The organism is Clostridium sp. OM05-9, from assembly GCF_003481465.1.
In the GTDB taxonomy this organism is placed as follows: Bacteria; Bacillota; Clostridia; order Lachnospirales; family Lachnospiraceae; genus Coprococcus; species Coprococcus ammoniilyticus.
In genome coordinates, this window is the sequence record NZ_QULF01000003.1 from 1 (window position 1) to 57,671 (window position 57,671).

Genomic DNA, 57,671 nt, shown 5'->3' on the forward strand with positions numbered 1-57,671 from the left:
AGAGATTGGAGAGAATGAAGTCGCAAGACTTTCTGTATGAAATTCTGAAGGTACATGAACAATAGAACATGTATCCATCAAACGTAAGATGTGAACGAAGTTTTGCTTGTTATCATCGAAGCGATTACCATAATGGCCCGGTGGCTCAGCTGGTTAGAGCGCCGCCCTGTCACGGCGGAGGTCGTGGGTTCGAACCCCATCCGGGTCGCTTGCGAAAGCAAAATTATATATGGGATCTTAGCTCAGCTGGGAGAGCATCTGCCTTACAAGCAGAGGGTCACAGGTTCGAGCCCTGTAGGTCCCATTTATAACATGAGGACGTTTAGCTCAGTTGGTTAGAGCAATCGGCTCATAACCGATCGGTCCTGGGTTCGAGTCCCCGAACGTCCACTACGTTTTAAAATTAATATGGCCTGGTGGCTCAGCTGGTTAGAGCGCCGCCCTGTCACGGCGGAGGTCGTGGGTTCGAACCCCATCCGGGTCGCTTGCGAAAGCGCAAAATTAAATATGGGATCTTAGCTCAGCTGGGAGAGCATCTGCCTTACAAGCAGAGGGTCACAGGTTCGAGCCCTGTAGGTCCCATTGTCCAAAGGACATGCCGGCGTGGCGGAACTGGCAGACGCACAGGACTTAAAATCCTGCGGGACTAACCTCCCGTACCGGTTCGATTCCGGTCGCCGGCATTATTCAAAAAGCTTGAAACTGAAAGGTTTTAGGCTTTTTTTCGTTTGTCTAAAAATGGATAAAAATTCTAGATGGACACAGTGGAAGAATCCAACGATCACACTTACATTGGAGGAAGAAAGATTGCAAAGAAGGTTACAGGCACTGTAAAACTGGGCAATAAAAAATATAAGGTTGTAAAGGGTGTTGTAAAAGCAACTATCAAAAAATAAAAGTATTTCATAAGGGTAAATCGAAATAAACTATCTTTCTGTGGAATGGCATGATAAAATAGAAACAGTATTTTTTAGGGAGGTTATGCTATGAAGCAGACAAGAAGTAAACAATTATGGCTGATGCTTGCTGCAGCAATGTGTATTTGCATACTGGCACTGATGGGTGCTGGCTCTTTATCAAAAGCTGATAATGCAGGACAGATGTATACATATAGTGCAGCAGCATCATTTGTATGTGATGCAAATGGTACGATCACCGCATACAAAGGAAACAAGAATGCGGAACAGATCATTGTACCGGCAACGATCAACGGCAGGACAGTAACAGGAATTAGCAATAATGTATTTAAGGGATGTGAGAAGGTTTCCCTGATCGCAGTTCCGGATACGATTGTAACGATCGGTGACCGGGCATTTGAGAATTGCCAGAGCCTTAGTACACTGTACAGCTACAAGAAAGCAGATGCAAATGATACAGCTACGGCAACGGATGCAGCAGGAACTGCAACGGCACAGGGTGTTGTTGTTCCATATGCTGAGATGGGAGTTATCGCTATTCCTTCCAATCTGAAAAAGCTTGGTACAGGGGCATTTGCCGGCTGCCGGTCAATCGGCAGATTTGCAGCAGCAGATACAAACGCTTATTTTAAGACATATACATGGAATACAAATAATCCAAACCAGGCACAGATCCAGAATAAGAATCAAGGTGAACTGCTTCTCAGTAAGGATGGAAAGCAGGCGTATCGTTTTGCTCCGGCATTTCATTATACAGGAAAGGGATTGTATAAGATCCCTGTTCCGGTAACGACGATCGCACCATATGCATTTGAAACCGCTGCTTTAAATGGAGGTTTTCAGATACCGACAACAATAAAGGTGATTAGTGATTATGCATTTTATCAGTGCGGCAATCTGAACCAGATCGAGTTTGCAAAAACATCTAATACAGCGATTATTGGAGCATATGCATTTGCAAGAAATTCCAATCTGCAGATCACACTTCCTGCAAGTGTAACATCGATTGGAAAATATTCCTTTGCATATTGTGTCAATATTAAGATCGATATTTCAAAGACAAAGATCCGTATAATTCCGGATTATGCATTTTATGAATGTGATAATCTTCATGAACTGATAACACCAAAGACCCTGGAGAAGGTAGGAGCATATGTATTTTATGGCTGCAACAATCTGAATGAAGTAAAGTTCCTTGGCAAGACATTAAAGGAAATTGGTACAGGAGCATTTAAGACCTGTGATAATCTTCATGTGATCGATGTCCCGGAGGGTGTAACAAAGATTGCGAATGGTACATTTGATGGATGTCATAATCTGAATACGATAAAACTTCCGGACAGTCTTAAGAATATCGGAGATAATGCATTTAAGAATTGCAATAATATCCAAGAGATGGTGATTCCAAAGAATGTATCCCATATTTCAAACAACAGTTTTGCAGGAGCAAAGCAGGATGGTATTGATACTTCAAAGAATCAGTATTCCCAGAAATTTATCAAGGCAGAAAAGCCTGCGGCAGTTGGAACAAAGTTCAAAGTTGGGAAATTGCGTTATAAGATTACAAAATCAGATGCCAAGAAGGGTACTGTGACGCTGTATGGAGCAAAGAAATCCGTAACAAAGGCAACAATACCTGCAACAGTTATGTATCAGGGCTATAAGTTCAAGGTTACTTCTGTTGGCGGAAGTGCATTCAAGAATTGCAAGAAGCTGAAAACCGTAAAGCTTGGTAAAAATGTAAAATCAATTGGCAAGAGTGCATTTTACGGATGCAAGAAGCTTGCCAAGGTTACATTGGATGCGAAGCTTACAAAAATTGGTGATAAAGCATTTGCCAAGTGTACAGCGATCAAGAAACTCACGATTCCAAAGCAGGTAAGCAAGATTGGAAGCAAGGCATTTTATGGTGATAAGAAGCTGAAAACAATCACGGTCAAGAGCAGTAAATTAAAGAAAACGACCATCGGAAAATCAGCATTTACAAAGATAAATAAAAAAGCAACGATCAGCGTGCCAAAGAAAAAGGTAAAGGCATATAAATCAGCTTTCAAAAAAGCCGGAGCTGCAAAGAGCGTTAAGGTTAAGAAAATAAAATAAAAATAGAAGTCTTCCGGAATGTTCGGAATATGGCAGATGCTATATAAGACATGAGATAAACAAAAGCCCCGCAGCAGGTATTGCTACGGGGCGAAGGAAGGGAATCTATGAAAAATGAAAGTAAGCAATAATTATAAAGTGTGTATCTGATATTCAGGTATGCACTTTTTAGATCTGAGGACATTCAGTCGGAAACGCTTGCTCTGACCGCATTTCCGGTGATGTCCTCTTGGTTTTGTTTTCCTTTGATGGTATTTATATTACTGGATAAATGTGTTTATTCTATGTTCAGGATGTCAATGAATTGTGAAAAGAAAACATAAAAAATGCATGTTTTAATGATGCTAACGTGTAGTATAAAGTGATTTACAGGTCGCGTTCATTCGTGGTATGATAAAGAAGCCTGCAGGGAGCAGGAGAAACAAAAGGTTATGGAAAACGCAGGAGGAAAAGAAAATGGTAGTAGTAAATACAGAGAATATACCAGGAAGAGAGTATCAGGTACTCTCATTAGTAACAGGCTGTTGTGTTATGTGTAAGAATATCGGAAAAGATATCGGAGCATCCTTCCGTAATATGGTAGGAGGAGAAATGCAGGCATATACACAGATGATGGCAGAAGCAAAGGATAAAGCAATTTCATATATGATCAACCAGGCTATGAGCATGGGCGCAGATGCAATCGTAAATGTCAGATTTGCTTCAACAACAATTGTTGCCGGTGGTGCGGAGATCCTTGTTTCCGGAACGGCAGTGAAGTTTACAGCATAACAGATTGATTCACATACAGTGGTAGAAATGGAGGAGTATATGAAGAAGCCAAAACATGAGCTGATGACATTTGTTGCCGGGATCGTGATGCTGGTGGCAGGGTTATTTATCTTATCACAGAAAGTAATCGTATCGTCCAGTTTCTTTTCTTCATTTGGAGGGATGTCCATCTGGGGAGCAAGAATCAGTTCAGGAATGGTAGTGATTCCATTGATCATAGGAATTGTCTGGATGTTTATGACAGATTCCTTTGCATCAAAGGTTTTTTCGGCACTTGCAGGACTGTTGATCGTCATCATGGTCATTCTGACAACGAATATACATTTGACGACCATGACTTTATTTGACTGGCTGGTTATTCTGGTGTTGATCTTTGGTGGACTTGGATTTATCGGAAGGATTCTTTTGGCAGACAGAAAAAATGAAGAGGTCGATCCGAGAGAAGAAATGTACAGAGAAATGTATGGGGAACAGACTGATAAAAAGTCAAAGAGAAGAAAAAAATAATCCTTTGGTGTATTTCGTTTGAAATGGGAGAACTTAAAGGGAAAGACTATTACAGATATTATATATATTAAGAAAGAGATGAGTGATATGCCTTATTTTTATTTTGACCCAACGTATATATTAGTTCTGATCGGAGTTGTTCTGTCACTGATCGCATCTGCTCAGGTAAAATCAGCATATAAGAAGTATGAGAAGGTATCAACCAGATCAGGATTTACTGCAGAACAGGTAGCAGCGATGATTCTCAGAAATGCCGGAATCACAGATGTAACGATCCGCCCGATTGCCGGAGAATTAACGGATAACTATAATCCAAAGGATCATACCTTGAATCTGTCACAAAATGTATATGGTTCCAGATCGATAGCGGCAATTGGTGTAGCAGCACATGAGTGTGGTCATGCGATCCAGCATGCGGAAGGATATGCGCCGCTTGGTTTTCGTTCAGCGATCGTGCCGGTTGTAAGCATTGGTTCTACATTATCATGGCCATTGATCCTGATCGGTTTACTGATCCCAAGACTGGATGTATGTATCACACTGGGAATTCTGTTATTTTCATTGGTCGTTGTATTCCAGTTTGTAACCCTGCCGGTTGAGTTTAATGCATCAGGCAGAGCAATTGCTATTTTAAGAAATGGCGGATTTATGACAGAAGAAGAACTTGGTGGGGCCAAGAGAGTGTTAACTGCTGCAGCTCTTACTTATGTAGCCGCAATGGTAACTGCAATCCTTCAGCTTGTTCGTTTGCTGTTACTTACAAACAGAAGAAGATGATTAAAAAGTAAATATCTGATATTTCGGAGTGCACATTTATGGGCATGCCGGGATATGATATGAATGTAACCGGAAGGTGAAAAAATGTGGTATTAAATGATACCGGTTTTCAGCTTTCCGGTTATTTTTTTGTTTTATGACAGGATGAATATGGAGAAATGGATGCACATATATGAGAATAATTTTCGGGTTGCAGAAGCGTATAGTACAAAATATACAAATAATTTGTTAAAATTGTTAAAAATAGCTAAAAATATGTTGCAAAATTGTGAATAGTATTTATAAAGCTAATGTGCTACAATATATATGGTGTGATAAATTTGGATAGTTTCTCACAAAAATAATACGGATTTGTGCAATAATTTAGAAGATTACACAAAAATATGCCCAAGGTATCACAACCGGAAACATAATGACATTGCCAGTTATCCCAAGGGGTTGGATAACTGGCAATTTATAGTATATCAATGTATATATAGGAATTGGCGGGATGCGGTTCCAGACAGCGATGAATGGAGGACAGAATGAGAAAACGAAGTATGAGAGGATATGTAGCAGCATTGACACTTGCGGCAGGTCTTTGTATGACACAGGGCTTAGCTGTACAGGCGGCGACAGATGGACAGGGAGACAGCGGGACAGATTCCGGTTATACAGCAGCTGATCCGTCAAAAGGAGTTACATATATAAAGAATGACTCTGGCAGTACGATAGGAATGAATCTGAATGGTAATTCAGTTGTCATATGTACATCGAAAAATGCAACGGAGCAGATTCCTTATATAAATATATATGAGGATAAGAATCAGAATGGAATCGTTGATCAGGGTGAAACGGCATTTAAGTTAGATGGAAGTGCAGATATCATTTATTCAAGCAGTATGCCGATATATGGACTTTATCAGCAGACATATGATCAGCCGGTTTCAATCACAATAGATGGTGCAAAGCTTGGCTATGTATACGGACTGAGCAATGGAGCATTGAACACAGACAGCAGCAAGACAGCATTAACACTGCGTATAAAAAACGGTGCAACGATCGGAACTGTAACAGGAGCTGAGAATGCAGCCGTAGAAGGTTCTGTGGCAGTAGAAGCAGGTGATGGATGCAGCCTGTCTGCATTATATGCGGTTAAGACCGCTGGTGTTTCAGGAGATGTATCACTGAATTTAAATGGCGGTACTTACAATGGAATCGGTGTGGTTACATCAGGAGCGGAGGTCAAGAAGAATCTGAATGTCACAATGCGTAATATTACGCTGCGTGAAAGTGCAAAAGGTGCAGCAGTGGACTCCGGCTGTAAGATTGTGGGGAATGTGACCTTTGATGCGGATGGAGTTAATGCACTCGGAGGCGATTCCTTTACTGTACTAAAGGCGGCAAATTGTACCGGAAAGCTGGATGTATCATTGAAGAATTATACAGGCTCCGGATGGACATTTTACGGCATCGAAAGCGGCAGCTATGTAGAAGGTGATACGGATATCAAGATCCTTGGCGGCAGTGGAACATTTGGAAGTGTATATGGTATAAATGGTTCCTCCGGTCTGAAGGGACAGGTAAAGGTTCTGATCGAGAACTGTACGGTATCAGGAGCTGTCTACGGAGCCAGCGGCTGTTCCTTTCTAAGAAATGAAGGGGTACAGGGCGACAGCTATGATGCAGATATCACGATCCGAAAGAACTCAGCCGGGGGCATCATATATGGACTGTATGATGTCGTTGAGACTCATTCTGTGAAGCTCACGATGGAAGATCTTACAGGGAATGGCATAAATGTATATGGATATTATACAGGTTCTGCAAATATAAATGGACAGGCTGACATCAGTATCAGCCGATGCCAGGGAAGTAATATCTGGGGTTATTATGGTTCGAACAGCGAAACCCGAAAAGGATATGGAAAAAAGACGATCTCGATCACAGGTTGTACAGCAGGAAATAGCATATATGGAGTTATGAATGGTTATTTGGGAGATGATTGTGAGATACGGACATCCGGAAACATCTGTTATGACTATTACGGAATTTATAATGCATATGTGGATAAAAATGTAAAGATTACATCTGCCCATGAGAATGATGCAACGATCCTGGATAAGGATAAAGAGCCGGTGATCAATACGAATACATCGGCGGGCAATGGCTCTTATTATATTGTATATTCACCAACAATAAAAGGCGATCTCATAGCAGATGTAAATAGCATACGGTCACGGTATTTCTATGCAATCAATAATGTTACTCTTTATGGAAATGCAGATTATAAGATCAGAAACAGTGAGATCACATCAACTTCATCAGAAAAGATTCTTTTTGCAAACAATAATAGCAGTATTTCGGATTCGGCTGAGAGAACGACAGATGTATGGATTGAGAATACAGATTTCAGCAAGCTGAGCGCGGTAACCTTTTCCAATTCATTACCTCAAAAGGCAACACTCAATATGACGATAACAGATGACTGTAAGTTACCATCGAAGTATTATGTGATTCCGGCATCTTCGCAGACAGAGAATGCGTCAGCAGTTGTTAAGGTAAAAAATGATATTTATTATGGTGGCAAGGTTATTCTTACAGAAAATGTAACGGCGGATAATGTGTATTTCGGATCGTATGGTAATTATAGCTACGGCTATGCAGCTGTTCTGATTCCGGAAAAGATCACAGTGACTACAAAAGAAAATGTATATATTCCATACACTGCGCAGGTAGTGAATAAGGGAACGATAAAAGCAACAGCTATAAAGCAGATCGGTTCATCTGCTGCAGCGATCTATCTGAATAATGGACAGATTGAGACAGAGTCAAATGAAGCAGGCATAAAATATCCGGTTGTTATGAAGGTAGATCAGAATCAGGGTAGTATGTCGCTTGGAAGCGGTGAACAGACATCCTTGGATCCGGATACGCGGTATTGTAAATCAGGAGATGTTGTAACCGTATATATCAGTACAAATAAGGGCTATCGATTCCTTTCAGCAACGGTAAAGAAGCAGTCAGATACCCAGGCATCAGAGCTTGCAAAGGAAGGAAATACCTATAGCTTTGAAATGCCGGATGAGCAGGTTGTAGTTACAGCAGCATTTGAAGGAATTCCGATTGATATCAAGAAAACATCTGTTGATCCAAGTGCTGTATTGAATCAGACCTATACAGAGAAACAGCCATTATATGATCTGAACAGACTGATCATTATGAATGATGCAAAAACAGGCACAATTTCATATAAAGAGGATGCTACATACAGTCTTCCGGAAGGTTTAACACTTACAGAGGGCAGGATCATTGGTACTCCGACTGTTTTATATGAAGATGGAAAACGCGTGGATATCCATGTAACAGGTAGAAATGGGACGGAAGCTGTTCTGAGATTAAATGTGATCGTGTCCAAGGTACAGAAAATTCAGGAAAGCACGATCGAACGGTTGACGGTCGATGAAGAAAACAAGACGATCAGCCTGAACGGAACATCTGCAGTCCTTCAGCAGACAGGTACATCTGATAATGGGGTGATCCTCACTGGTATCTATGCAGATGATGATCGGGATGGTAAGGCTGATGGCAGACAGGCTATGTATAGCGGAGATCTGTCAGGATATACGATCTATGGTATTTCCGGTATTGATTATGATCGCCCGATCAGGATCACAGTGCTTAGTGGTTCGGTTGGAAGTATATTTGGAGTTAAGAGTGCAACTATGTCCTATGCCGATTCAGATTCACTTGTTATAGATATTCAGGGTGGAGCTGTTAGCACTGTATACGGACTGGATTCCAGTGCGCATGTGCAGTATATGAGGATGAAGCGGGGAAAAGAAGCGGCTGTTGGCAAGATGGCTATTAAGAATCCATCCGGTTATGGTTTCTATGAAGGGTATCTGATCGATCAGGCAGGTGCGATCACAGTCGAGGATTATATAGTAAATGAGAAGCTGACAGGAGATTCTTTGCAGGTAACGCAGTATAAGGATTTTACTGCGAATGCTCCGGTAGAGATCACCGGTGCGATCACACTTCCGGGAGGGACAGAGACAACATTTAATAAGGGTGTAACTGCCGGAACCTTCAAAACGAATGGAACCTATGATAAGGTCTGGTTCCATGGTACATGTAACATTGATACTTTTTCACCGGGATATGCATATGTATATATAGAAAAGGATGCGGTGCTCAAGGCAGAAGATATCAAGATCAAGAATACATCTGCTCAGATCTTCCATAAAGGAGCTGTGTCTGCAAAGACATTTGCCTGTACCGGAAAATGGATGGTGGATGGAGCGTTTGCAGAGGATACCGATATCAGTGACTGGTCGAAGCTGTATTTTGTCGTGACTGTGACATCAAATTTACAGGATATCACATCTTATTCTTCTGCAGAAGATTATGCATACGAATACAGAGAGGATGAGAAGAAATCCTATTATTACCTTCCGGGAAATAAAACACAGAATATAAAGTACAAAAATATTACAGGATATACAGGGGCAATATCTGTAAATGGGGGAGAACCGGTAGAAGGAGATGCGGACTGCGTTTGTAAGCTGGCATTTCCACAAGCGGCATCTGAACTATATATTGATTATATTCCGAAGCAGATCACATGCTCCAAACAGTATGCAGATCCAATGGTAGTAAAAGGAACCCAATATACAACTGCTGATCCGGCGTACGATCTTAGTCAGATCCAGATCCAGAATGATACAACCATGCAGTATGGGGGCTCTGTTAAGTATCAGCTTAAGTCTGGCTCCGCACTTCCTGCAGGTCTGAAGCTGGAAGGAACAAAGGTAGTCGGTACACTTGCGGATGATGCAGAAACAACAGAGGCAGTATTCCGTATTACAGGAAGAAATGGATCTGCGACAGAATGTAAGATTACATTTACTGTTCAGGAGGAAGGATATAAGATTACAGATCTGACGAAGGAGCTGAATGTACAGCAGTATACGGATATTGATCTGAAGGGACATTCCGTTGTCATTCTTCCGGATCCATCAGACAGCAAAAAGGTATCCATCTATCCGGATGATGACCATGATGGAATTGCAGATAATGGAAAGGCATTAAAGATTGCAGGGGCAACATCCTACGATCTGAGTACACGAGCCATAATTGGATATGCAGATACAACTGCACCATATGAGGGTGATATCTCTATCTATATGTATGGTGGAACGATTGGCAGTCTGTACGGCGCAAGAGGTAAAGCAAATATTACAGGTTCCCAGGCGCAGGTAGATGGTACCGTAAGCTTATATATCAAGGGCGGTAAGATCTCAAGCAATACATACATAGCAAATCTGGCAGTTGTAAAGAAGGCAGAGCTTTATGCGACAGCAGGTACTATGTATCAGTATGTATATGGTCTTGGTGTGGCAACGGCGGATGAACTGGTATTCCAGTTTACAGATCAGGCACAGATGGCACAGACGGCATATAGAGAAAATTACAAGATGTATGTTACAAGCTCGGCAGTCGTAAATAAGTCAGTAAATGTAAGAATTGGGGCATCCGGAAGCAGATATGCATTTGCAAATTATAATGGACAGCAGATTACCGGTTCAAGCTCCGTATTTGGCTTATGTGACAGTACCATTCATGGATCTGTAAAGTATGACATCATTGGTAACTGGGAAGTAGGCGGTAGTGGTAAGAATTACCTGTCTTATAATTCTACAATAGATGGAGATATGGATGTCTTACTTGATACGAATTCATTTGGTGTCAGCGGTGCATTGGAGAATACAACTGTATGTACGCTGGCATATGGCGGAACTGTTGGAGACATCAATATTACTGACAAAACGGGTCGCAATAATTATACGGTAGCGGCAAATGGTATAGTAGATAATATCCGGGCAAAACGTACAGTTTCCGGAAATGTCAGAGGTATTGTTACCTATATCTACCAGAATAACAACAACTGGACATTAAATGGCGGTCTGTATGCGGAAGACTATCTGGATCTGTATCTTGGTGGAGCGTACACGATCGATAAGGATGTAGAAACCAGAGATATTCATACGCTGAAGGATTCCAACATCACGATCGCAGATGGTGTGAAGGTTGTATATACAGGAGATGCGGATCTGAATGGCACGTTGACCAACAAAGGCAGTCTGACGTGTAAGGGTGACAGATATTCAAAGTCAACTGTATCCGGCACCATTACAAATAGTGGCGAGATCAGTTATACGACTGTAAGCACACTGACGATCCATGCAGGTGCTTCTGTTATCAATCAGGAAACAGGACGATTCAAATTTGGTAAGCTGACAAATAACGGAACAATCATCAATGACGGTGATCTGGAGCAGATGGTATCTTCAACATCAGTCGGAGATATCCTTACCTCTAAGGAACCATCCATGATGAAGACTTTAAGTTACTATAGTACAATCTATTACAAAGCAGAGCTTGTTTATCCGGAATTCTGCTTTGAGGAAGGCGATACAGCTCCTGTACAGCTTGCAGCCTCCACGACGGGTGATATGAAGACCTCCGGTATAGAAGGTGATGATGCTGTATATATCCGTGGTAACGGTTCTGTAAAAGTAACAGTAACCGGTATTCCGATAGAAAATACAACAGTTGATTCCATCGTTTATGGTTCTTCTGAATCAGTGATGAATAAGAGTGATGAAACAACATGGACAGCCGCTATGCCATATGAACCTACAGTATTTACGGTTAATATGAAGAATGATACAGCAACTATGATCACTCTGGATAAAGACGAAGATACAGTAGATACAGCAGTTGTAGGGGTGACAACAACTGAGGATAAGCCATTATATGATCTGACTGCATTAAAGATTGCAAACGATATTGACAGTGCTGCAGCAAGAGTTGGTTATTCCCTTGCCAAGGGTTCGGTGCTTCCGGCTGGTCTGGAGCTGAAGAATGGCAGAATCTATGGAACACCGACAAAGGCAGCTGCGGAAGCACAGACGGTAACGATCAAGATCTGCGGTAAGAATCAGACCGTTGCAAGCTTTAAGCTGACATTTACAAAGGTTGCAAAGGGCACACCTGTTATGGAGACACCGGATCCGTGTACCGGTTTGGCAGGAAAGACATTAGAGAGCGTAACACTTCCAACATCCGGAAAGGGTACTTATAAATGGGCAGCTCCGGAGACAGTGATCGAAAAAGCAGGAACAAAAGAATATGATGCATATTTCATTCCTGCGAATACATCAGATTATGACTGGAGTAAAGCAGACCTTGCAGAAGGTGCATATGAGGAGCTTGCAGATGGAACGATCCAGATCAAGGTAAAGATATCTGTAGCAGCAGAAAAACAGGCTCCGGACTTTGCGGTTCCAACCGGTCTGACCGGTATTTATGGACAGACGCTTGCAGACGTAGAGATTCCTGAAACAGAGGGTGGAAGCTTTGTATGGACAGCTCCGGCAACGAAGCTTGAAAAAGCAGGAAGCTATACATTTGAAGCAAGCTATATTCCAAAGAATACAGAAGTATATGATCAGGTAGATGCGGTAGAGCTTACAGTAACAGTAGAACCTGTAAAAGCAGAATTTACACAGAAGATCGCACCGATCACAGTAAAGAAGGACACTGTGTTAAAGGATGTGGAGCTTCCGGATGCAGAAGGAGGATACTACTACTGGTATACAGCAAACCAGACCATTCTGTCAGAGAACAGCACCGTACAGGTATGCTTCAAGCCGGATGACAGTACAAATTATGACTGGACCGGTAATAAGGGCTGGAATCAGGCACATAGAGGAATTATATTCAGTGTGGAGATCGTGATCAGCGAGGAGCATTCACATTCCTATACATGGAAGTCAGACGACAGCCAGCATTGGAAGGAATGCAGCTGTGGTGAAATCCTTGAGCGGGCAGAGCATGTATTTGGTAAGGGAGAAGTAACAAAGGCACCGACTACATCAGCTACAGGTATTATGACCTATGAATGTACAGTATGTGGTTACAAGAAGCAGGAGATTCTGCCAAAGAAAGAGGAAACGACCGATCCGGGTTCCGATAAGCCAAATCCAACACCGGTAAAGCCGAATCCGACACCAAATAAGCCTACGACAAAGGTTGACATCAGTAAAGCCTCTGTTACAGGTATACAGGCCTCTGTTATTTATACAGGAAAGAAATTGAAGCAGACGCCTGTTGTGACAGTCAAGGGAAAGACGCTGTCAGCGAAATCAGATTATACTGTGAAATATAAGAATAATAAGAATATTGGTAAGGCGACGATTACGATTATCGGTAAGGGAAAGTATACAGGTACAATAACAAAGACTTTCCGGATCAAGGTTGCTAAGAATAATACCTATACGGTAAAGGGCATCCGGTATAAGATCACAAAAGCATCGACAAATGGTAAGGGAACTGTAACTGTAATTGGTACAACAAAGAAGAAGTCAGATAAGAAGTTTACTAAGCTTTCAATTAAGAATACGGTCAAGATCGGTGGAGTTACATTTAATGTTACAGCCATCAGTAAGAAGGCATTTAAGGGATATAAGTACTTGAAGAGTGCCACGATTGGTGATAAAGTAAAGACCGTAGGTGCTCAGGCATTTTATGGATGCAAAGTACTTACAACTGTGACGATTGGCAAGAGTGTGAAGACAATCGGCAAGAGCAGCTTTGAAAAATGTACAAAGCTAAAGAAGATTACATTTACAACAAAGAAGCTCACAAAGGTTGGCAAGAAGGCCTTTAAAGGCATCAGCAAAAAAGCAGTTGTAACGATACCGAAAAAGCAGGCGAATAGTTATAAAAGCCTTCTGAAAAAGAGCAATATCCCAGCAAAGGTATCTTATAAGAAAGCAAAATAGAATATGTTGTACCGGATATGGACAGCATATGACAAGTTCATAACATAAGGTGAAAGGCCACCGGAATATCAGATGTTATTTCATAGAGCGTTTGTGATACAGGACTGTATGAATTGCAGAAGATATCGGTGGCTTTTGCTTTTGCGGCAAAACTGACAGGCGGTATGATTCGGTTCATGAACTATTATGTAGGATGGCTTTAAAGATCAGTCGTAGAATAAAATTTATAAATTTGAGGAATACTGGAAGAAACAGGAAGGTGGCAAAATGAGTATTTTTGATATTGTAGGTCCGGTCATGGTAGGTCCGTCCAGTTCGCATACGGCAGGAGCTGTAAGGATTGGATATATTTGTTATAAATTAATAGATGAACCGATCCGGAAGGTGGAGATCGGACTGTATGGTTCATTCCTTGCAACAGGAAAAGGGCATGGTACAGATAAAGCACTGGTTGCCGGGCTTCTCGGTATGAAGCCGGATGATATCCGCGTACCTGAGAGCTTTGAACTGGCAGAACAGGCAGGCATGGAGGTTATCTTTTATGCAGCGAAGCTTGCACATGCAAATCCAAATACAGCCGTGCTTCATATGACAGGAGAAAGCGGCAGAGAGCTTGATATTGAAGCGGAATCAGTCGGCGGAGGGCGAATCCGCATTTGTAAGATCGATGGTCTGGATGCAAATTTCAGTGGCGATTACCCGACTCTGATCGTGCATAATCTGGATCAGCCGGGACATGTGACAGAGGTGACATCGATGCTTGGACATAAGTCCATAAATATTGCAACGATGCAGTTGTATCGGGCATGTCCGGGAGGTCATGCAGTCATGGTTCTGGAATGTGATCAGGAGGTTCCAAAGGAATCCCTGAAATGGCTGGAGCATCTGGAAGGAATCTTGAAGGTAACCTATCTGAGTCTGAAAGATGATTGATCGTGGAATCTAGGTAATAAAGGATGCAGTGGCACAGGAAAGAAATTAAAAAGGAGAATGATAATGGCATTTTCATCTTTGGCAGAAATCGATGCTTATATGAAAACAAATAAATGTGAGTTCTGGGAGGCTGTGATCCGGGAGGAGGCAAGGGACTCGCAGCAGCCGGAAATGGATATCGTAAACCGGATGACCCAGATGTATCGTTCGATGAAGGAAGCAGATGAAGCGTATGATGACAGTTTGACTTCCCGTAGCGGCCTGTCCGGGAAAAATGGTAAAAAAATGGCTGATTATGCGGCAACACACAAATGTATGTGTGGTAAATTTGGCGGAGCAGTCATGGCAAGGGCAATCAAGATGGCGGAGAGCAACGCCTGCATGAAGCGGATCGTGGCAGCACCGACGGCAGGCTCCTGTGGTGTTGTGCCTGCGATATTGATCACATATGAAAGAATGACGAACACCTCGGAAAATGATATGGTAAAGGCTCTGTTTGTGGCAGCAGGCATCGGGGATGTGATCGCAAGACGGGCAAGCATATCAGGGGCAAGAGGCGGATGTCAGGCAGAGATCGGGGCATCTTCCGCTATGGCAGCAGGTGCACTTGCATGGTTAAAGAGCGGCAGCAGCCATCTCATTACTCAGGCAGCAGCGATGGCATTAAAGAGCCTGCTTGGACTGGTGTGTGATCCGGTTGCAGGATTGGTGGAGGTGCCATGTGTGAAGCGAAATGCGTCCGGTGCCATGAATGCGCTGTGCGCTGTTGATATGGCATTGGCAGGGATTGAAAGTGCTATTCCTGCAGACGAGGTAATCGATGCGATGCGGGAAATCGGCGACCTGATGCATAAGGATCTCCGGGAGACCGGAAAAGGCGGACTCGCAGCCACCGCCACCGGAATCGCGGTGGCTGAACGTCTGTGAAATCCTGTGGAATAAAGTTGACAGCCGGTGTGAAATTATAGTATATATAATCCAATTCTATAGTATAAGAATAAGGAGATAACATGGGAAAAGTATTTTTTACGAGGCACGGCCAGACCATCTGGAACGTGGAGAATAAGATCTGCGGTGCAACGGATATTGAGCTGACAGAGCTGGGACACCGGCAGGCAGAAGAACTTGGAAGAAAACTGGCAGAAGAACAGCCGGGGATCGATGAGATATTATATTCCCCACTTGTTCGTGCGGCCGAGACTGCCAGACATATATCGGAAATGACAGGGATTCCGATGCGGATGGAGCCGAGATTGAAGGAGCAAAACTTTGGACGGTTTGAATCAACACCCAGAAATGGAGCAGAATTCATGGAAGCAAAATCCCATTTCCTGGATCATTATGATGGCGGAGAGACGATGATGCATCTGTGCCAGCGTGTCTATAATCTGTTGGATGATATAAAAGCGGAGTCTGAACATAAGACATATCTGCTTGTTGCACATAATGGAATTTCAAGGATCGTACAGTCGTATTTTTATGATATGACAAATGAAGAATTTGCACATTTCGGGATTAAGAACTGCGAGATCCGGGAATATAACTTCAGATAAAATGCCTCTTTGCAGAGCAGATAGAAACAAAAAACAGTAAAAGCACATGCTTAATGATAAAAATATATCAATAAGCATGTGCTTTTTACATGTTCTGTGCCGGGAATAGATGTATAATAGTACAATGTTAGTTAAAACTAACAAAAATTTGAAATTTGCAACAGAACCATTGACAATACAGTTGTTTTGTGCTATTAATCATATGAACACATATTCAAATGTTCAAAGCGATAAACGTTAATCATAAAAAGATATACCAGTGTGATAGAAAGTACTGGAGAATGGAGGAGACAAAATGGAAAATCAGAATTTTTTACAGATCAGTGGTCTGAAAAAGAGCTTCGGATCAGGGGAGAACCGGACAGAGGTATTAAGAGGACTGGATTTTACGGTAGCAAAGGGTGAGATCTGCGTCCTGCTTGGACCATCCGGTTCGGGTAAATCTACATTATTGAATATCATTGGTGGAATCGACAGTGCAGATAGCGGCTATATCATGATCAATGGGGAAAAAACAGTTGATATGGATGAGAAGACACTGACACAGTACAGAAGAAAGCATCTTGGCTATGTATTCCAGATGTATAATCTGATCCCGAATCTGAACGTAAAGGAAAATGTAGAGGTTGGTGCATATTTAAGTGATTCACCGCTCGATGTCGATGATATCTTAAAGACGCTTGGTTTATATGAGCACAGACATAAGCTTCCGAATCAGTTGTCCGGCGGACAGCAGCAGAGAACCTCGATCGGAAGAGCAATCGTCAAGAATCCGGATATCCTGCTCTGTGATGAGCCAACAGGTGCACTTGATTATAAGACATCAAAGGAGATCCTGAAGCTGATCGAGGATGTAAATCAGAAATATGGAAATACTGTTATCATGGTTACACATAATGATGCAATCAAGAATATGGCAGACCGTGTGATCAAGCTGCGTGATGGAATGATCCGTAAAAATGTTGTAAATGATGTGAAGATTTCTGCTATGGATCTTGACTGGTAACTGTGGGAAGACAGAGAAAAGGAGAACATATAATATGAAAAATCCATTATGGAAGCGGCTGCCAAAGGAGCTGGCCGCAGATTTGGGAAAATATTTGGTTATTTTCCTGTTTATGGTTTTTAGTATCGGCTTTGTTTCCGGATTTCTGGTAGCCGGAGAGAGCATGGTTGCTACATATGATGAGAGCTTTGAGAAGTATCATATCGAAAATGGAAATTTTGAATATAAGGAAGCGGCATCAAAGGAAGCCATTCAGGCGATCGAAGCAGAAGGCGTAAAGCTGTATGAAAATTATTTCTATGAACAGACGGTTGAAAAGGATGGAAAAGAAAGCACACTTCGTATCTTCAAAAACCGTACAGAGGTTGACAAGGTCTGTCTGATGAAGGGTGAGATGCCGGCAGATGCAGATGAGATCGCGATTGACCGTATGTATGCCGTGAACAATGAGATCAATGTAGGAGATACGATCTCCGTTGATGGAATCGACTACAAGGTATCCGGTTATGTGGCATTGTCAGACTACAGTGCATTATTTCAGAGTAATTCAGATATGATGTTTGATTCTGTACTGTTTGGTGTTGCAGTCGTAACAGATGAACGATTTAATTCCTTTGATCTGGATTTCATGCATATGTCATATGCATGGACATATGATGAGGAGCCGAAGGATAAGAAAGAGGAGAAAGAGGTCTCAGATGATCTGGCAAAGGTGATCAGCCAGTATGGAGAATTGGAGACATTTGTGCCGAGATATGCAAATCAGGCCATTAATTTTACCGGGGATGACATGGGCAGTGATACCGTTATGGTAGAGACAATGCTGTACATTCTGATTGTCATCATGGGATTTATATTTGCGATCACGATCAACAATACGATCGTAAAAGAGGCAGGAACGATCGGAACGCTGCGTGCTTCCGGTTATACAAGAGGAGAAATGCTGCGGCATTATATCTCGCTGCCTATCATTGTGACCTTAGTTGCAGCCCTGATCGGAAATATCCTTGGTTATACGGTATTTAAAGATGTTGCAGCCGATATGTATTATGGAAGCTACAGCCTGACAACCTATGTAACCAGATGGAATGCAGATGCATTTATCAAGACAACGGTCATTCCGATTCTGCTGATGCTTGTGATAACAGCCTGGATGATCAATTCCAAGCTGAAAATGTCACCGCTCAGATTTCTGCGGCGTGATCTGTCACGTTCAAGAAGAAAGAAAGCGATAAAACTTCCGCATTTCCGGTTCTTTACCAGATTCCGGCTCCGTGTCATCATACAGAATTTTTCAAGCTATGTTGTGCTGTTTGTCGGTGTTGTATTTGCCATTATCATGCTGTTATTTGGAATGATGATGTCACCGCTGCTGAAGCATTATCAGGATGATATCGTAGATAATATGATCACAGATTATCAGTATGTTCTGAAGATGCCGGTAGAAACCGAGAATCCGGATGCTGAGAAATATCTGGTGAAATCCCTGCTATATAAGACAGATATTAGAGATGAGGAGATTATGGTCTACGGAATCAAGGCAGACAGCAAATATTACAAGGAACGTCTTAAGGATGGAGAAATCCTGATCTCTGATGGCCTGAGTGAGAAATATAAGCTGGAGGATGGAGATACGATCAAGTTAGAGGAGGAATATACTTCTGATTCTTATGAGATCAAGGTATCCGGAGTATGCACTTATCCGGCGGCACTGGCAGTATTTATGAACGAAGAGACCTATCGTGAGATGTTCGATGTAGAGGATGGATATTTCTCCGGATATTTCTCAGATGAGAAGCTGACGGACATTGATGAGAAGCTGATCGCCTCAATCATAACAGAGGATGACCTGACAAAGGTATCCAGACAGCTTGACCGTTCCATGGGGGAAATGTTCTATCTGTTTGAGGCGTTTGCATTGATCTTATTCATGCTGATGGTTTACCTTCTTACGAAGCTGATCATTGAGAAAAATACAGTATCTATCTCCATGGTTAAGATACTGGGCTATGAGAATAAGGAGATCAATAAGTTATATCTGTCAGCGACGACCTTAATGATGGCGGTCAGTGTCGTTCTTGGAATCGTCATTTCCCAGGTTGCGATCGTGGGAATCTATTATGCGATGATGCGGGAGGCATTGAGCGGATGGCTGACAATGTACATTGCTCCGTACATTTATCCTGCGATCTTTATCCTGTCGATGGCAGCCTATGGAATCATCGCTGTTTTTCAGGTAAGAAGGATCAAACGGATCCCGATGGATGAGGCGCTGAAAAATGTTGAATAAGTCATTTGGCCATAATGTTCAAAATTGAATGATCTGAAATAAAAAACGACCTAAAAACTTTTAATATCGAAAGTTTTTACAAATATAACAAATTTATAAAAAACAGGGAGATTTGCAGTTCACAAATCTCCCTTCTTATGTTATCATCGTAAAGATGGTGTGCTGGAGGTTTTGTCGAAAGAAGGCGTGCATTTCAATCGATAGGATCACAGTAAAACAGGTACAATAGAAGAAGGGAGATTATTATGAATCAGAAAAAAGAAGCGATTTATGATGCAAGGGAACTGGGTGTTCCGAAAATGTTGCTGTTAGGTTTGCAGCACATGTTTGCCATGTTTGGTGCAACTATTTTAGTACCGATTCTGGTAAATACTTATTTTAATGGAGAGGGCTTATCCATTCAGGTTACACTGATCTGTGCCGGAATCGGAACATTATTCTTCCATTTATGTACAAAATTAAAGGTGCCTGCATTTTTGGGTTCCTCATTTGCTTTCTTAGGAGGCTTTAATACAGTCGCAAATCTTGATACCGGAATCTTCAAAGATATGTCTATGGGTGAGAAATTACCTTATGCATGTGGCGGTATCGTAGTAGCAGGTGCGTTGTATCTGGTTCTTGCGCTGGTTGTAAAACTGGTTGGCGTAAAACGTGTTATGCGTTTCCTCCCACCTGTTGTTACCGGTCCGATCATTATCTGTATCGGCCTGAGTCTTGCGCCATCAGCCGTAAATAATGCAAAAACAAACTGGATTCTTGCAATTATCGCATTTGCGGTTATTGTAATCTTTAATATCTGGGGCAAAGGAATGTTCAAGATCATTCCGATTCTTATGGGTGTTGTGATCTCATATGTAGTTGCATTTATTCTTTTCAAATGTGGTGTTCACAATCCGGACGGATCTGCGATCTTCACATTTAAGGCAGTAAAGGATGCCGGATGGGTGGATCTTCCTCCATTCCAGCTTTGTAAATTCAATATTACTTCCATCCTTGTAATGGCACCTATCGCTCTTGCAACTATGATGGAGCATATCGGAGATATCTCAGCAATCTCAGCTACAACAGGTAATAATTTCATCAAAGATCCGGGACTTCACAGAACTCTGATCGGTGATGGCCTTGCTACAGCATTTGCTGCTGCATTCGGCGGCCCTGCAAATACAACATACGGTGAGAATACCGGTGTTCTTGAGCTTAGCCGTGTATACGATCCAAGAGTCGTACGTCTGGCTGCTGTATATGCGATCCTTCTCAGCTTTTCACCAAAGGTTGCTGAGTGTATCGGTTCACTTCCTGCATCGATCATTGGTGGTGTCAGCTTCATGCTGTACGGAATGATCTCAGCAATTGGTGTTCGTAATGTTGTTGAGAACAAGGTGGATTTCACAAAGTCGCGTAACCTGATCGTTGCTGCTGTTATCCTTGTCAGCGGACTTGGATTCGGTAATGGTATTACCTTCACAGTTGCAGGAACATCTATCACATTAACATCACTTGCTATCGCAGCTATCCTTGGAATTGCTTTAAACGCAATCCTTCCGGGCAAAGACTACGAATTCGACGAGTAATTACAACTACACAAGACTGAAACAAACATATAAATAAAGCCGTTACACTAAGACACGCTGCGGTTTCGATGAACTGCATATACCTGATTTGCAAATGTTCCTGTGCCAACTCGCCCTTTGGGCTCAGACAGGCACCCACATTTGCTAGTATATGCATTCCATAACGAAATCCTCACTTGAGGTCTTAGTGTAACGGCTTTTTATATGTTTGTTGTTGCCTTGTGTAGATTGACATACCTGCTAATTGTGTAGCTGTGGGAAATCCATGTCGTGTATTTCGGCAAATAAATGTAAGATGAAGCATTGATGCTTGAATTGTATGATTAAGAAATAAAGAGTGCCTATTAATAACATGAAAAATTGTATTTTAAATAAGAAGGTATAAAGAAAATTATGTACACTTGGTATAAAAAATCTCCCAGACGTTCCGGATATGATAGATACGAGAATTTTGTTGCGAGAAACACGCTATCAGCGAATGCGGGTGCCTGTTTGAGCCTGAAAGGCGAGTTGGCACAGGAGCATGAGCGAATAGATGCGTGTGACGAGTAGAAATTCGTAGTATATCATATCCGGAACGTCTGGGAGATTTTATATCAGGTGTACATAATTTTTTCCTGTTTATTCTACATCCAGAAGTTCAATCTTGAAGTTCAGTTCTTTGCCTGCCATCTCATGGTTTGCGTCAAAGGTGATCGTAGTATCATCCTTGGCGGTTACCTTAACAGGGAAAGACTGTCCGGCTGGATTTGACAGGAATACCTTCTGGTCAATTTCCAGATCCTCAGCACCGGGAAGCTGGTTGATCTCAACAGTTAAGATATTGTCGGGATCCGGCATGCCGTATGCTTCTTCCGGCATAAGGTGTACATCGATGATATCACCGATCGCCATGCCCTTAACAGCTTCGTCAAATCCCTTGATCATCATGCCCGCACCGCATACAAAGTCGATCGGTTCACCACGGTCATAAGATGAATCAAATTTTGTTCCATCGTTAAATGTTCCTGTATAGTGAACCGTACATTTCTTGCCTTCGTTACTCATAAAAAATTCCTCCGATTTCATTGAATGTCTTATTCTAACATGAAATCAGAGGAATGACTATAAAATGTTCATGAAAACGATATCCTGAAGATCTTAGTAGTAACCAAATTCATCAATGGCATCGTCTACACCGTCCCGATAATCGTCATCTTCATCATATCGATCTTCATCGTAATCTCCCATATTGTCATATACGTCATCATATCCATCATCGTAGGAGTCGTAAACATCCTGAGAATGAGCAGCTTCAGTTGCCGTAGAATAACGGGATGAAGAAGAGGACTGTTTATGATAATTGGATTCAGTCGTTGCCTGCGTTGTAACATTATAGGATTTACGGTGACCGTAATCTTTGTGGTACCAGCAGTAGGTTTCGTTTTTATCCACTTCCCGGTCGCATCCGATATAATAGCAGGTATGCTTTCCGCTGTCACTGACAGCACCGATGATGTAACAGATAATAAGAAAAATAATGATGCCTGGGAGGCATCCTCCCGAATTAGAATTTGAATGTGACATATGAATCCCTCCGATCGAAAATGTGGTCAACCTACCGTTTGTCTATAGAGAAAACTAAGAAAAACGGAATTGTGGTTAATGTATACAGGTTTTTGTTATATAGAGAATACAAAAAACGATGTACAAAAAAAGACACATAAATATATTTGCGGTAAATATATTAGCAGAACCTGAAAATTAACTATAGAAGTTATCAGCAAGATGGTTTAAAATAAAAAGGGAAATTGGATTTAAATATAAGTGATATGATGAAAAGAGAAAAGAAATGAACAATAGACAGAAACGAGAAAAGCTGTTTTATAGGAAAAAGAAGAATTATAAAAAAGCCGGCATCTGCATAGGGATGGCGGCTATATTAGCGAGCACGTTTTTTTCCTGGGACAGCCTGCACGATGCCAATAGAACCAGTACAGGACAGACAGATACAACGATTCATACATATGATATGAGTGAGCTTGCTTCGAAAGAACAGCAGGATCATACAGTACAGATCAATGGGAAAGATTATACGGTTGCCGGGCTGAGTGATACGACAGAGCAGACGGACGAAGCGATGGAGATCTGTGATCAGGATATACAGGATGAGAGTGCGGAGAATCGGGATCCGGTAGAATATATTGCCGGGGTTCCGGTGAAGGAAGCGAAAGATGCTTCTGATGTGGTAGAACTGATCAATGATAACTGGGATCAGAACTACACAGTACCGGATACAGAAACAACAGAACCAGGATCCGATGGAAGTACAGACTCCAATGACAAATATCAGTTAAAGCGTCTGATGGTATTGACGGATGGAGCACAGCTTACAGACAGCTATGGTGCATCCGAGATCCTTCATTATGGAGATTATAATGAATATGTGCTGCAGTTTGATACAACTGCGGATACGGAATATGCTTATTATGAGTTAGCGGATGCTTATGGTACGGATCATTGTTTTATCGATCAGGTGGTAGACAGTGATATTCTTGCAGATGTTCCGGACATTGAAGACCATAATTCCATGTCCTGGGGCGGCAGCGTGATGGGATTTGGCTATCTGAAAGCAGAATATGATTATTATGTGATCGATCAGGAAGTGACAGTTGCCATTATTGATACAGGTTTGGATGCAACGAATAAGATTTTTAAGGGCAGAATAGATACCAAGCATAGTTATTGTTTTCAGGGAAAAGATAAAGTAAGCAAAAACAAGGCATATACGGATGGAAATGGACACGGAACCCATGTAGCCGGTATCATTGCAGATAATACACCGGAAAATGTAAAACTGATGATCCTTAAAACCTTTGATGATGCAGGTAAATCGTCAAATCTTGCAATCCGGAGCGCATTACAATATGCGGTATCCCAAAAGGCAGATGTAGTAAATATGAGCCTTGGATGGACAGGATTATTCTGGAAATATTCTACATTATTAAAGGATGTATTAAAGAAGGCAGAGGCATCTGGAACGGTTGTCTGCTGTGCAGCCGGTAATTATGCAACGGATGTCAGCACAACTTACCCTGCAAACAGAGGGAATGTAATAACTGTAACTGCGATGAACAGCAATGAGAATTTTGCAGCCAGCTATTCCAACTATGGAGATACTGTTGATTTCTGCGCACCGGGAACCAGTGTTGTATCAACATATCTGAAGGGCAAGTATCAGAAGATGTCCGGTACCTCTATGGCAACGCCACATATAACAGCGGCGGTGGCATATGTGAAGATGATCCAGCCGTCACTCAACTACAAGGGTGTGAAGAAGGTACTTAAGAAATATGCCGTTGATAAGGGAACCTATGGCTGGGATCCACAATATGGCTGGGGCTATGTTAATCTTCATGATTATTTTGATCAGTCGGGTCTGAAGGTTCAGTATACAGATTATGATGAAAATGGAAATGAAAAGCCGGAATCGCAGACTGCATTTTCCAAGCAGACAGTTACCAGAGAATATGGAAGCAAGGCATATCGGTATAAAGTTACGACCAATTCAGAGGGAAAAGTGACATACCAGTCATCTAATACCAGAATTGCGGAAGCAGATGAAAAAGGCTATATTTCGATAAAGGGTGTAGGAAGCTGCACGATCACTGCAACGGTCGGAGCAGATGCAGCATATAAAACGACATTGGCAAGTTATACACTGACTGTAACACCGAAGGACATATCCGGTCTTACAGCAACACTGTCAAAGAAAGTATATCAGTATGCAGGTAAGAGCTGTAAACCGTCCGTGACAGTTGCTGGATTGAATAAAGAAGATTATACGGTAACATATAGAAATGCCAAAAAGGTAGGAAGTGCAACCTGTGTTGTGACCGGAACCGGAAATTATACCGGAAAGATCGAATGTCCATATACGATCCGGCTTGCAGCAGCAGAACTGAAAACGGTAGCAAACCAGAAGAGTGGCTTGTCTTTGACCTGGGACAGCGTACCGGGAGCAGAGGGCTATCGAATTTATCGCAGAACATATAAAGGAAAATGGCAGAGAATCGGAGATATCAATTCCGGAGACACATTGACTTATGTAGATACATCTGCAAAATCAGGCACATGGTATGCATATAGAATCCGGGCTAGAAAGGGCACATCTTTTGGTGCTTACAGCGATGCAGTAGTAACCCGGAGACTGACCAGACCGGCAATATCGGTAAAAGAACGCAGCTACGGTGTTGCAGTAAAATGGAAATCGATCAAAGGAGCAAAGAAGTATAAGATATACAGACAGGAAGAAAAAGGCTCCATGAAACAGATTGGAACAACAACGGATCTTTACTGGAAAGATAAGACGGCAAGATCCGGTTATCGCTATGTATATACGGTAAAGGCAGTAAGCGGCAGTGCGCAGAGCTGTGCAGCAAAAAGAGTCACAATTATAAAGAAGTAAAATGTACAGGCATCATTTGAAGTCAGGTGGATTTGATTTTGGATGATGTCTGTTTTGAAAGGAAAGGAAATGGACAAGAAACAGGTTCAGGAAACATATAGAGAGACAACGCCGGAAGAAGAACAGGAATATTTTGAAGAAGTAGAAAATGAGCTGCAGTGTGATCTTCAGACCACACAGGAGAGCATCGACTACCGGAATCAGGCGATCAAAGCGCAGAAGAAATATATGCGTGACAGCCACGGAGATATGGACGATGAGGAATTCCTGCAGAACATGAACAATGTAAATAACGATACATTTTTTATCGAACATGCGGCAAAGCAGGTAGATGTACTGGCGCACCAGATCGAGAGTCCGTATTTTGGAAAGATTGCATTTGAGTATCAGGAGGATGGACAGGTTCTTCCGGTCTATATCGGAACAAACGGCTACTGGTCGATGGAAGAACAGGATCAGAAGGTCTATGACTGGCGTGCTCCGATCGCATCGATGTATTATGATTATGAGAAGGGCGAGGCATCCTATCAGGCACCCGATAAAGAATATTTTGGAAAGATCGTAGAGAAGAAGCAATTTGATATCAGCAATGGAAGACTGCATAATGCAGTCGATACCGATGAGAAGATCAATGATATGATCCTGCTTGATGCACTGGGAAAGAACAGCGGAACGAAGATGAAATCCGTAGTTGCAACGATCCAGAAAGAACAGAATGCATTGATCCGTAATAAGACAGCTTATAATCTTATTGTGGATGGACGGGCAGGAAGTGGTAAGACAGTAGTTGCGATGCACAGACTGGCGTGGCTGTTATTCAACAATCGTAAGACGATGTCGGCAGACAATGTTATGATCCTGTCGCCAAATGGAATCTTTGGCGATTATATTGCCGGTGTACTGCCGGAGGTCGGCGAGGATAATGTACCGGAGAAGGAATTTGATTCTCTGATGGAGGAAATCCTGTTTGTGGACTGTGATTATGAGACGAAGCTGGAACAGGCAGACCGGATCACGACACATCCCGATATGGAAAGTCCGGAGATGAAGAATATTGCATGGAAATCATCGATAGCGTTCTATCAGGCATTTAACAAATATCTGGAAGAGTATACGGCAAATATTAAGTTTAAAGATTTCCATTTTGAGAAAACAGAATTTACAAAGGATCAGATTGAGAAGATGTTCTATAATCGTTTTTCCAGATATCCGGTCTATGAACGTTTTGAGAAGATCGCATATTTTATAGCTGACCGGGTAGAGGATGAACAGGATCAGGCATTTACGGATGAGAAGCATCAGAAGATGGAGAACCAGATCACAAAAGAGATGATCTATCAGTATGCGGAGCGCAACCTGATCGAATTATATCAGGACTTTCTTAACAGTCAGGCTGAACAGCATCCGGGCATCGAACAATACCGGAATGAATATGGCAAGATATGCTATGAAGATATTCTGGCGGTCTTTTATCTGCAGATTTATTTCTATGGATGCAAGTCCTATGACAATATCAAGCATCTCGTGATCGATGAGATGCAGGATTACAATATATTCCAGTATGCAGTATTGGATCGCATCTTTAAATGTAAAAAGACGATACTGGGAGACAGTTTGCAGGTGCTTTATTATAATCCGGAGGAAACGGTGCTGGATGTACTGCAGACGGTATTTGTGCCGCATGGAGGAACAGGCGGCTGCCGGATCAAGACTCTGGATACTGCCTACCGTTCAACCTGTGAGATCACAGAATTCTGTAACAGAATCCTGGAAGCAGACCGGGCGTCAGACGAGGCGGAAGCCCATCCACTCAATCGCCATGGCATGGAGCCGGTAACAGAGCAGGCGGAGAGTATAGAAGATGCTGCCGGATTTATCGCAGAGAAGCTTGATTATGGAGAACTGGATGATTTTGATAATGTGGCAATTCTCTGTGATGATGAAGAACGTGCATTTGCCATGTACAAAGAACTGGAAGAATATGAGCAGGTGACATATCTTACGAACCAGTCGACCGTCTATAATGGCGGTGTGGTCGTTCTTCCGAAGTTTCTTGCAAAGGGCATGGAATTCGATGCAGTATTTGTTATCAATGAACAGGATGTGATGGAAAACCGGATCAGCCGGCACGCATTTTACATTTCTTGTACAAGAGCACTGCACCAGTTATATGTGATCAATGTTACAAATTAAACTTGATTATTTCAAGTTTGAACTGCTATGAATATACATTATTAAGACAAAATACTTGAAAATATCATTTTTGATGGTATTCGACTTGAGATATTGACGTATGAATGTGGGAGGACTAGAATGCCTCTTGTCAAAAGGTTTATCCCTTACAGGTAACACCGGATAACTCGTGACAATAAAATATTTGTTAAACGAGGAGATACGAAGATGAGCAGACAGTACGACCCATATGAGAATGTGGTAGCAGTGATGGAAGAAGCCATGAACATTGGTGGAATTGACAAGAGGATGTTTGAGATCATTAAAAATCCACAGCGTGAGACTAAGGTTTACCTTCCTGTGGAGATGGATGACGGAAGTGTTAAGGTATTTGAAGGATACAGAGTCCAGCATTCAAATATCAGAGGACCGTTCAAAGGAGGTATACGTTATCACAAGGACGTATCGCTGAATGAAGTCAAAGCACTTGCAACATGGATGTCATTAAAATGTGCAGTGGCAAATATACCATTTGGAGGAGCAAAAGGTGGTATCAAAGTAGATCCGGCTACACTTTCCAGACGGGAATTGTGTGCATTGACGAGAAGATATACCTATGCGATCGAGCCGATCATCGGAGCAGATACCGATATACCTGCTCCTGATGTAAATACAAATGCACAGATCATGACATGGGTGTTAGATACATACAGCCAGTTAAAGGGAAAACCTTGTCCCGGAGTTGTGACAGGAAAACCGCTGGAGCTTGGCGGTTCCAAGGGAAGACCATCGGCAACCGGACGTGGAGTTGTGATCAGCACCAAGCTCCTTCTTGCAGAAGATGGCAAGGCGTTAGAGGGTACTAAGGTTGCAATTCAGGGATGCGGTAATGTTGGCGGCAATACAGCCAGAATATTTGGACATAGAGGTGCGGTTGTTGTAGCGATCAGTGATGTGTCGGGTGGAATCTATAAGGAGACCGGATTGGATGCAGATAAGGTAACAGCTTATGTAGAAGCCGGTGGTCTGCTTGCAGACTATCAGGAAGATGGTGTTACCCATATTTCGAATACAGATATTCTTACCTGTGATTGTGATGTGCTGGTTCCCGCAGCGCTTGAAAATCAGATTACAAAAGAGGTTGCGGAGAAATTAAAATGTTCTTATATTGTTGAGGGCGCAAATGGACCGACGGCAGCAGATGCAGATCCGATCCTTGCAGAAAGAGGAATCAGGCTTGTGCCGGATATTTTTGCAAACAGCGGCGGTGTTATTGTTTCTTATTTTGAATGGGTACAGAACATTCAGGAAATGACATGGGAAAAACCGCAGGTAAATGAGATGCTTGAAACGATCATGACGAAAGCATTTGGAGAAATCGTGGAGGAGAGTAAAAAGAGTCATTGTACTTTGCGGATGGCAGCCTATATCATTGCTTTAAAACGATTGATCCATACGGAAGAGATCAAGGGTATATTCCCGTAAAATATACAGATGCAATACTACATGGTATTTTTAGTGCTGGATTTATCCTGTTATTAGTAGTAAAATACAGACAGGATAGATAGAAGTACATTGATATCAGAAATATGAAAGGGATGTCCTTCTCAGATGAAGGATGTCCTTTTTCTATACCAAAGTTTCTATATAAATAAAGGTATTTGGCAGATGAGATGTATAAGAAAATGGAGAGTAAAACTATGCGTGAAGTAAAAGAGACAGCTTACTGTCTGGATGAGGTAGATCAGAAGATTCTGGAACTGTTGGAGAAGGATGCTCGTATGTCTTTAAAGGATATTGCGGAATGTGTTTTTCTGTCATCAACAGCAGTATCTACGAGAATAGAGCGGTTAAAGGAAGCAGGGGTGATCGAGGGCTTTCAGGTACAGATCAATCCGATCGCACTGGGATATTATACAAAAGCATTTATTAATTTAGAGGTAGAGCCGAACGACAAACAGGATTTTTATCCATTTATCAAGAACTGCAAAAATGTTGTGGAATGCAATTGTGTGACCGGTGACTATTCCATGCTGATCGAGGTTATCTTTGAGACAACGATGGCATTGGATCTGTTTATCGGTGAATTGCAGAGATTTGGAAAAACAAAGACTTTGATCGCATTCTCGACCTCTGTAGAACACAGAAATATCTACTGGAAGGAAGAAAATCAGGAGCCGAATACATAAATTTTTTTTCGAAAGCGGATACTAACAATGGGAGGTTGCTTATGAAACAGAACGTAAAGAAAAAAGAGACATATATTCCATCATCCAACGGAAGAGATAAATTACATGTCATTGTCTGGATTCCGCAAGGAGAGATCAAGGCGGTGCTTCAGATCTCTCATGGTATGATAGAGGACATGGAGCGTTATGATCATTTTGCAAGATTTATGGCTGCCAGAGGAATTCTGGTATGTGGAAATGATCATCTGGGGCATGGCCTGACAGCCAGAAATAAATCCGAGATGGGTTATATGTATGCTTATGATGCAAGTAAGACGATGGCAGCAGATGTGCATCGTGTGACCAGATGCATAAAACGGGCATATCCGGATCTTCCGTATTTTCTTATGGGACACAGCATGGGATCATTTATTGCAAGAAGATATATGTGCGAATATGCAAAAGATCCAAAGTACCCTGCAAAGCTGCAGAAAAATGCCAGCATAGATGGTTTTATCTGTATGGGAACGGGCGGACATCCAAAGTGTATGCTGAAGATCGGAGAGGCGGTAGCCGGAGTGGAGAGTATGCTCCGTGGTGAGAAGCATAGAAGCAAATTGTTGCAGGTGCTTGCATTTGGTACTTACCTTTTCGGTATTCCCAGAATGACGATCATGAACGGTGAGAAGCGGAAGCGTACCGTGAAAGACTGGCTGAGCAGAGACTATGTTCAGGTTGACAAATATATGGCAGATCCGATGTATGACTATACTTTTACGGTAAAGGGCTACAAGACGTTATTCAAAACACTGGAATTTATTCAGGATGAGGATAATCTGGCAAATGTCCCAAAGAATATGCCGGTATTGTTCATATCAGGAAGCAAAGATCCGGTCGGTCACTATGGTCTGGATGTGAAACTCTTATACAACAAATACAGCCGATATATCACAGATGATGTCAAATGCATCCTGTACAAGGATGCGCGTCACGAAGTCATAAACGAGATCAACAACATTCAGGCATATTACGATATCTATAACTGGATCGACCTGCACACCATAGGGGTGTAGGGGCGGAAACACATTTTAGTAATAAAAACAGAACAGGTGGTAACCCTCAACCGGGGCATTTTCAAACCATAGCATGAACGACTGAGTTTCAACGATTCGGTGCTACTGCGCCGGACACAACGAATTTATCGTGTCCGGCGCAGTATGCAGATCGGATCGAAGTTGAAACGAAGGTAGTCATGCGTGTTTGAGAATGCTCCGGCTGAGAGTTACCGCCTGTTCGTTTGTGTTACAAGCTGATCTTCTTTTCGAGGAGCACGGAGCTTCCGATATAGCTTGCCACCATTACTACGAAGTAGAGTGCGATCTGTGGGATCATGGCATACATGGCTTCCATAAATGTCGCATCCGGTCCGGGATTGGACAGATGGGGAATCTTAGAAGCAATTACAGACAGGATCACATAGAAGACGATGAACAGTACGAAACTGATAAAACCTTTAATCTTCTTTGTCTGAAGAATGGTGGAGCATACCGATACCGCAAGGTAGGCAAGTGTGATCGTCATAAAGAACTGGATCAGAAATACAAGGATAAATGCAAGTAATCTTAAGATAACGCCGCCCAGGGAATATCCCCCCATTTCAAGAATATTGCTTAGAAAATCATAAAAAGTATCAATGGAGTCATATGTGGAGTATGCCAGGCTGAGATCTAAGGTCAGTAATCCGAATATAACAGCAACGATTATTGCACCTGTCAGCAGGATAGATAACAGTTTGGCGCCGATTACTTTATAGCTGGATATAGGAGCCATAAAGACCAGATATCCCGATTTGTTTTTCAGATCCTGACTGTAACTGATTATGCCGTAGATCAATACAAACAGGTAACAGCAGAAAGCCGCGAGAATAAGCAGGGAAACAGCAATAACAGAGTGATCTGCATGTTCGGTTAACGTACTAATGAGAAAGTAAAGCTCAATGGCAGCTATGACGATCCCTACGATCAGAAGTGGAAAGATTCCACGGCGAAATTCATATTTTAACATTTTTAACATAATTCAATACCTCCCAGTTTATGCGTAGATTTCTTTATACATATCAACAATGGATTTGCCCTGTGCGATACGAAGTTCTTCTGCATTACCCTGTAATACACAGGTTCCGTTTTTGATGAAGATGGCATGATCAATGATCTTTTCCAGTTCATCAACTAGATGACTTGACATGATAACGGCAGTGTCATCTGAGATATTAGACACGATTGTATGAATGATCTTCTCGCGGGCAATGATATCGATGCCGTTTAACGGTTCGTCTAACATAATAACTTCCGCATTTCTTGAAAGCGTTGCAACAATCTTCAGCTTTGCCATCATACCGGATGACATCTCACGCACTTTTTGCTTTGGATCCAGATCCATTTCCTGTAACAGGCGCATGTATTTGTCATAATCAAAATCAGCGAAGAAATCACGGTAATATTTTCCGACATCGATGCAGTTCATATAACCGAAGAAATAGGCTTCTGTAGGCATATATGCGATATGCGCCTTTGCTCTGTAATCCAATGGACGGTTATCCATTGTGATCGTACCGGAGGACGGTTTTGAAAGCCCGGCGATCATTTTCATAAGGGTGGATTTACCGCTTCCGTTCGGACCGAGTAGAGCATAAATGTTACCGGATATGATATCCAGTGACAGGTCCGAAACAGCGGTCGTACTCATATACTTTTTTACTAAGTGTTCACATTTAATCATAGTATTCATTCCTTTCAATACTTGTTTTTACAGGGAATAGTAGTCCTGCAATAATCGGATGATCTCTTCCGGCGTATATCCCATGCCGGTGAGTTGTTCATCCAGAACTGTAAGGATCTGCTTTAACTGTTCCTGTTTCAGCCGATCAATTACCTGAGGATCTTCTGTTACAAATGTACCAATTCCACGTTTCGTATATGACAGTCCGAGAGATTCCATCTCGTTATAAACCCGGGCCGCGGTGTTTGGGTTGATGTCATATTGGATGGCAAGCTCTCTGGATGATGGGAGCTTGGTACCAAGTGGCAGGGCACCTGTAATAATCTTCTTTTTTATATCATCGATGACCTGAAGGTAGATCGGCAGGTTTGATTTAAATTCCAAATGCTTCCCTCCTAACTACTGTACTAGTCGGATAGTACACCAATACACTTGGGATGTCAAGCATAAAAAATAAATTTATAAATATTAATTTGCCGGCAAAAACTTCCATTTACAGGTGAATTGCCGGATAAAGGCTGAAATTAATGAGAATAATTCTTAAAAAGGTATTCAAACTTGACAAAATATGTGTTAGTATAGACTTATCAAAAGTAAGATCGGAATAAATCATTGGAGTGAGCAGGTATGGCAGAGAAAAGAAATACAAAACAAAAACAGGTTATATATTCGGTTATAAAAGAATTAAAATGTCATCCGACTGCCCAGCAGCTTCATCAGATTCTTGTGGAGAGGGGATATAATATAGGTGCATCGACTGTATACAGAGTATTGGCGGATGCGGTTGATGACGGCATTATCATGAATGTATTCTCATTTGATAAGAATGAACATTTTGACGGCAATCCGGTTCCGCATTATCATATTATCTGTACTAAATGCGGAAGAATCTTCGACAGCCATGTGCCGTATGATCCTGAGATCGATGAGCGGGGCAGACTGGCGGATGAGGACTTTATCATTTCATCCCACAATCTTGAATATGTCGGCATCTGCCCTGAATGTCAGAACGAGCAGGAATAACACCATGCTTTGATGGGTTGTTCAGGTTTTATATAAGATTTCAATATAGCATACACATACAGCAACAACCATATGGGTGTTGCTGTATGTGTATGCTATATTTTATGCAATCTTATATAAATCCTGATAGTGTTATAAAGCATGGTGTTATTCCTGCTCTTTGTTATCTTCATTGTCTTTCTTGTCAAAGACTTCGAATTCGGCGTCATTATTCTGGATGGTGGAGATCACCTTGGCAGATTTTACAGGACGCATCGGATCGGTCATTGGATTCTGGATGAAAGTCTGGTTTGATGATGGCAGGACAACATTCTGACCAAGAATGGATCTGCGGTCACGGATCGCACGGCGTCTGGCGCGTTCTTCTGTCGAGAGCTGTTCCTCATCTTCCATATCCTCATCTGCTTCGGGATCCTCGTCGATGTCTTCCGGTTCATCCATGCCATTACGATCTGTGACAGGCTTATGCTCGGAATTTGACCGGGCTTTTTTGCCGCGCATATTCAAAAGAGTGCTTATAAAGTCGGAACTTTCAAAGCTGTTCTTTTGACCGGACGATTTATCGGTTTCGTTGGTATCTTCATCATCTTCAAGTTCTTCCATGTCTTCGTCTTCGATTGAAGAATCAATATTGGAATCTTCGGAATCAGCGCTTTCGTTTGCAGTGCCTGCATCAGATTCATCCAAATCGTCTTCTTCCGGTTCTGCATTTCCGAATAATTCATCGAAATAGGACTGCTCGATATGGATATCAAAATCTGCTTCGGCGTGTCCAACCTCATCCTTGCAGTCGTTATAAATCTTTGTGTTATACGTTTTCTTAAGCTGTTCGATCAGTTCTTTATCATCATACTGAAGCTGCTCCAAAATACGGGCAACAATGATTCCCTGATATTCGTCGCTCCAGCCATCTTCGAGCTTGATCACGATACCGAGCTTCCGGCTTCGGATCGCCATACAGATCACACCTCTGGAACCATCCTTCATAAGAAGATCCGGGTTCTTATTTACATAGTAGGAAGGTGTAAAGTAATCGTTGATCTTTTCCGGATTCTTGTTAATACAGTCGAAGTTATAGGTGATCGCTTCCCGTATATCATCCGGCAGGTTGAACGGATCTGCAAGTTTTGCATAAGCAAGTGCGATATTACGCATTGGAAGTGCAAATACCGGAACGCCGCAACCGTCGATTCCCAGACTGATCCGGTAAGTCGGAGTCTGGCTTAGCATGGATAAGAATGAAATGATCTGCTTCTGGACAGGAGAGTCCGGAAGCTGGTAGCCGGTTACCTTTCCTGTCAGTTCACGCTGTAACATCATAAGACTTAAGTGTTTGCCGGAGCAGCAGTGCTGCAAACGGCTCTTGCCCTCTACAGGATTCAGCTTGGAACCAAGTGCAAGCTTGTCCGCAAGCGGTGTTGCAGATGTGGAGATCGTTGGATTCATGATCATATCTTCTTCTTTTAAGTCCGTTTTTTCCATGATGCTCTGAAGTACATAGATGTGATGATTACTGCCCCAGTGTGAGGAATTGCAGATCGTTACTTCTTCCTCGTTCAGGTTATATTTTTTATGAAGCCCTGCGAGCAGGGTAGGAAGCACCTGAATCGGTTTGCTTGCGGAACGCATATAAGTCTGGCGCTCGATATCACCGGTATAAGCGATTGTTTCGCCGGTTGATGAAACAATAGCAATAGATCCATAATGTACATTTTCAACAACATCGCCACGGTATTCTTTTACTAAAATTTCAGCCATAAGTTCTTTGTCCTTTCTTCTTCGTATACTCAGGTATTTGTGGGATTATGACAGGTCAAAATCTGTGTAACAGCCTGAAAGTATATCGGTAAAATAATTAATTAGAGTTTATCACAAGTAGAAAACCATTTCTACCCGGAGAATACAGGAAAGAAAATTTTTTAATCAAAAATGCACAGTGAAAATTGTTAAAAGATACATGGAAAATTCATGCAAAATATGTGTTTGTTTTGTAAAAATGTTTAAAATTTCTATATTCTTTCAACTTTTATTGTGAAAATGCAATAAAAAACTTTGCTTATTACAAAAACAGTGGTATAATGCATTTATATTAATACGCACGAAGGGGTGACATTATGATTAAAAAAGAAATGATAGCCATGCTTCTTGCAGGAGGACAGGGAAGCCGTTTAGGCGTTCTGACCTCTAATCTGGCTAAGCCGGCTGTAGCTTTTGGCGGCAAATACAAGATTATCGATTTCCCATTGAGCAACTGTATTAATTCAGGTGTTGATACAGTAGGTGTTCTTACACAGTACAGACCACTGAGACTTAACCAGCATATCGGAATCGGTATTCCTTGGGATCTGGATCGTAACATAGGAGGCGTGACAGTTCTTCCACCATACGAGAAAAGTGATAACAGCGAATGGTATACAGGTACTGCAAATGCTATTTATCAGAACCTGGAATTTATAGACTATTATAATCCTGAATATGTTCTGATATTATCTGGTGATCATATCTACAAGATGGACTATGAAAACATGCTGGAATATCACAAATCCTGTGATGCGGATATCACACTTGCAACATATCAGGTACCATGGGAAGAAGCTAGCAGATTTGGCGTTGTAATTACAGATGAGAACAATGTTATTTCAGAATTTGAGGAGAAACCTGCAAATCCTAGAAGTAACAAAGCATCTATGGGTATATATATATTCAGTTGGAAGGTGCTTCGTGAGGCACTTGTAAAGATGAAGGATCAGCCGGAATGTGACTTTGGTAAGCACATCATTCCATACTGCCATTCAAATGGCAAGAAGATCTGTGCATACGACTTCAAGGGTTACTGGAAGGACGTAGGAACACTTGGTTCTTACTGGGAAGCAAATATGGAATTAGTAGATATTGTTCCTGAATTCAATCTGTATGAGGAGTTCTGGAAGATCTACACCAAGACAGATGCGATCCCACCACAGTACATAGATGCAAGCGGCAGAGTAAGCAGATGTATCATCGGTGAAGGAACAGAGGTATACGGCGATGTTGAGAATTCCGTTATCGGTTCCGGCGTTACGATCGAAAAGGGTGCAGTCATCCGTAATTCGATCATTATGAATAACGCAACGATCGGTGAGAATGCATATATGGACAAGGCTATCATCGCAGAGAATGTTAAGATTGGTAAGGATGCTAAGCTTGGAATCGGAGAAGAAGCTGTCAACGAATTCAAGCCACAGATTTATTCATTTGGACTTGTTACGATCGGAGAGAACTCAGTTGTTCCTGATGGTGTAACAATCGGTAAGAATACTGCTATATCTGGTGTGACTACTCCGGAAGATTATCCGGATGGCAACTTAAAGAGTGGCGGAAGTATTATAAAGGCAGGTGAATAGAGATGAGAGCATTAGGTATAATTTTAGCAGGTGGTAATAGCAACAAGATGGGCGAATTATCAGCAAAGAGAGCTGTTGCAGCTATGCCTATTACTGGCGGTTACAGAGCTATTGATTTTGCCCTTTCGAATATGACAAATTCCCATATCCAGAAGGTAGCGGTATTTACACAGTACAATACCAGATCTCTGAACGAACATCTGAATTCCAGCAAATGGTGGGATTTCGGAAGAAAACAGGGTGGTCTCTATATATTCACACCAACCATTACATCAGAGAACAGCTACTGGTATAAAGGTACAGCAGATGCACTTTATCAGAACATTAATTTCCTGAAGGAAAGTCATGAGCCATATGTAGTCATTGCATCCGGTGATGGTATCTACAAGCTGGATTATGGTAAGGTTCTGGAAGAACACATCAGCAAGGGTGCAGATATTACGGTTGTATGTAAGGACCTTGCACCGGGAGAAGATGATGTGAACCGTTTTGGTGTAATACAGATGGATGCGGACAACCGTATCGTAGATTTCGAGGAGAAGCCACTGGTTGCAGGCAACAATACGATTTCAACCGGTATCTATGTGATCAGAAGAAGACAGCTCATCGAATTACTGGAAACCTGTGCAAATGAAGGCAGAACTGATTTTGTAAGAGATATTCTTGTAAGATATAAGAATGTAAAGAAGATTTATGGATATAAGATGGATACTTACTGGAGAAACATCGGAACCAAGGAGTCTTACTATAAGACAAACATGGATTTCCTGAACAGAGATGTAAGAAACTATTTCTTCAAGCAGCATCCTGACATCTACTCCAAGGTGGAGGATCTTCCACCGGCAAAGTATAATGGGGAAGCGGTTGTGAATAACAGCCTGGTAGCAAGTGGATGTATCATAAATGGTACTGTAGAAAATTCAGTATTATTTAAGAAGGTATACATTGGCAACAACTGTGTGATCAGAAATTCTATCATTCTGAACGATGTACACATTGGGGATAATTGTGTAATTGAAAACTGTATTGTAGAGAGTAGAGATACGATCCGTGCAAATACAGTTCATCAGGGTAGCCCGGATGACATCAAGGTTATCGTGGAGAAGAATTTCAGATACGCATTGTAGCAGATAAGAAAGACAAGGGGGTACACACGATGCAGGTGACCGATATCAGAGTCAGGGGTGTTGAAAAAGAAGGTAAGATGAAAGCCGTCGTTTCGATCACAATTGATAATGAATTTGTAGTTCATGATATCAAAGTGATTCAGGGTGATAAGGGATTGTTTATTGCGATGCCTAGCCGGAAAGCAGCAGATGGTGAGTACAGAGATATCGCACATCCAATCAATACTGAGACAAGAGAACGTCTGCAGCGGATGATACTTGAGAAATATCAGGAATCACTGGAAGCTTAAGACGTGAAACGGAGCCAGCCACTGTAGATGCAGTGGCTGGCTTTAGTGTTAGTATTGGTATTTATATATGATATAGATCTATAACAAGGGGAGAGAAGATTTATGGAAATAAATAGAGTAATGATATTGTTTTCGGGTTGTTTTTTGATTGTTTGGTCTACTTTCAAATGGAAGATTCCAAATGTGATTTGGAACGCTAAATTAACCAAGGTATGTTCTGTGGCTTTGGGATTGTATAATATTATTTTAGCAATTTGTTATGAAAAAGATTTAAACATTGCTTTATTCATTGTAGACTTTATTCTCTATATTTTATTGGATGTAGGTTTTTTAATAGTTAAGTTAAAAAAAGATAAAAAGGGAAAAATAAAGAATCTTCAACTGGGAATTTGCTCCATTTTTGTTATTTTGGCTATGATTATGGTATGTTTTAATTTGAATGAGATTTATGCCAGCATAATGATTTTAGCTGGTGTGATGATGGGAATATCTGTTCCTTTTCAGAAAAATGAACTTTGATTAAATGGACCATTAAAGAAAGTCGTAGTGGAGTCCAATATATGGGCTATGAATTTAATTTGAGAGGAGATTATATTTATGAAATGTTTATCATGTGGTAAGGAAGAATTTGATGAATATACGAAATATTTCCACCATATGGTTGAAAATGAAATAGGGATAAAGTAAAATTAGCTGTAGCAATCTCATATTTTATTTGGAGGTAATTATGCTGAAAGCAATCATCCTTGCAGCAGGCAAGGGAACAAGAATGAAATCTGAAAAGCCAAAGGTTGTGCACGAGGTGCTTGGTAAGCCGATGGTATACTATTCGATAGAGGCGGCAAGAGCTGCCGGATGTGATAAAGTCTGCGTGATCGTTGGATACAAGGCAGAAGAAGTAGAAAAGAGTATTAAAGATACTTATGCGAAGCTTGGTAAGACAGAAGAAATGCAGGATGTAGTAAGTTACGCACTACAGACCGAACAGCTTGGAACCGGTCATGCGGTCAAGTGTGCTTCTGATTTTATCGGTACAGAGGGCGATGTTGTTGTCCTTTGTGGAGATACACCACTTGTAACCGGTAAGACATTAGAGCAGGCGATCAAGAAGCATGTTGCAGCAGGAAATGGTGTTACAGTTATCTCGGCAATGCTTTCAGATCCATTTGGATACGGAAGAATTATCCGTGATGAGAAAGGCTTATCAAAGATCGTAGAACAGAAGGATGCAACTGAGGAAGAACAGGCGGTTAAAGAAGTAAATTCCGGTATGTATATTTTCAAATGTGATGCATTACTGGCAGCACTTTCACAGATTACAAATGATAATGCACAGGGTGAATATTATCTGCCGGATACCATTGAGATCATCAAGAAAATGGGACTTCCGGTTGATGCAGCAGCCATGGAGGATGCAGATCAGATCAAGGGTGTCAATACACTGGAACAGCTTGCAGAAGCAGAAGAGATAATGAGGTCAAGATAAGATGAAACTGATAGTAGGACTTGGAAATCCGGGAACCAAATATGCGGGAACCAGACATAATGTAGGATTTTCCGTAATTGTAGGGCTTGCAGATAAATATAATATAGAATTGAGTGAAAAGAAGCATAAAGCAATCTATGGCAGGGGCATGATAGAAGGGGAGAAAGTGATCCTTGCAATGCCACAGACATTTATGAATCTGAGTGGAGAAAGTGTCCGGGAGCTGGTCGATTATTACAAATGCGATCCATCTGATGTGATCGTTGCTTATGATGATATCGATTTGGCAGTCGGCAAACTTCGGATCCGTGAAAAGGGAAGTGCCGGCGGACATAATGGAATGAAGAATATTATTTCACATCTGGGAACACAGGAATTTGTCCGTGTCCGTGTCGGAATCGGAAAGAAACCGGATCGTATGGATCTTGCAGATTATGTATTATCCAGATTCGGAAAAGACGAACTTCCGGAGATCAAGGCAGGCTGTGATAATGCCTGTGATGCAATCGCGCTGATCTTAAAAGACAGTGCGGCAGCAGCAATGAATAAATATAATTAACCGAAAGGCAAAATGTGTTGATCGGAACCGGTCGTATACAGGGTGTAGCCATGCATACGGTCAGACAGGTATAAATAATCAGAAAATAAAAAAGAAAGGGAGCCAGGCTGTATCAGCCTGGCATTTGGCGTCGATATGAAGGCAATCAATGAGCCTGTAAAACATACCGAAAATTATATACAGATAAAGGACTGGTTAAAGCAGCAGGATGGCATCGTCAATATATCCGGGAATGATGGAACAGACCGGGTATATCTGATGCATGCATTTTCATCCGATGCACATGTAAGACTGGTCGTAACCTACAGTGAACAGAGAATGGAACAGTTATACGAGGATTTCCGTTTCTATGATAAAGCGGTGTATATGTATCCGTCGAAGGATATTTTATTTTACAGCTCAGATATCCATGGAAATTCTATCACCAGACGGCGGATGGATATATTCAGACGACTGATCGAGGGAGAAGCCTGTACGATCATTCTGACAGTGGATGCGTTATTTGATAAGATGCCGGATCTGTCCTACATTAAGAAAAACGTTGTGACGATCCGCGAGGCGGAAGAACTGGATGTTGAAGCGCTTAAGAAACGGCTGGTAGAACTGGGGTATGAAAAGGCGGACAGCGTGGACGGTGTCGGACAGTTTGCGGTGCGTGGTGGTATCATTGATATCTTTCCTTTGACAGAGGAATGCCCATATCGTATCGATATGTGGGATACGGAGGTCGATACGATCCGGAGCTTTGATGTAGAGAGCCAGCGGTCGATCGAACAGGTGCAGGAGATCCAGATTTATCCAGCAAGCGAGATGGTGTTGTCTGATCGCAGGACGGCGCAGGGGATCCACAAGCTGGAGCAGGAATTCAAACCATATTATGAGAAGCTGCGGAAAGAGTTCAAGACAGAGGAAGCTGCCCGCTTAAAGAAGCAGATCGGAGAGATCAAAGAGCAGTTGACGGAGTTTCATGGGATGGCAGGAGTGGACAGTTATGTAGAGTATTTCTACAGTAAGACCGTATCACTCTTAGACTGCTTCCATACAAAAAATACAGTTATTTTATTAGATGAGACTTCGAGAATATCAGATTATGCGGATAACTATATGGCAACCTTCCTTGAGAGCATGGAGAGCCGGCTGGAGGGTGGATATATCCTTCCGGGTATGATGAATATTTTATTTACCTATTCGGCAATCGTGCAGAAAATGCAGGCATTTCAGACGCTCGCATTTTCTATTCTGTATCATGAGGATCGGTATTTTACGATCCGACATGATGTAACTTACGACAGTCGAGTGGTTAATTCTTATAGGAATAATTTTGAAGCGTTAATTGCGGATATCGGAAAATGGAGAGAGAAAAATTATCGGATCATATTTATCTCGCCATCGACGACCAGAGCCAAACGGATGGTTGAGAATCTGACCAGCCATGATGTGGCATGCTTCTATTCGGAGGATACCGACCGTGTTCTTTCCGAGAAAGAGGTTATGGTTACGACAGGAAGACTTCGGGCAGGATTTGAGTTCCCGGAGCTGAAGCTGGTTGTGATAAATGAAGGCGACGTCTTTACTGCACGGAGCAGTACGAAGAAAAAGAAGAACCAGAAGCCACGGTATTCCGGCGAAGTGATCAAAGATTTCTCCGATATCAGTGTGGGTGACTGTGTGATCCATGAACGTTATGGAGTTGGTATCTATGGCGGTATCGAGAAGGTTGAAGTGGACGGTGTCTTAAAAGACTATGTAACGATCAATTATGCAGAGGGCGGAAAGCTCTATGTACTGGCTTCTGAGGTAGACTGTATCCAGAAATACAGTGATAAAGAGGGCAGACGGCCGAAGATCAACAAGCTCGGCAGTAAAGACTGGGAGAAGACCAGAAGCCGGGTAAAAGGTCATGTTGCAACGATCGCAAAGGAACTGGTGAACCTGTATGCGAAACGACAGGCATCACAGGGCTTCTGCTATTCGAAGGATACGATCTGGCAGCAGGAATTTGAGGAAATGTTCCCATATGAGGAAACGGATGACCAGAAGAAAGCGATCGCAGAGACGAAGGCAGACATGGAGAGCAGCAAGATCATGGATCGTCTGATCTGTGGTGATGTGGGCTTTGGTAAGACAGAGGTTGCGATCCGTGCGGCATTTAAGGCGGTATACGATGGCAGACAGGTTGCTTATCTTGTGCCGACTACGATTCTTGCACAGCAGCATTATAATACATTCAAAGAACGTATGAAGGAATTTCCGGTTGAGATCCGTCTGTTGTGCCGTTTCTGTACACCGAAGGAGGTTCGGGAGACGATCGCTGATCTGAAGGCCGGCAAGGTGGATATCGTGATCGGAACACATCGTCTGTTATCGAAGGATGTGACATTTAAGCAGCTTGGTCTGCTGATCATAGACGAGGAGCAGCGGTTTGGTGTAACACATAAGGAAAAGATCAAGCAGATGAAGACAAATGTTGATGTCCTGACCTTGACAGCGACTCCTATTCCTCGTACACTTCATATGAGCCTGATCGGTATTCGGGATATGAGTGTTCTGGAAGAAGCGCCGGTTGACAGACGGGCGATCCAGACCTATGTCATGGAGCTTGATCCCGAACTTGTCAAAGAAGCGATCAAGCGTGAGCTGGCGCGGGATGGTCAGGTATATTATGTATATAACCGGGTAAATAATATAGAGATGGTCACATCGGAGATTGCATCCCTTGTACCGGATGCAGTTGTTGAGTATGCGCATGGACAGATGCATGAACGACAGCTGGAGGACATCATGTACCGGTTTATCAATCATGAGATTGATGTGCTGGTCACGACGACGATCATCGAGACGGGACTGGATATTCCAAATGCGAATACCATGATCATTCATGATGCAGATACATTTGGCTTATCCCAGTTGTATCAGCTCCGCGGCCGTGTCGGTCGTTCAGATCGGAATGCATATGCATTTCTGATGTACCGTCGGGATAAACTTATTAAGGAAACTGCGGAAAAGAGACTGAAAGCGATCCGGGAATTTACCGATCTTGGTTCCGGAATCAAGGTGTCCATGAAGGATCTGGAGATCCGCGGCGCGGGAAATATCTTAGGCGAGGATCAGTCCGGTCATATGGAAGCAGTTGGTTATGATCTGTACTGTAAGATGTTAAATGATGCGATCCGTCAGGAGATGGGCGAGAAGGTTGAAGAACGGTTTGAGACAACCGTACAGCTTCCGGTGGATGCTTATATACCGGCTGAATATGTCAAGAATGAATTCATTAAGCTGGATCTGTATAAGAGGATATCTCATATCGCATCGGATGATGATTACGACGATATCATTGACGAATTAAACGACAGATTTGGAGAGATGCCGACAGAGGTTCTGAACCTGCTTGATGTATCTTTATTAAAGGCAAAGGCAAATCGTGCCTATATAACCAGCATTATGCTGGCGGGGGCGGAGCTACGGTTTTCGATGTTTAAACAGGCGAAGATCGACACAGCAAAGATTGATTCGTTATTAGATAAATATAGAGGAAGCATGAAATTTGTGATCGGCAACAGTCCATCTTTTGTGCTTAAGATGAAGACGATCACAGAGAAAGAAATCTGGAAGCAGGCGAGAGCAGTTGTAGCTGATATTGCGGAGCTTGCAGAAGAATAAAGGATGATCAGCATACCGAAATCTGTAATGTTTGCAGGATGATGCAGATGCCGGAATCGGTGAGCTGGAAGAACAGGAGGTTTGGTGGATGAAACGTAGAATTCTAAAGGCTATTTCTTTGATCTGTACATGTGTGATGTTACTTACACTTGCAGCGTGCGGAGAAGAAAGTCAGGATAATACAGGAAAATATATTGTATTCAAATTCGGAAATGACAACATTTATCTGGACGAGGTGTATATCTATGCACAGACAACCATTGATGAGTACGAAAAGGAATACGGCAACGATATCTGGGGAAAAACGATCGAGACGGATGGTGGCATCGAGATGAACGTCGAGGAAATGGCAAGACGTGAAGTGATCTCCAATATTGTTCAGACCAAGGCGCTGATCGCACAGGCGGATGAATATAAGATCAGTCTGACGGCGGAAGAACAGGCACAGGCAGAACAGGAAGCGGAAGATTTCTATAACAGTCTGACCGATGAGCAGTTGAAAGAAACCGGCATGGAGGCAGATACACCATCCCGTGTCCTTCAGGAGAATGCATTGGCGAAGAAAATCTACGATCATGTCATGAGCGACTCCTCTGCTGAGGTATCCGATGAGCAGGCAAGAATGACGACATTTTATGATATGTTCTTTGAATGTTATTATGAGGATGATTTTGGAAATATTGTAGTGTACAGTAAGGATAAGATCGCAGAACAGAAACAAAAAGCGGACGAGGCTTATACTTCGATCAAACAGCAGTTATCGGACAATCCGAACCTGAATATCACTTTCCTTGGCCATACAAATAACCTGCAATATGCAGGAAGCCATACCATGAGCAAGGATCAGATTCTGGAAAGCTATGGGCAGGAGGTTCTGGATACCTTATATGATATGCAGGATGGAGATATCTCACAGGTTATCGAGACTGAGAATGGCTATCATATCTTCCAGATGACATATCTGACGGATGAGAAGGCAACCGCTACGAATAAAGCGGAGCTGACAAAAGAAGCGAATGATGCCTATTTTAATAACCTTTTAACGAACTGGGTATCAAAGATTGACAAAGATTACACTTATTCCAAGAGCGTAAATACTGACGTGTATAGTATGATTACGTTTAATTAATGGGATAGAATAAAAAGGTCCATGGTACATTTCGTGCCATGGACCTTTTTTGCCTGTTTATTTTCTTCCAGTAGAGCCGAAGCCACCTTCACCGCGTACGGTATCGGATAATTCATCTACAGTATGGAAACATCCGGTAATGTATGGGGTGATAACAAGCTGCGCAATACGTTCGCCGCTTTCAATCGTCTGATCGACATTAGAGTGGTTATGGAGTGCTACCATGATCTCTCCACGGTAATCTGCATCGATAACGCCTACTTTGTTGGCAGGGGCAAGACCACGCTTACAGGCAAGACCGCTTCTTGCATAGACCAGTCCGGCATAGCCGGCCGGAATCTCGATAGCCAGTCCGGTGTGGATGAACTGGGTTTCTCCGGCAACGATCGTTACCGGTTCCTCCATGCAGGCATACAGATCTGCTCCGGCAGCAAATTCAGAACCATAAGAAGGAATTGTCGCATTTTCATTCAGTTTCTTAATGTTAATATCAAATGTGGTCATTAGAAGTACCTTCCTTTCTCGTCCCATAAGACTGCTTTCTTGGCAGCTAATGATTTTGGAACATCCAATATTCTCTGATTTGTAGAACCTCTGAATCGCAGATCCAGAACTTTCTTTTCTTCAACAAATTCTCCGTCGACTAAAACATCCAGATAGGACAGGAATTTGTGAGTGAAATCCCACTGGAAATACATTTTGTCCAGAACGTCTTTTTCAAAATCATAGCCGGTATAGCACCAGATCGTTTTATCCGGATAAGCAGCTTTGAACTGTTCCAGAAGTGGAAGCAGTCCCTGCTGATTGACGAATTCCAATGGTTCGCCGCCAAGCAGGGTAAGCCCTACAATATGATCCGGCTTACAGAGTTCAATGATCGTATCAATTTCTTTTTGAGTAAAAGGCTTACCTGCGTTGAAATCCCAGGTATCCTGATTAAAACAACCCTTACAGTGGTGTGTGCAGCCGGATACGAACAGAGAGGTTCGGACTCCGGTTCCGTTTGCGATATCACACCGTTTGATATCCATATAATTCATAATTATTATTTCTCCCATACAAAAAGTATGGCCCGCATTGCCCTCTACGACATGCAGACCATACAAATTGAAATTATTAATGCACTTAGTTAAAAATCGGATGTAAACTGTTCATACAAGTAAATACTTTATGCATAGCTTTAATATAAACCAATTTTTTCAATATAGCAAGTGTTTTTATAAAAATTCCGGTATATTCTGATCGTATGTGGTATACATTATTCTGTTTGTGGTATGGATGAACCACATGCTTCAGACCTGAATCCTACAGGTGTAATACTCTGGAAGCCATTTCTTTGGTCTTGCCTACGTTCCAGAAGTTTTCACCGAGATAACCACAGGTTCTTCTTGTAACGTTCATCTTTGCGTGGTCTTTGTTGCCACACTGAGGACATTCCCATTCGCCATCTGCATTGATGATGATCTCACCGTCATATCCACATACATGACAGTAGTCTGATTTTGTATTGAACTCAGCGTACTGGATATTCTCATAAATGTAGCGGACCACTTCTGCGAGAGCATCCAGATTGTTACGCATATTTGGTATCTCGACATAGGAGATCGCACCACCGGATGAGATCGTCTGGAACTGACTCTCAAATCTAAACTTGCTGAATGCATCGATCTTCTCACGGACATCAACATGGTAGGAGTTTGTGTAGTAGCCCTTATCAGTAACATCCTTGATCGTACCGAAACGTTCTTTATCAATGCGTGCAAATCTATAACATAAGCTTTCGGCTGGTGTTCCATATAAGCCGAAGCCAAGTCCGGTATCAGCCTTCCATTTATCACAGGCTGCACGCATTCTATTCATAACCTTTAATGCAAATTCTTCACCAACCGGATCCGTATGGCTGACACCCTTCATCAGGATAGAAGTCTCATACAGACCGATGTATCCAAGTGACAGTGTGGAGTAGCCGTTGTGAAGCAGTGGATCGATAACCTCACCCTTCTTTAATCGTGCAATCGCACCATACTGCCAGTGAATTGGGCTGACATCTGAAGTTACGCCTTCCAGTGCTCTGTGACGGCACATCAGCGCATCGTAACATAACTGAAGCCGTTCATCTAGGAGTGACCAGAATTTATTTTCATCACCCTTTGCCAGAATACCGATCTGAGGAAGATTCAGGCTGACAACACCCTGGTTGAAACGACCTTCCCACTTATAGTTGCCATTTTCATCCTTCCAAGGAGAGAGGAAAGAACGGCATCCCATACAGGAGAAGACATTACCTTCATAGTTCTCACGCATCTTCTTAGCGGAGATGTAATCCGGATACATTCTCTTAGCGGAGCACTTGATCGCAAGACGGGTGATGTAATCATATTTGCCGCCCTTTAAGCAGTTGTGCTCATCCAGAACGTAGATCAGCTTTGGAAATGCAGGTGTTACATAGACACCAACTTCGTTTTTAATACCCTCTAAACGCTGACGGAGGATTTCTTCTACGATCATGGCATTCTCTTCAATGTATTCATCAGTTGGATCGAGATTCAGGAATAAGGTAACAAATGGAGACTGACCATTTGTAGTCATCAGAGTGTTGATCTGGTACTGGATCGTCTGAACACCGGAACGGAGCTCGTCGTTCAGTCTTTCTTTTACCAGCTCCTCTAATGTATCGGCATCTAATCTCTCGCCAAATTCTTCCTGATATAATGCTTTGTATTTATTGTAACTCTTACGCAGATATTTTCCAAGGTGACGGATATCAACGGACTGACCACCATACTGGCTGGAGGCAACGGCAGCAATGATCTGTGTAACGATCGTACATGCAACCTGAAAACTCTTAGGGCTCTCGATCAGTTTGCCGTTCATGACAGTGCCATTGTCAAGCATATCTCCGATGTTGATCAGACAACAGTTGAAGATTGGCTGTAAGAAATAATCAGCATCGTGGAAATGGATCGCACCTTCTTCATGTGCTTTTGAAATCTTTTCAGGCAACAGAAGTCGTTTGGTAAGATCCTTTGAAACCTCACCGGCGATCAGATCTCGCTGAGTGGAAGCAACAGTTGCGTTTTTATTTGAATTCTCTTCCATAACATCTTTGTTTCTGTTCTGGATCAGGCTGAGAATGGAATCGTCAGTTGTATTTGCTTTACGGATCAGTTCACGGCTGTATCTATATATAATGTAAGTTTTGGCAAGAACGAATTTCCCTTCTGCCATAATCTTCTGCTCGATGATATCCTGAATGTCCTCGACCAGCATTCTTTTTCTGTTTTTTGCTTCGATACCGTCTATGATCTCTTCGATTTTTTCTTCAGAAATTTTTTCGCAGTCTTCGACTTCGGCATTTGCCTTCTGGATGGCAACGATAATCTTGCTGCGATCATAGGATACGGCTCGACCGTCTCTTTTGATTACCTGCATTTTTACATTCTCCTTCAAAATTGATTATCTAGATATTGAGTGCAATGTTTTCTCAAACCCCAACATATTGCGTCGCGTGTGAAAAAAAGACAAAAAAATGAACGATTTAAAATCTGTGAGACTAAAAAATCGTTTGGAATATTTTGTAACTCTATGTCCCCGACAGTTACACATTATAGCATCACCATTTTGGTTTGTCTATATCAATCAGTACAAAATATTGAGAAAAAATCAAAGAAATAATACTAGATATTGTGTTGCATGGGAAAATGTGATTTACTGTTCGAGTGGCGATTGACATTATGTGAAATTGTCGGAAATTGTATCTGAAAGTATGGATACTGTCGAAGTATTGCAAACAATCAGGCATTTAACAATAACGTTGCATAGTTTGTGACATTTCTATGAATTACTTAAAATAGCTTTATTTTTAATTGGAAATGTGATATAAAGCTATGATAGGTGATACCTAATTTTATAATATATAGAGGTAAGTACAATGAGGAAATTGAAAAAGGGACTTGCGGTTGCTCTTGCAATGGCAATGACATTATCTATGGCTGTGGGATGCGGCGATAAAAAGAATACAACCGGTAAGCTTGACAATGCAACGCAAACGGATGCGACTTCATCAGACAGCAGCACAGAGGCAGCAGAAGATTTGACGATCGATGAGTATATCGAGAAATATGCAGATGGCGTTACGCTTGGAGAGTACAAAGGAATTGAATATGAATATGCACCGGAAGCGGTAACTGCAGATGATATTCAGAGCAAGGTAGATTCTTTTATTTCATCCTGCACTACTTATAATGAAGATAAGACAAGTGCAGCAAAGATGGGTGATATTGTAAATATCGACTTTGTCGGAACTGTAGATGGTAAGGAATTTGAAGGTGGTAATTCTGATGGAAATGGTTATGATCTGACATTGGGAAGCAAATCTTTTATTGATGATTTTGAAGATCAGATCGTAGGTCATAAAGCCGGAGATACATTTGATGTAAATGTAACATTCCCGGAGGATTACAGTACAACAAACACAGAACTGAATGGAAAGGATGCAGTATTTAAGACGACTGTAAACTACATTAAGATTCCGGTTGAACCAGAGTACAACGATGAACTTGTTGCCAATAATACTTCCTATAAAACAGTAGATGAATATGAAGCATCAATCAAAGCAGAACTGGAAGCAAGCAATGAGACTGCAGCACTTACTTCTGCACAGAATGTGGTTATGACAAGTGTTATTAATAAAGCACAGATCGAGAATGTACCGGAAGATGAAGTTGAAAGTCTTGCAAGCGAAATTATTGACAACCTGAAAGCTCAGGCAAGCTCCTATAATTTCGATTATGCAACATTTATCAATTACTACTATGGATACAGTGATGAGGAGTCATTTGCAGAATATGTAAAGCAGATCTGTGAAGAGTCCGTAAAGGAAAAGAAGGCTGTCTGTGCGATTGCAAAAGCAGAGAATATTACGATCGATGCAGATGAAGAAACAGCATATATTAAGAAGCTGGCAGACAATAATTCTACAACAGAGGATCAGATCAGAGAGCAGTATTCTTCTGAAGATCTGATGTATTATACACTTGCAGATAAGGTTATGACTTTCCTGCTTGATAATGGCAAGAAGGTAGAGAGTACAGAAGCTGCAACAGAAGCAACAACGGCTTCTGAAGAAACCACAGAAGTAACAACAGAGGCAAACTAAAGCGGATGTTGAAACAGGATCCTTAAAATGAGGATGATAAAATAATAAGATGAAGCCTTGAGGAGAAAGATTATATTATGAAAATGAAGAAGGTAATGACCCTTTGCCTGGCAACCGTTGTCGGCATGGGAGTGCTTAGCGGATGTGGAAGCACAAAGAGTGAATTCAAGCAGTATGCAAAATGTGCAGAGGTAAGTGATTATGATGGTGTTGAATATGTTCCGGCATCCAGAGAGGTAACACAGGATCAGATCGATGAGAAGATTGATTCATTCTGTACAGATAATAATATAGAGACAAAGGATTATGACAGTGCCATTAAAGATGGTGATGATGTCAACATCAATTATGTAGAAACGATCAATGGTCAGGAAAAGAATAAGAATGATGATGAAGCCGGAACCAGCGTTGTTATAGGCAAGGATGCATTAGCACCGGGACTTGATGATCAGATGATCGGATTAAAGCCTGGTACAGAGAAGAAGATCACAATCACATATCCGGATGATTATTCTGATACAACAGTAGCAGGAATGGAAGCTGTATTTGATGTAACGGTCAATTATATCAAGATAACGACGACACCGGAATATACAGATGACCTTGTGAAGTCGGCTACGGATGGTAAATATACAACGACGGAGGATTATACCAAGTATCTGACAGATGAGCTTCAGAAGGATGCAGACAAAACTGCAGACAGTACAGATCGTGCAAATGTATTAAAGGCAATCAAAGAGAAAACAACATTTAATCAGTATCCGGAAGGCGAAATTGATTCCTATGTCAAGAGTGTTATGGATAATATCGAGTCCAGTGCTTCTCAGTATGGAATCGGCGTACCAACATTCTTACAGTATTTCTATGGATATACAGATGAATCTGCATTTGTATCCTATCTTCAGAGCTCTGTAGAGTCTGTTATGCAGGAGAAGATTATTGTAAGCTCGATCGCATTAGATAAAGACCTGATCGCAAGTGATAAAGAGGCGGATGCATATAAGCAGAAGCTGATGGATGATAATGAAGTAGACGAGGATACGATCAACTCCAAATATTCAGCGAGCGATCTGAAATTCTATGCAACAGAGGAAAAGGTTCTTGATTATCTGATGGGTACAGCTGTTCAGGTAGATTCAACAGAAGCAAGTTCAGAAGATGCATCGGAAGATGGTTCCACTGAAGCAGAGAGCACAGAGTCAACAACAGAGGCAGCTTCAGAGGCAGAATAAAAAAATTGACGTTTTTACAAAATTTGTTTTGACAAGAAGCAGATGACGTGCTATATTAAACGAGTGCGTGAGATAAAGCACGTTTTCATGCAGTTGTGGCGGAATTGGCATACGCGCATGATTCAGGTTCATGTCCACTTATGTGGGTGTGGGTTCAAGTCCCATCAACTGCATTGATATTAAGGAAAAGAAGTCTTAGTTTTAAGGCTTCTTTTTTCTATATACAGGTTTGACATTACAGGGAAACTGGAATATAATGTAGGATACTTGTGAGAACTTAACGGAAAACACAGATATTGTTTAGGAGGTAGTCGGCGATGGCTGAAAAGAAACAGGTAGTTACCTATACAGGACTTAAAAAAATTGAAGAAGAACTTCAGGATCTGAAGGTAAATAAACGTAGAGAGATTGCTGCCAAGATCAAGGAAGCAAGAGAGCAGGGAGACTTATCTGAGAATGCTGAGTATGATGCAGCAAAGGACGAGCAGCGTGATATCGAGGCAAGAATCGAGCAGTTAGAGGCTATCCTGAAAAATGTAGAAGTCGTTGACGAGGACGAGGTTGATACAGAGGTTGTCGGTATCGGTCGTACCGTAACAGTATATGATTATGAATTTGACGAGGAAGTTGTGTTCCACATCGTTGGTTCAACAGAAGCAGATATCATGAAGAACAAGATCTCTGATGAATCACCGGTTGGTATGGCATTAAAGGGTGCGCGCGTTGGTGAAGAAGTAACGGTAGAAGCACCGGACGGAGAATTCAAATACAGAATATTAGATATCAAGAGAGCAATCTAATAAACAGAATGATCAATATAGTATAGAAAGAGATTAAACAAAGATGGCAGAGAATAAGCAGAACAATCAGGCTAAGCCACAGGATGTAAATAAGCTGTTACAGGTTCGTCGTGAGAAGCTGGCAGATTTACAGGCGGCTGGCAAGGATCCATTTGAGATTACAAAGTATGATGTGACTTATCACAGCACAGATGTAAAGGAAGCATATACAGCACATGAAGCAGAGCTTCTCGCAGGCAGACAGGAACCGGATGTAGAAGGGCTGGATGATGCACAGAAGAAGGAAGTGCTGAACAACGATTATAACGAGAGAAGAGAAATCATGGATGCATCACCGATCCATGTAAGCATTGCAGGACGTATGATGTTCAAGCGTGTTATGGGTAAGGCATCCTTCTGTAATATTCAGGATCTGAAGGGCAACATTCAGGTATATGTTGCAAGAGATCAGATCGGTGAAGAAGCTTATGCAGATTTCAAGAAATCTGATATCGGTGATATCTATGGTGTAAAGGGATGGGCCTTCCGTACAAAGACAGGAGAGCTTTCTATCCATGCAGAAGAAATGACACTTTTAAGCAAGTCATTACAGATCCTTCCGGAGAAGTTCCACGGCTTAACAGATACAGATGTCAGATATCGTCAGAGATATGTAGACCTTATCATGAATCAGGAGAGCAAGGCAGTATTTATCAAGCGTTCACAGATATTAAAGGAGATCCGGAACTTCCTTGCAGGCCGTGATTTCATGGAGGTTGAGACTCCTATGCTTGTTGCAAATGCAGGTGGTGCGGCAGCAAGACCATTTGAGACACATTACAATGCATTAAATGAGGATGTAAAACTTCGTATCTCTCTGGAATTATATCTGAAGCGTCTGATCGTAGGCGGACTGGAAAGAGTTTACGAGATTGGACGAGTATTCCGTAACGAGGGTGTTGATACAAGACACAATCCGGAATTTACGCTGATGGAATTATATCAGGCATACACAGACTATGAAGGTATGATGGAACTGACAGAGTCCATGTTTCGTTATCTTGCTGAGAAAGTTTGTGGAGGCACAAAGATTTCCTATAATGGAATCGAGATTGATTTCGGTAAGCCATTTGAGCGTCTGACCATGAATGATGCGATCAAGAAATATACCGGAATCGACTTCGATCAGGTAGAAGATGATGCAGCAGCTAAGAAGCTGGCTGATGAACACAATATTGCATATGAAGAACGTCACAAGAAGGGTGATATCATTAACCTGTTCTTTGAGGAGTTCTGTGAAGAAAAACTGATCCAGCCTACATTTATCATGGATCATCCAATCGAAATCTCACCACTGACCAAGAAGAAACCTTCTGATCCAAGTAAGGTTGAGCGTTTCGAGCTGTTCATTAACACATGGGAGATGTGTAATGCATATTCCGAGCTGAACGATCCAATCGATCAGCGTGAGCGTTTTGCAGCACAGGATGCAAATGCAGCAGCCGGTGATGATGAAGCAGAGCATACAGACGAGGATTTCTTAAATGCACTGGAGATCGGTATGCCTCCTACAGGCGGTATCGGTTATGGTATCGACCGTCTGGTTATGCTGTTGACTGATTCACAGGCAATCCGTGATGTGCTCCTCTTCCCGACAATGAAGAGCTTGGATAAATAAACCTAGTGTTTATGCGGGATTGAGGCATTTGAGTACGTCAAAGGACGCATTAAAAGACGTATTTTGGCATAGTCATTTACATCAGTATGAAAGAGTACACAATCTGAAAAGAATAAGACTCAATCGAATATGAACTACTAAGAGGACATTTTCTAAAGAAATTTAGAAGATGTCCTCTTTTTTGCGTTATGGAGAAAATACGTCATTTGTTATGAAGTCAAAGTGAAAGGAGCACAGCAATGGATGAATCAAAGAAAAAAGATAGATATGAGGATGCAAAAAAGTTTGTAAGATATTCAGATGGTGCAAAGATGTACAGTATGGGAATGACAAAATTTCAAGAAGTGGCTAAGGATGCCAAGGCTTGTTATAAGATTGGTCAGCTTGTACTTGTTAATACAGAAATATTGGATAAGTATCTTGAAACTTTTCATATTACAGATTCTGAGTTTTATAAGTAGGTGATGTTATGGTAAATACATTGAGTGGTTCAGTTAGTGCCTATAGAAAAGAAATTGTAAAACCAAGATTTATTCGTATTGATGAAGTAATGGCTTTATTAGATGTAACACGAGATGAGGCAATGGATATAGCATTAGCTGCTGGAGCAAGATATCAGCTTGCAAAGATTATATTAGTACATAAGGAAAGGTTGATGAAATTTATGAAACATTTTGCAAGAGTGCCTAGTTCAAACAAAATCGTAGAAAAGAAGTTTGTAAGAATTGGGGAAGCTTCAATGACATATAGCATAGGGCATCATAGATTTATTGAAATGGCTAGAGCAGCGGGTGCTGTATATAAGATTGGAACAGCTAAGGGAAATACTATATTAATAAATTTGGAAATTTTTGATGATTATATGGAGCAATTCAGAGAACCGCCAACAGAAATGAAACATCCATTGCCAAATGTGAAAGGAGACTGATGAATGAGTTACTCATATAAGTGCTATTCAGATACAAAGGATTTTATGAAAAAATTTGTCAATGCAGAGGAAGGAGCGATTATTTATGGGATAAGTAAATCTAGAATCATAGTAATTGCGAGAGAGGCAGGAGCAGTCTATAAAGTCGGTAATTCAGCATTAATCAATACGGAATTATTTGAAAAATATCTTGAACGATTCAGAGAGCCGGCAAGAGAACTGCCTAAGCATACATGGAACAAATTAAAGGAAATGACAAATACACCAAAAACTGGTGAAAATTCGTAAAAATACACCAGTGGTGTCACTTCCGTAAAATTAAAGTGCATTGTAGAATATCAATTGTCCAAGAGAGATTGGACATAACAATTGAATAATCAGTTACAGATTTGCAAAGTAGTTTGCACTGCAGAGTATCTGTAGGTAGTAAATTTACGGGGTATGTACCTGGAGGATGAAAGTCACAGCTATCATATTAGTAGTCTGATGGATCGAAAGATGAAGGGCGAGAAGCTGGATGGAAATCTGGTAAAAGGAATAGGCATGTTGCGTAAGGATAATTAACCACAGAGGGCGAGAAGTTCGTCCTTATCCTCAAAAGGCTAAAAGAGGAGATAGTGCTTCTGATAATTCAGAAGGGCGTCGTGAAACACATTTTGTGGCTCGTCTGTAACTCCCGGAGGTGAGAACACCTCTTTGTACACGGGGCGATATAGGAGTCTAGAAGACTGGCGTGTACCTACATGCTTAGCGTTAAGCATAGCCATGTAGACTATATCACTTCCAAATTCAAATTCTGTCTATATGGCAACTAATTTGAAGGAGGATAAAGTGGTGATGGGATTTAGCATAGCATTAATAATTATTGTTCTTATCGTATTGTATTCGTTAGCTAGGACGGCAGGAGAGTCGGACAGCACAATGGAACAGATAAGAGAGCAATCACTCCTTGGAAGGGAGGAGAGCTCTGGTGGGAACAGTTGAAAAAAGAGATAAGCATAAGAAACGCAGGTTTGTATCTCCAGAAGAAAAGCTTGAAAGAGAATTAAAAGATTGTATGCATTGTAGATTCTTCTGGGGACATAACAACAGATGTGCCAATGGAACATGTTGTAAACCATCTAAGAAAAAGGAACAGAAACTTCCGACGGAATGTGTCGGATGTCCATATTATCGAGGGAATGGTTATTGTTTTCCTTGTATGCGGAAGCTGATAGGAAAGTAGGTGGTTAAGATGTTCAAGTGGCTGTTTAAGAAGAAAGGATGTGCAAAACACATGAATAACAAGTTAGAAGTAATCGGCATTGATCATGGATGGTCAATGATGAAAACAATCTCTCAGGTATTTGTCACAGGTGTTAAGGAGATTACAACAACTCCGGCACTTTTCGGCGACGTACTTGAGTATGAAGGAAAGTTCTATAAGGTTGGAGCTGTGAGGCAGGAAGTAAAGGATACAAAGGTCGAAGATGACAGCTTTTATCTTCTCACTCTTGCAGCAGTTGCTAAGGAACTTAAAAGAAGAGGTCTTGCAGAGGCAAAGGTATTTCTTGCTGTAGGACTTCCACTTACAAGATTTGGAGCAGAGAAGAATGATTTTATCAAGTACCTGACAAAGAATAAGCGTGTAAGCTTCAAATATGAGAATGAGTCATATCATATTGAAATTGATGATGTGGCAGTATTTCCTCAGTGCTATGCAGCAGTAGTGGACAAGATTCCTGCTATGGCAAAGAAAACACTGATAGTAGATATTGGAAGCTGGACAATCGACATTATGCCGGTAATCAACAAGTCACCGGATGAATCAAAGTGTGTGACGATTCCAAAAGGTCTTATTACCTGTATGCGTTCTATCAATGAGCAGTGTGTAAGACAGCTTAACGGAGAGGTAGACGAGTCAGAGATACAGAACATCATGCGATATGGCAGGTCAGATATTGATGATGAATACTTTGCCATTATCAAGGCTGAGATAGAGGATTTTGTTGATAAGGTATATAACTCAATCCGTGAGTTTGGGTATAACTTAAAGACTACACCGATTGTATTTGTCGGTGGCGGGGCAGTTGTGATGAAAAACTTTGGGAGCCACGATGCCAAGAACATTTCCTATAACCTTGATGTAAAGGCAAATGCAAGAGGATATGAGCAGCTTGCCACAATGGGACTTAAAAGCACTAAGCGATTATCATAAGGAGGCAGATGATGGGAAGAAGACTTGAATATGAAGTAAAAACTTCTGTCCGCCTCAACATGAGCAATCCCCAGCATGTGAAAATCAATGATGTGATTCAGAACCTTGATCCGAAGATTTTCAAATCTAAGAACCAGTTCATTATAGATGCGATTCAGTTCTACATTGATAATTATGGAAAGGAAACCTTTGTTATCAAGAAGAAGGAAAAAGAGAGGGCT

46 protein-coding genes and 7 tRNA genes (1 of these 53 running past the window's edge) are annotated in these 57,671 nt (G+C 41.7%); 44 read left to right on the forward strand and 9 right to left on the reverse strand.

Annotation, left to right across the window (positions count from 1 at the left end; translation table 11 throughout):
• The first annotated feature begins 134 nt into the window (after positions 1-134).
• The 18 genes from DXB77_RS05370 (at position 135) to DXB77_RS05450 (ending at position 21,256) form a co-directional block, all read left to right on the forward strand.
• A tRNA-Asp gene (locus tag DXB77_RS05370) sits at positions 135-208 on the forward strand.
• 23 nt (positions 209-231) lie between these two features.
• Positions 232-304, forward strand: a tRNA-Val gene (locus DXB77_RS05375).
• A 12-nt stretch (positions 305-316) separates the two neighbouring features.
• Positions 317-390: transfer RNA gene (locus DXB77_RS05380), tRNA-Ile, on the forward strand.
• Positions 391-410: 20 nt separating this feature from the next.
• Positions 411-484 (forward strand) — tRNA-Asp (locus DXB77_RS05385).
• 25 nt (positions 485-509) lie between these two features.
• Positions 510-582: transfer RNA gene (locus DXB77_RS05390), tRNA-Val, on the forward strand.
• 15 nt (positions 583-597) lie between these two features.
• A tRNA-Leu gene (locus DXB77_RS05395) sits at positions 598-683 on the forward strand.
• A gap of 72 nt (positions 684-755) precedes the next feature.
• Positions 756-896 (forward strand): hypothetical protein, encoded by a 141-nt coding sequence (locus tag DXB77_RS12985; RefSeq protein ID WP_021943705.1) that lies wholly within the window; start codon positions 756-758, stop codon positions 894-896.
• Between the two features lie 90 nt (positions 897-986).
• On the forward strand, positions 987-3,017 hold the full coding sequence (locus DXB77_RS05400) for a leucine-rich repeat domain-containing protein (protein WP_021943704.1): 2,031 nt from the start codon (positions 987-989) through the stop codon (positions 3,015-3,017).
• Between the two features lie 456 nt (positions 3,018-3,473).
• Positions 3,474-3,788, forward strand: a complete 315-nt coding sequence (locus DXB77_RS05405; RefSeq protein WP_021943703.1) for a YbjQ family protein — start codon at positions 3,474-3,476, stop codon at positions 3,786-3,788.
• 39 nt (positions 3,789-3,827) lie between these two features.
• Complete coding sequence (locus tag DXB77_RS05410; RefSeq protein ID WP_021943702.1) at positions 3,828-4,295, forward strand: hypothetical protein; 468 nt, start codon at positions 3,828-3,830, stop codon at positions 4,293-4,295.
• Positions 4,296-4,373: 78 nt separating this feature from the next.
• Entirely contained in the window at positions 4,374-5,072 is a 699-nt protein-coding gene (locus DXB77_RS05415; protein WP_347465505.1) for a zinc metallopeptidase, read from the forward strand.
• A gap of 524 nt (positions 5,073-5,596) precedes the next feature.
• Complete coding sequence (locus DXB77_RS05420; protein WP_021943700.1) at positions 5,597-13,903, forward strand: leucine-rich repeat domain-containing protein; 8,307 nt, start codon at positions 5,597-5,599, stop codon at positions 13,901-13,903.
• A 267-nt stretch (positions 13,904-14,170) separates the two neighbouring features.
• Positions 14,171-14,836 (forward strand): L-serine ammonia-lyase, iron-sulfur-dependent subunit beta, encoded by a 666-nt coding sequence (gene sdaAB, locus DXB77_RS05425; RefSeq protein ID WP_117808656.1) that lies wholly within the window; start codon positions 14,171-14,173, stop codon positions 14,834-14,836.
• A gap of 63 nt (positions 14,837-14,899) precedes the next feature.
• Positions 14,900-15,763, forward strand: a complete 864-nt coding sequence (sdaAA, locus tag DXB77_RS05430; RefSeq protein WP_021943698.1) for an L-serine ammonia-lyase, iron-sulfur-dependent, subunit alpha — start codon at positions 14,900-14,902, stop codon at positions 15,761-15,763.
• An 83-nt stretch (positions 15,764-15,846) separates the two neighbouring features.
• Entirely contained in the window at positions 15,847-16,389 is a 543-nt protein-coding gene (locus DXB77_RS05435) for a histidine phosphatase family protein (protein ID WP_021943697.1), read from the forward strand.
• A gap of 295 nt (positions 16,390-16,684) precedes the next feature.
• Positions 16,685-17,395: an ABC transporter ATP-binding protein gene (locus tag DXB77_RS05440; RefSeq protein WP_118483500.1), complete on the forward strand. Its 711-nt coding sequence runs from the start codon at positions 16,685-16,687 to the stop codon at positions 17,393-17,395.
• Between the two features lie 34 nt (positions 17,396-17,429).
• Positions 17,430-19,685: an ABC transporter permease gene (locus tag DXB77_RS05445; protein ID WP_118662796.1), complete on the forward strand. Its 2,256-nt coding sequence runs from the start codon at positions 17,430-17,432 to the stop codon at positions 19,683-19,685.
• Positions 19,686-19,930: 245 nt separating this feature from the next.
• Complete coding sequence (locus DXB77_RS05450; protein ID WP_117823217.1) at positions 19,931-21,256, forward strand: uracil-xanthine permease family protein; 1,326 nt, start codon at positions 19,931-19,933, stop codon at positions 21,254-21,256.
• 621 nt (positions 21,257-21,877) lie between these two features.
• Here DXB77_RS05450 and DXB77_RS05455 read toward each other — a convergent pair.
• On the reverse strand, positions 21,878-22,303 hold the full coding sequence (locus DXB77_RS05455) for a peptidylprolyl isomerase (protein ID WP_021943146.1): 426 nt from the start codon (positions 22,301-22,303) through the stop codon (positions 21,878-21,880).
• A gap of 93 nt (positions 22,304-22,396) precedes the next feature.
• Positions 22,397-22,822 (reverse strand): hypothetical protein, encoded by a 426-nt coding sequence (locus tag DXB77_RS13110; protein ID WP_021943147.1) that lies wholly within the window; start codon positions 22,820-22,822, stop codon positions 22,397-22,399.
• Positions 22,823-23,087: 265 nt separating this feature from the next.
• Here DXB77_RS13110 and DXB77_RS05465 point away from each other — a divergent pair, with 265 nt between their 5' ends.
• The 5 genes from DXB77_RS05465 to DXB77_RS05485 all read left to right on the forward strand — a co-directional run bounded on the left by DXB77_RS05465 (position 23,088) and on the right by DXB77_RS05485 (position 31,116).
• Positions 23,088-25,703, forward strand: a complete 2,616-nt coding sequence (locus DXB77_RS05465; RefSeq protein WP_117785216.1) for a S8 family serine peptidase — start codon at positions 23,088-23,090, stop codon at positions 25,701-25,703.
• Positions 25,704-25,748: 45 nt separating this feature from the next.
• Positions 25,749-27,896, forward strand: a complete 2,148-nt coding sequence (locus DXB77_RS05470) for a superfamily I DNA and RNA helicase (protein WP_117785368.1) — start codon at positions 25,749-25,751, stop codon at positions 27,894-27,896.
• Positions 27,897-28,103: 207 nt separating this feature from the next.
• Positions 28,104-29,360 carry a Glu/Leu/Phe/Val dehydrogenase gene (locus DXB77_RS05475; protein ID WP_118662797.1) on the forward strand — a complete coding sequence of 419 codons (1,257 nt, stop codon included), beginning with the start codon at positions 28,104-28,106 and terminating at the stop codon, positions 29,358-29,360.
• 245 nt (positions 29,361-29,605) lie between these two features.
• Entirely contained in the window at positions 29,606-30,064 is a 459-nt protein-coding gene (locus tag DXB77_RS05480) for an Lrp/AsnC family transcriptional regulator (RefSeq protein WP_117785369.1), read from the forward strand.
• 41 nt (positions 30,065-30,105) lie between these two features.
• Positions 30,106-31,116, forward strand: a complete 1,011-nt coding sequence (locus DXB77_RS05485; RefSeq protein ID WP_021943152.1) for an alpha/beta fold hydrolase — start codon at positions 30,106-30,108, stop codon at positions 31,114-31,116.
• A gap of 229 nt (positions 31,117-31,345) precedes the next feature.
• Here DXB77_RS05485 and DXB77_RS05490 read toward each other — a convergent pair whose 3' ends face one another.
• The 3 genes from DXB77_RS05490 to DXB77_RS05500 are packed head-to-tail and all read right to left on the reverse strand — an operon-like array spanning position 31,346 to position 33,205.
• Positions 31,346-32,116, reverse strand: coding sequence for an ABC transporter permease (locus DXB77_RS05490; RefSeq protein WP_118662798.1), 771 nt, complete (start codon positions 32,114-32,116; stop codon positions 31,346-31,348).
• An 18-nt stretch (positions 32,117-32,134) separates the two neighbouring features.
• Positions 32,135-32,821, reverse strand: a complete 687-nt coding sequence (locus DXB77_RS05495) for an ABC transporter ATP-binding protein (RefSeq protein ID WP_118662799.1) — start codon at positions 32,819-32,821, stop codon at positions 32,135-32,137.
• Between the two features lie 27 nt (positions 32,822-32,848).
• On the reverse strand, positions 32,849-33,205 hold the full coding sequence (locus DXB77_RS05500; RefSeq protein ID WP_117785220.1) for a GntR family transcriptional regulator: 357 nt from the start codon (positions 33,203-33,205) through the stop codon (positions 32,849-32,851).
• A 243-nt stretch (positions 33,206-33,448) separates the two neighbouring features.
• Between DXB77_RS05500 and DXB77_RS05505 the strand changes: the two genes are divergently transcribed.
• Positions 33,449-33,844, forward strand: coding sequence for a transcriptional repressor (locus DXB77_RS05505; RefSeq protein WP_021943156.1), 396 nt, complete (start codon positions 33,449-33,451; stop codon positions 33,842-33,844).
• A gap of 147 nt (positions 33,845-33,991) precedes the next feature.
• Here the strand turns inward: DXB77_RS05505 and DXB77_RS05510 are convergent, their stop codons facing one another.
• Positions 33,992-35,602 carry an asparaginase gene (locus DXB77_RS05510; RefSeq protein WP_118662800.1) on the reverse strand — a complete coding sequence of 537 codons (1,611 nt, stop codon included), beginning with the start codon at positions 35,600-35,602 and terminating at the stop codon, positions 33,992-33,994.
• 356 nt (positions 35,603-35,958) lie between these two features.
• Between DXB77_RS05510 and DXB77_RS05515 the strand changes: the two genes are divergently transcribed.
• The 8 genes from DXB77_RS05515 (at position 35,959) to DXB77_RS05550 (ending at position 45,478) form a co-directional block, all read left to right on the forward strand.
• Positions 35,959-37,227 carry a glucose-1-phosphate adenylyltransferase gene (locus DXB77_RS05515; protein ID WP_117823201.1) on the forward strand — a complete coding sequence of 423 codons (1,269 nt, stop codon included), beginning with the start codon at positions 35,959-35,961 and terminating at the stop codon, positions 37,225-37,227.
• A gap of 2 nt (positions 37,228-37,229) precedes the next feature.
• Entirely contained in the window at positions 37,230-38,354 is a 1,125-nt protein-coding gene (glgD, locus tag DXB77_RS05520; RefSeq protein WP_117785223.1) for a glucose-1-phosphate adenylyltransferase subunit GlgD, read from the forward strand.
• Between the two features lie 29 nt (positions 38,355-38,383).
• A complete protein-coding gene (gene spoVG / locus DXB77_RS05525; protein WP_008400199.1) occupies positions 38,384-38,644 on the forward strand; it encodes a septation regulator SpoVG in 261 nt (86 codons plus the stop codon).
• 102 nt (positions 38,645-38,746) lie between these two features.
• Positions 38,747-39,163, forward strand: a complete 417-nt coding sequence (locus tag DXB77_RS05530) for a hypothetical protein (protein WP_118483486.1) — start codon at positions 38,747-38,749, stop codon at positions 39,161-39,163.
• 208 nt (positions 39,164-39,371) lie between these two features.
• A complete protein-coding gene (locus DXB77_RS05535; protein WP_118662801.1) occupies positions 39,372-40,130 on the forward strand; it encodes a sugar phosphate nucleotidyltransferase in 759 nt (252 codons plus the stop codon).
• 1 nt (position 40,131) lies between these two features.
• Entirely contained in the window at positions 40,132-40,689 is a 558-nt protein-coding gene (gene pth, locus DXB77_RS05540; protein WP_021943169.1) for an aminoacyl-tRNA hydrolase, read from the forward strand.
• 135 nt (positions 40,690-40,824) lie between these two features.
• Positions 40,825-44,349 carry a transcription-repair coupling factor gene (gene mfd, locus DXB77_RS05545; protein WP_118662802.1) on the forward strand — a complete coding sequence of 1,175 codons (3,525 nt, stop codon included), beginning with the start codon at positions 40,825-40,827 and terminating at the stop codon, positions 44,347-44,349.
• Between the two features lie 88 nt (positions 44,350-44,437).
• A complete protein-coding gene (locus DXB77_RS05550; protein ID WP_021943171.1) occupies positions 44,438-45,478 on the forward strand; it encodes a peptidylprolyl isomerase in 1,041 nt (346 codons plus the stop codon).
• A gap of 57 nt (positions 45,479-45,535) precedes the next feature.
• Here DXB77_RS05550 and dut read toward each other — a convergent pair whose 3' ends face one another.
• The 3 genes from dut to nrdD all read right to left on the reverse strand — a co-directional run bounded on the left by dut (position 45,536) and on the right by nrdD (position 48,910).
• Entirely contained in the window at positions 45,536-45,982 is a 447-nt protein-coding gene (gene dut / locus DXB77_RS05555; RefSeq protein ID WP_021943172.1) for a dUTP diphosphatase, read from the reverse strand.
• Positions 45,982-46,518, reverse strand: a complete 537-nt coding sequence (nrdG, locus tag DXB77_RS05560) for an anaerobic ribonucleoside-triphosphate reductase activating protein (RefSeq protein ID WP_021943173.1) — start codon at positions 46,516-46,518, stop codon at positions 45,982-45,984. The genes dut and nrdG overlap by 1 nt, the downstream gene beginning before the upstream one ends.
• 265 nt (positions 46,519-46,783) lie before the next feature.
• Entirely contained in the window at positions 46,784-48,910 is a 2,127-nt protein-coding gene (gene nrdD, locus DXB77_RS05565; RefSeq protein WP_021943174.1) for an anaerobic ribonucleoside-triphosphate reductase, read from the reverse strand.
• A gap of 499 nt (positions 48,911-49,409) precedes the next feature.
• Between nrdD and tig the strand changes: the two genes are divergently transcribed.
• The 12 genes from tig to DXB77_RS05625 form a co-directional block, all read left to right on the forward strand.
• Positions 49,410-50,636, forward strand: a complete 1,227-nt coding sequence (gene tig, locus DXB77_RS05570) for a trigger factor (RefSeq protein ID WP_117823185.1) — start codon at positions 49,410-49,412, stop codon at positions 50,634-50,636.
• A gap of 77 nt (positions 50,637-50,713) precedes the next feature.
• On the forward strand, positions 50,714-51,868 hold the full coding sequence (locus tag DXB77_RS05575; protein WP_118662803.1) for an FKBP-type peptidyl-prolyl cis-trans isomerase: 1,155 nt from the start codon (positions 50,714-50,716) through the stop codon (positions 51,866-51,868).
• Between the two features lie 89 nt (positions 51,869-51,957).
• Positions 51,958-52,041 (forward strand) — tRNA-Leu (locus tag DXB77_RS05580).
• Between the two features lie 144 nt (positions 52,042-52,185).
• Positions 52,186-52,668: a transcription elongation factor GreA gene (gene greA, locus DXB77_RS05585; RefSeq protein WP_117808639.1), complete on the forward strand. Its 483-nt coding sequence runs from the start codon at positions 52,186-52,188 to the stop codon at positions 52,666-52,668.
• Positions 52,669-52,711: 43 nt separating this feature from the next.
• Positions 52,712-54,325: a lysine--tRNA ligase gene (gene lysS, locus DXB77_RS05590; RefSeq protein ID WP_118662804.1), complete on the forward strand. Its 1,614-nt coding sequence runs from the start codon at positions 52,712-52,714 to the stop codon at positions 54,323-54,325.
• A 239-nt stretch (positions 54,326-54,564) separates the two neighbouring features.
• A complete protein-coding gene (locus DXB77_RS05595; RefSeq protein ID WP_008395358.1) occupies positions 54,565-54,786 on the forward strand; it encodes a DUF6462 family protein in 222 nt (73 codons plus the stop codon).
• Between the two features lie 8 nt (positions 54,787-54,794).
• Complete coding sequence (locus DXB77_RS05600) at positions 54,795-55,253, forward strand: DUF6462 family protein (protein ID WP_008395356.1); 459 nt, start codon at positions 54,795-54,797, stop codon at positions 55,251-55,253.
• Between the two features lie 3 nt (positions 55,254-55,256).
• Entirely contained in the window at positions 55,257-55,541 is a 285-nt protein-coding gene (locus DXB77_RS05605) for a DUF6462 family protein (RefSeq protein WP_005340582.1), read from the forward strand.
• Positions 55,542-55,694: 153 nt separating this feature from the next.
• Entirely contained in the window at positions 55,695-55,817 is a 123-nt protein-coding gene (locus DXB77_RS13370; RefSeq protein ID WP_004611516.1) for a hypothetical protein, read from the forward strand.
• Between the two features lie 406 nt (positions 55,818-56,223).
• Complete coding sequence (locus tag DXB77_RS05615; protein WP_077326156.1) at positions 56,224-56,478, forward strand: hypothetical protein; 255 nt, start codon at positions 56,224-56,226, stop codon at positions 56,476-56,478.
• 51 nt (positions 56,479-56,529) lie between these two features.
• The gene (locus DXB77_RS05620) at positions 56,530-57,450 is read left to right on the forward strand and encodes a ParM/StbA family protein (RefSeq protein WP_077327778.1); all 921 of its coding nucleotides are present in this window, start codon (positions 56,530-56,532) and stop codon (positions 57,448-57,450) included.
• 8 nt (positions 57,451-57,458) lie between these two features.
• Positions 57,459-57,671 carry the 5' end (the start) of a hypothetical protein gene (locus DXB77_RS05625; protein WP_008395352.1) on the forward strand. The gene runs 237 nt beyond the window's last position, so 213 of the gene's 450 nt are visible here — the first part of the coding sequence; it begins with the start codon at positions 57,459-57,461; the stop codon falls past the right edge of the window.

Coding starts and splice junctions, on each gene's coding strand:
- DXB77_RS12985 (WP_021943705.1), top strand. CDS start 756: ATGGACACAGTGGAAGAATCCAACGATCACACTTACATTGGAGGAAGA.
- DXB77_RS05400 (WP_021943704.1), top strand. CDS start 987: ATGAAGCAGACAAGAAGTAAACAATTATGGCTGATGCTTGCTGCAGCA.
- DXB77_RS05405 (WP_021943703.1), top strand. CDS start 3,474: ATGGTAGTAGTAAATACAGAGAATATACCAGGAAGAGAGTATCAGGTA.
- DXB77_RS05410 (WP_021943702.1), top strand. CDS start 3,828: ATGAAGAAGCCAAAACATGAGCTGATGACATTTGTTGCCGGGATCGTG.
- DXB77_RS05415 (WP_347465505.1), top strand. CDS start 4,374: ATGAGTGATATGCCTTATTTTTATTTTGACCCAACGTATATATTAGTT.
- DXB77_RS05420 (WP_021943700.1), top strand. CDS start 5,597: ATGAGAAAACGAAGTATGAGAGGATATGTAGCAGCATTGACACTTGCG.
- sdaAB (WP_117808656.1), top strand. CDS start 14,171: ATGAGTATTTTTGATATTGTAGGTCCGGTCATGGTAGGTCCGTCCAGT.
- sdaAA (WP_021943698.1), top strand. CDS start 14,900: ATGGCATTTTCATCTTTGGCAGAAATCGATGCTTATATGAAAACAAAT.
- DXB77_RS05435 (WP_021943697.1), top strand. CDS start 15,847: ATGGGAAAAGTATTTTTTACGAGGCACGGCCAGACCATCTGGAACGTG.
- DXB77_RS05440 (WP_118483500.1), top strand. CDS start 16,685: ATGGAAAATCAGAATTTTTTACAGATCAGTGGTCTGAAAAAGAGCTTC.
- DXB77_RS05445 (WP_118662796.1), top strand. CDS start 17,430: ATGAAAAATCCATTATGGAAGCGGCTGCCAAAGGAGCTGGCCGCAGAT.
- DXB77_RS05450 (WP_117823217.1), top strand. CDS start 19,931: ATGAATCAGAAAAAAGAAGCGATTTATGATGCAAGGGAACTGGGTGTT.
- DXB77_RS05455 (WP_021943146.1), bottom strand. CDS start 22,303: ATGAGTAACGAAGGCAAGAAATGTACGGTTCACTATACAGGAACATTT.
- DXB77_RS13110 (WP_021943147.1), bottom strand. CDS start 22,822: ATGTCACATTCAAATTCTAATTCGGGAGGATGCCTCCCAGGCATCATT.
- DXB77_RS05465 (WP_117785216.1), top strand. CDS start 23,088: ATGAACAATAGACAGAAACGAGAAAAGCTGTTTTATAGGAAAAAGAAG.
- DXB77_RS05470 (WP_117785368.1), top strand. CDS start 25,749: ATGTCTGTTTTGAAAGGAAAGGAAATGGACAAGAAACAGGTTCAGGAA.
- DXB77_RS05475 (WP_118662797.1), top strand. CDS start 28,104: ATGAGCAGACAGTACGACCCATATGAGAATGTGGTAGCAGTGATGGAA.
- DXB77_RS05485 (WP_021943152.1), top strand. CDS start 30,106: ATGAAACAGAACGTAAAGAAAAAAGAGACATATATTCCATCATCCAAC.
- DXB77_RS05490 (WP_118662798.1), bottom strand. CDS start 32,116: ATGTTAAAAATGTTAAAATATGAATTTCGCCGTGGAATCTTTCCACTT.
- DXB77_RS05495 (WP_118662799.1), bottom strand. CDS start 32,821: ATGATTAAATGTGAACACTTAGTAAAAAAGTATATGAGTACGACCGCT.
- DXB77_RS05505 (WP_021943156.1), top strand. CDS start 33,449: ATGGCAGAGAAAAGAAATACAAAACAAAAACAGGTTATATATTCGGTT.
- DXB77_RS05510 (WP_118662800.1), bottom strand. CDS start 35,602: ATGGCTGAAATTTTAGTAAAAGAATACCGTGGCGATGTTGTTGAAAAT.
- DXB77_RS05515 (WP_117823201.1), top strand. CDS start 35,959: ATGATTAAAAAAGAAATGATAGCCATGCTTCTTGCAGGAGGACAGGGA.
- glgD (WP_117785223.1), top strand. CDS start 37,230: ATGAGAGCATTAGGTATAATTTTAGCAGGTGGTAATAGCAACAAGATG.
- spoVG (WP_008400199.1), top strand. CDS start 38,384: ATGCAGGTGACCGATATCAGAGTCAGGGGTGTTGAAAAAGAAGGTAAG.
- DXB77_RS05530 (WP_118483486.1), top strand. CDS start 38,747: ATGGAAATAAATAGAGTAATGATATTGTTTTCGGGTTGTTTTTTGATT.
- DXB77_RS05535 (WP_118662801.1), top strand. CDS start 39,372: ATGCTGAAAGCAATCATCCTTGCAGCAGGCAAGGGAACAAGAATGAAA.
- pth (WP_021943169.1), top strand. CDS start 40,132: ATGAAACTGATAGTAGGACTTGGAAATCCGGGAACCAAATATGCGGGA.
- mfd (WP_118662802.1), top strand. CDS start 40,825: ATGAAGGCAATCAATGAGCCTGTAAAACATACCGAAAATTATATACAG.
- DXB77_RS05550 (WP_021943171.1), top strand. CDS start 44,438: ATGAAACGTAGAATTCTAAAGGCTATTTCTTTGATCTGTACATGTGTG.
- dut (WP_021943172.1), bottom strand. CDS start 45,982: ATGACCACATTTGATATTAACATTAAGAAACTGAATGAAAATGCGACA.
- nrdG (WP_021943173.1), bottom strand. CDS start 46,518: ATGAATTATATGGATATCAAACGGTGTGATATCGCAAACGGAACCGGA.
- nrdD (WP_021943174.1), bottom strand. CDS start 48,910: ATGCAGGTAATCAAAAGAGACGGTCGAGCCGTATCCTATGATCGCAGC.
- tig (WP_117823185.1), top strand. CDS start 49,410: ATGAGGAAATTGAAAAAGGGACTTGCGGTTGCTCTTGCAATGGCAATG.
- DXB77_RS05575 (WP_118662803.1), top strand. CDS start 50,714: ATGAAAATGAAGAAGGTAATGACCCTTTGCCTGGCAACCGTTGTCGGC.
- greA (WP_117808639.1), top strand. CDS start 52,186: ATGGCTGAAAAGAAACAGGTAGTTACCTATACAGGACTTAAAAAAATT.
- lysS (WP_118662804.1), top strand. CDS start 52,712: ATGGCAGAGAATAAGCAGAACAATCAGGCTAAGCCACAGGATGTAAAT.
- DXB77_RS05595 (WP_008395358.1), top strand. CDS start 54,565: ATGGATGAATCAAAGAAAAAAGATAGATATGAGGATGCAAAAAAGTTT.
- DXB77_RS05600 (WP_008395356.1), top strand. CDS start 54,795: ATGGTAAATACATTGAGTGGTTCAGTTAGTGCCTATAGAAAAGAAATT.
- DXB77_RS05605 (WP_005340582.1), top strand. CDS start 55,257: ATGAGTTACTCATATAAGTGCTATTCAGATACAAAGGATTTTATGAAA.
- DXB77_RS13370 (WP_004611516.1), top strand. CDS start 55,695: ATGTACCTGGAGGATGAAAGTCACAGCTATCATATTAGTAGTCTGATG.
- DXB77_RS05620 (WP_077327778.1), top strand. CDS start 56,530: ATGAATAACAAGTTAGAAGTAATCGGCATTGATCATGGATGGTCAATG.